This is a genomic window from Actinoplanes sp. G11-F43, assembly GCF_050589265.1.
Taxonomy (GTDB): domain Bacteria; phylum Actinomycetota; class Actinomycetes; order Mycobacteriales; family Micromonosporaceae; genus Actinoplanes.
In genome coordinates, this window is record NZ_JBNZCE010000001.1 from 57,524 (window position 1) to 114,372 (window position 56,849).

Consider the following 56,849-nt stretch of genomic DNA (forward strand, 5'->3'; position numbering starts at 1 on the left):
GATCAGAGAATCGCGCACCGGGTGCGCGTCCGCATGGAACGCCAGTCGTTGTTGATTCAGGACGATCCAATCGATCTTTGGGTGGTGCTCGATGAAGCGGTGGTGAGTCGCCCCGTCGGTGGTGACGCGGTCATGCGGGACCAGCTTCGACATCTGGTCGAGGCCGCGCAGCTGCCGAATGTGACTCTCCAGATCCTGCCGTTCGACGTGGGCGCGCACGCCGCCATGGATGGCGCGTTCACGATCCTGGACTTCCCGGACGGAGATCCCCCCGTGGTGTTCGCGGAGAACGCGGCCGGTGGGCTCTTTCTGGAGAAGGACGACGAACTCCGCAAGTACCGCGAGGTCTTCGACACCATCCGGGCTGCAGCCTTTGATCCGGAGGATTCCATCGAGATGATCGAGATGCTGGTAGAGGAGCCATTGTGGAAATCGAGGCGAAGGGCCTCCGGGTCAACCTGAACCGGGCCCAGTGGTTCAAGAGCACGCGTAGCGGCCCCAACTGCGACAACTGCGTCGAAGTCGCGTTTGTCGGAGAAGCGATCGCGGTGCGGGACTCGAAGAACCCGGCCGGGCCGGCATTGATCTTCACGACCGCCGAATGGGACGCGTTCGTGGGTGGTGCCAAGGACGGCGAGTTCGACCTCTGACGACGTAGGCACGGCCGGTCCGGCGACACGATCGCCCGGGCCGGCCGTTGCTATTTGCCCGTTTTCCGTCGCTGGACCGGGATCGCCTCGTTGAAGAGTCCAAGCGCGGACCGGACCGCGCTGTGGGCCGGGACACACCACCGAACGAGGCAAGGCAGACAGATGACTATTGGTTCCGACAGTCTCAGCAGCGGCTCGTCGACGGCGCAGGATCGGTTCAGCGGCGGGGTCAGCGCGTACCGGCAAGGGCGGCGCGAAGCGCTGGACAGCACCGACGGTGAACTGGTCCGCAGCGGCTCGGGCCTGCCGACCCGCTCACCCGGGCGCTCGCACGGCAGCATCGAGCCGACCAGTCCGCTGGACCGCGCGGCCAAACTGCCGTCCCTGGACATGCAGGGCCTGGGCGACCCGTTCGGCTCCGGGAGCTGGAGTGACAGCGGATCGTCCAGCCAGTCGATGGCCGATCATCCGCTGCTGCGCGGGCTGCTGCTGGAACTGCCGGCCCGGGGCACCCTGCCGCCGTCGGACTGGCTGGACCGCTGGTTCGAGGCGACGCGCTCCATTTTGGAGCTGCTCTACCAGCAGGAAGCCAAGCGGCACTAGGTTCCGCGCAGCGAAACCGCGTGTGGTGACCTCTGGGGCGTTTCGCACCGTAACTGTCCACGCTGGCGGCGACGAAGCCGTGTGTGGTGACCTCTGGGGCGTTTCGCACCGTAACTGTCCACGCTGGCGGCGACGAAGCCGTGTGTGGCGATTTTTGGGGCGTTTCGCACCGCAACTGTCCACGCTGGCGGCGACGAAGCCGTGTGTGGTGATTTTCGGGGTGTTCCGCGCCGGAAGTGACCACGTGGGCTGGGGGCGGGCGAACACGCGCGCGGCCTCGATTTCACAGGCTTCAGCGGACGCCCGCGGGGATCCGCTCGCGGTCCATCGGGGCCAGCACCAGCGGGGCCAGGCGGTTGTGACGCAGAGCCGCGCGGATCCCGATCCCGGCGATCGCCAGCGCGGTCCCGATGACGGCGAAACCGGCCACCCCGGCCGACTCGCCGATCGGCAGAGTCACCAGGTCGGCGGCGATCGGCAGACCGACCAGCGCGGCCAGACCGGTGATCTGCAGCGGCGCGGCCAGCAGTGGATGCGCGGCGGCGGCCCGAAGACCCGGCGGAATCGGCGCGAGCGGCGCGGTGGCGAACGCCCCCGCGCCGCGCCGGACCCGCCCGAGCCGGCGCACCGTGGCGGTCACCACGATCAGGCCCGGCACGGCCGGCAGCAGGGCGGCGGTCGGTGCGGCCTGGACACCTGGAAGCATGCTGGCGACGAACGGCACCGCGACGAACACCGCGAGGCCCGCGACGATCAGCCCGGTGACCAGCCCGGCCCGGCGGCGGAGCTGGTGCGCGCTGATGGCGGTGGGCAGCCCGTCGGAGAGCAGCCCGGCGGCGAGCCAGGTGGCGGCGAGCGTGCCGATCATGATGACGTCCACTGCGGTGTCCACATTGACAGCGTTCACCGTTCCGGCAACCTTCGAAACCGGGTTATGCCCGGAACACGGACCCGTAAGGGTCGGGAAAGCCTGATGGTGATCGTTTGGTCACTATGGGTGGTGACCGTTGTGGACCATGTGGACAAAATCATCGGCACGAGAGTGATCTGTGCCGCACTGTCGGAAAAAGATCAGACCGCGAACTCACGCACCGGCTCGGTGGCCGGCGCCGGCGGAACGGCCTTCCACAGCCCGAGCTTCTGTGCGCCCAGTCGGCTCAGGTAGGCCGGGTTGAGGATCACATAACGCTTCCACAGCCGCTTCGGCTCCAGGCCGAGGCGCCACAGCCACTCCAGGGCGTACTTCTGCATCCACGCGGGCGGGTTCTTCAGGAGCCCGGCGTGGTAGTCGAAGGCGGCACCGACGGCCAGCAGCGGCATGTCCAGCAGGGGCCGCATCGCGTAGGTGAAGATCTCCTGCCGCGGGCAACCCAGCCCGACCAGCACGATCCGGGCCCCGGACGCCTTGATCCGCTCGGCGATCGCCTCCGGCTCACCCGGCTGCGACTTGCGGAACTTGGAGGCCTCCACCCCGGCGATCTTCAGCGCCGGGAACATCCCGGTCAGCGCCGGCACGAGCCGCTCCAGGACCGGATCGGTCGACCCGTACAGGTAGATCGGCAGTCCCTCGGCCGCGGCCTGCTCGACCACCTTCAGCGTGAGGGACGGTCCGTACACCCGATCGGTGAGCCCAGCCCGGTGCAGCAGGTTCAGCGCCCAGCGGACCGGCTGCCCGTCCGGAGTGACCAGGTCGAAGGAGTTGAGCCGGGCGTTGTGCGCGGGATCCTCGACCCCGGTCATCACGCCGTGCACGGCCAGGGCGGTCACGGCGAACCCACGCTGCTCCCGGGCCGCTTGGATGATCTGAGCCGTGGCAGTCGCATAGTCCGTCGCGTCGACGAGCACCCCGAGAACGTTGTGCTTGCCCTGCCGAACCCCAGCACCAGTCGCAGTCACGACCGCACCCCACCTCAAAGACCGTGTAAGGCGGCGAGCATAGCGCTCCCCAAACCTTCACCCGAAAGTTGACGCCCCCGCGCAAGACTCACCCGTACACACCAATGGTGTTGATCGTGAAACCGCGACCACCGCGCGGCAACCATGACCGAACCGCAGACCGCGACCACCGTGATGCGGGGTTTCCGGGGGCTCGGCCCACGGAGCAGATATGACGAGAGCGACCCCGGTCCGCGCGTTCCGCGGACAGAGGTCGCCCATTCGACTCTCGTGGGGATGGGGGGAGTTGAACCCCCACGTCCTTTCGGACACACGGACCTGAACCGTGCGCGTCTGCCATTCCGCCACATCCCCATGTGACTTTCTTGCTCGCCTCCAAGATCATAACATCTGATCTTTTCGGCTGAATCAGGCGGGTTGGGCCTGCTTCTTGTTACTGGTTGCGACAGACTACGCTGTCGCACGTCACCAAGCGCGTTCAAACTGAGTGAGTTTGTATCGCCCCGCGACGGAGGAAACACTAGCACGGCGTCGAGGGGCGCCATACGAGGGTCAGAAGTGCCGGCTGCTCTTGGGCTACAGATGCGCAAGCGGTCGCCGGATACCATCATGTCCTCGGAACCCGAGGAGGAGCCGGTGAGCGTGCTGCAGCGCTTTGAGAAGCGATTGGAAGGCCTGGTCGAAGGGGCCTTCGCGAAGGTGTTCAAGGGTGTCGTGCACCCTGTGGAGATTCTGAATGCCATGCAGCGGGAGGCCGAGGCGCACAAGGCCATCCTCGCCGGTGGCCGCACCCTCGTGCCCAACCGCTACGTGATCGATCTGTCGCCTTACGACCACAGTCGTCTGGCGCCCTATGCCGCCGCGCTGGCCCAGGAGCTGGCGCAGTCCCAGGCCGAGTTCATCGGTGAGCAGGCCTGGACGGTCTACGGCGACGTGATCGTCGAGATCGAGCGCGGTGACGGTCTGGACACCGGGATGTTCCGGGTCACGGCCGAGGTCTACACCGGTGGCGAGGTCGCCCCGGTGCAGCAGCCGGCCTACGACGCCGGCCCGCAGTATTCGCCGTACGACCAGCAGGGCGGCTACCAGCAACAGCACCACGGCGGGCCGCGGAGTGTGGGCCTGGTCTCCGGTGATGGCCGGACCTACCCGCTCCAGATGGGCTCGACCGTGATCGGCCGCGGCGACCAGGCGAACCTGCGTCTGCCCGACGTCGGGATCTCCCGCCGGCACGCCCGGCTGGACTACGACGGCAACCAGGTCGTGCTGACCGATCTGGGTTCGACGAACGGCACCATGGTCAACGGCCAGCGGGTGTCCGCCGTCGCGCTGAACCCGGGCGACATGATCCAGCTCGGGACGACCACACTCACCTTCCGAGTGGACGGCTAGCGGCCTTGCCCGAATTCGTCCTCACCGTCGCCCGATTCGGGTTCCTGATCCTTCTGTGGATCTTCGTGTTCACAGTGGTCGGGGTGATCCGGCGGGACCTCTTCGCGAGCAGCCGGTCCAAGAGCATCGTCGCCAGCCCTCGGGGGGTGGGTGGCGCGGTGCTGCCGGGCCGGCCGGCGAAGGTGAAACGCGGTAAGGCGGCGCGGCAACTGGTCGTGACTGCCGGTAATTTGGCCGGCACGAGAATCACTCTCGGTGAGGCTCCGATCACCATCGGCCGGGCCGAGGATTCGACGCTCGTCATCACCGACGACTTCGCGTCCGCCCGGCACGCCAGGCTGGTTCCGCGGGAAGGCCAGTGGTTCGTGGAGGACCTCGGCTCGACCAACGGCACCTACCTAGATCGCGGTAAGGTCTCCGGACCCACTCCAGTCCCCCTTGGCGTTCCGATCCGGATCGGGCGCACTTCTCTCGAGTTACGGCCATGACCCTGACCCTGCGCTATGCCGCCCAGAGCGACCGCGGTCTGATCCGAGACCTGAACCAGGACTCCGTCTACGCCGGGCCGCGACTTCTCGCTGTCGCGGACGGCATGGGCGGCATGGCCGCTGGTGACGTCGCGTCCAACATCGTCATCGCCGCCATGGCGCCTCTCGACGACGACGTCCCCGGGGACGCCATGGTCGACGCCCTGCGGCACGCCGTCGGGACCGCAAATCAGCAACTGCGGGACACCGTCGACGCCAACCCTCAACTCGAGGGGATGGGGACCACGCTGACCGCGGTCCTCTTCTCCGGCAGCAAGTTCGGCATGGTGCACATCGGGGACTCCCGGGCGTACCTGCTGCGCAAGAACGAGTTCGCGCAGATCACCAAGGACGACACGTACGTCCAGATGCTGGTCGACGAGGGTCGGGTCAGCCCCGAGGAGGCGAGCAGCCACCCGCAGCGGTCGCTGCTCACCCGGGCGCTGGACGGCCGCGACATCGACCCGGAGTACTCAGTGCGTCAGGTGCTCCAGGGCGACCGGTACCTGATCTGCAGCGACGGGCTCTCCGGTGTGGTCAGTGGCGACACGATCGCCCAGACCATGCGGGAGCTGACCGACCCGAAAGCGTGTGTCGAGCGGCTGGTCCAGCTCGCCCTGCGCGGCGGCGGCCCGGACAACATCACCGTGATCATCGCGGACGCCGTCGACGGCATCGTCGAGCAGGCCCCGATCGTCGGTGGTGCCGCGTCGCTGGACCGGGGCAACACCACCGTCGCCGACAGTTCCACCTCGGCTGCCCGCGCGGCCGCGCTGAAACCGCAGCAGCCGCGCCCGGCCCAGCCGGAGCCGTCCGGCGGTTACGAGCAGGACGCCGAGCCCTCCGGTCACCCGGTGCGGAACACGCTGCTGGTGCTGCTCCTGCTCGGTGCGCTCGGCGGTGGCCTGTGGGCCGGCTGGCAGTACATCCAGGACCAGTACTACGTCGGTGCGACAGAGGAGGGGCAGCTCGCCATCTTCCAGGGCGTGCCCGGCCAGGTCGCCGGTCTGGACCTGTCGTCGGTGAGCGAGACCAGCACGGTCCGCCTCGACGATCTGACCTCCGGCGCGCAGGAGCGGGTCAAGCAGGGCATCCACGCCGCGAACCAGGCCGCCGCCCGCACCACGCTGGCCGACCTGACCAGCGAGGAGCCGTCGAACCCGAACCTCAAGCCGATCTGTGACGCGCCCGACGCGACGCCGTCGGCCTCCGCCTCGGCCCGTCCGAGCGGATCTCCGGTCCGCAGTGCTCCGGCCAACGCCTCGGCGCCGGCTGTGGGCGTCACCGAAAGTGCTCCGTCGACGGTCGACCCGGTCGGGTGCCGGACCGTCGACTGAGTTCGGCCTACACGTCTGGGGATATTTTTTGACCGCGCCCGCCGTACCGGCTCCCACGCCCGCCTCCACGGGCGAGATGTCGCGTATCCGGGGATGGAAGACGCGCCGTAACGCCGAGCTCGGGTTGCTGGTGTTCGCCATGGGACTGGTCGCCGCTTTCGGCGCGACCGTCGAGGCGAACCAGTTCGACGAGATCAGGCCGAACTTCTGGGTGCCGGCCGCTCTGATCGGCGTCCTGTTCCTGGGCCTGCACATCGTCGTCCGGTTCACGGCACCCTATGCCGATCCGGTGCTGCTGCCGTCAGTGGCACTGATCAACGGCATCGGGGTGGCCTTCATCCGCCGGCTGGACATCGCCAAGGCGATCGCCCAAGGTCTCCCCGAGCCGGGGTTCTTCGGCGACACCAGCGGCCGTCAGCTCGCCTGGACGCTGTTGTCCCTGGTCTTGGCCTCGGTGTTGTTGCTGGTGATTCGCGACCACAAGGTCATTTCGCGGTACGCCTACACGCTCGGCCTCATCGGCATCGTGCTGATGATGATCCCGGCCGTGTTGCCCGCCAAGTACTCCGAGGTCAACGGCGCCAAGATCTGGATCAAGTTCGGTGGAGCCTTCTCCATCCAGCCGGGTGAGTTCGCCAAGATCGCGCTGGTCTCGTTCTTCGCGTACTACCTGGTCCGCAAGCGCGAGGTGCTGTCGCTGGCCAGCAAGCGTTTCCTGGGCATCGACTTCCCCCGGGGCCGCGACCTGGGCCCGGTTCTGACCGTCTGGATCTTCAGCGTCCTGGTCCTGGTCTTCGAGAAGGACCTCGGAACCGCGTTGCTCTACTTCGGGCTCTTCGTCGTCACGCTCTACGTGGCGACCGAGCGGTCCAGCTGGCTGATCATCGGCTTGCTGCTGTTCTTCGGCGGCGTCTATGTGGCGTACCTGCTGGGCAGTGTGGTCGGCGGTCCGTTCGCGAACTTCTACGACCGTGCCGCGGTGTGGCTCGACCCGTTCGCCCAGGAGAACTACACGCGGGAGAGCGGCAGCAGCTATCAGCTCGTTCAGGGCCTGTTCGGGCTCGGTACCGGCGGCCTCTTCGGCACCGGGCCGGGCGCGGGTTCCCCGGGCAAGGTGCCGGAGGTCCGCAACGACTTCATCTTCGCCGGCCTCGGCGAGGAGATCGGCCTCTTCGGGCTGGTCGCGCTCCTGGTGCTCTACCTGTTGATCGTGGAACGGGGTCTGCACGCCGCGCTGGCGGTCCGGGACTCGTTCGGCAAGCTCGTCGCCGGCGGTCTCGCCTTCACCCTCGGCCTGCAGGTCTTCGTGATCCTCGGCGGCATCACCGGGCTGATCCCGCTGACCGGCCAGACCACACCGTTCCTGTCCGCCGGTGGTTCGTCGCTGATGGCGAACTGGATGCTGATCGCCATGCTGTTGCGGATCTCCGACGCGGCCCGGCGACCGACCAACGCCGCTCCGGAACGGGCGAGCGGCGCCCCCAAGAAAGCACCCACCCAACTGCACGGCGCCATGACGGAGGTGATCAAGCCGTGAACGGTCCGCTCCGACGCTCCGGTGTGGTCATCATGGTCCTGTTCGGCGCGATCTTCGTGAAGCTGAACTGGGTCCAGGCGTACAAGGCCGACGAGTACCGCACCGACGCCCGCAACCAGCGAGTCACGATCGCCGAGTACGACCGCCCCCGTGGGGTGATCGAGGCCGGCGGTGTCGCCCTGGCCGAGAACATCGAGACCGACGGGGAGCTGAAGTACCAGCGGGTCTACCCGAAGAAGGAGATCTACGCGCCGGTCCTCGGCTACAAGCCGCTCAGCGGTATCGCTGTCGGCATCGAGGCGGCCGAGAACGACATCCTGAACGGGGCCAGCGACAAGCTCTTCGCCGACCGGCTCAGCGACATGTTCACCGGCGACTCCACCAGCGGCGGCAACATCGTGCTGTCGCTGGTCCCGCGCGCGCAGGACGTCGCGTGGAAGGAGATGACCGGAAACGAGCGCGGGGTGACCAAGGGCGCCGCGGTCGCCATCGACCCGGCCACCGGCGCTGTCCAGGCCCTGGTCTCGATGCCGAGCTACGACCCGAACCCGCTGGTCAGCCACGACACGGATGCTGCTTCCAAGGCGTTCGCGAAGCTCAACGACGACAAGGACCAGCCGCTGCTGAACCGGGCCGTGGCGAACACCCTGCCGCCCGGCTCGGTGTTCAAGGTGATCGTCTCGGCGGCGGCCCTGGAGAACGGCTACGACCTGGACACCTCGATCCCGGCCGGCGCGGTCTACCAGGAGGGCGGCGCGACGATCCGCAACTCCGAGGACGAGGTCTGTCCCGGCAGCCAGATCACCCTCAAGGGCGCGCTGACCACCAGCTGCAACACCGGCTACTCCAAGCTCGGTGTGAAGCTCGGCCGGGATGTGGTGATCGACAAGGCCAAGGACTTCGGGTTCGAGGTCGAGGGCGAGAAGGTCGGCGACCTGGAGAGCGACAAGGGCCTGTCGGTCGCCGCCAGCCGGATGGGCAAGATCTCCAACGAGGACGGCAGCGTCGACAACGCGGCGCTGGCCCAGTCGTCGCTCGGCCAGCGTGACGTCCGGATGACCCCGCTGCTGGCCGCGATGGTGGCCGCCACGGTGGCCAACGACGGCAAGCAGATGAAGCCCTACCTGGTGCAGCAGCAGCTCGACTCGAACCGCGGGACGATCTACACCGCCAAGCCGAAGACGCTGCGCGAGCCGATCAGCGCGGGAACGGCCGAGGGGCTGCGCGAGATGATGGTCAGCGTCGTCGAGAACGGCACGGGCCGGAACGCGAAGATCAACGGATTCACCGTCGGCGGCAAGACCGGTACCGCCCAGAACGCCGCAAACGCGAACCCGCACGGGTGGTTCATCGGGTTCGCCTACGACAAGGACGGCAAGGCCGTCTCGGCGGTGTGCGTCATGCTGGAGAACGTGCCCGGTGGTCACGCCAGCGCCGAGGCTGCCCGGATCGCCGGGCTCATCATGAAGGCCGCGGCCGGCCGGGGAGGGAACTGACATGATCCGCCCGGGGGTCACGCTCGGGGGGCGATACCGCTTGGAAGAGCGGATCGCCGGGGGCGGCATGGGCGATGTCTGGAAGGGCATCGACGACGTGCTCGGCCGGACCGTCGCCGTCAAGATCCTGCTGCCCGCCCTGCTCGACGAGCCGGGCTTCGCCGAGCGGTTCCGCGGCGAGGCCCGGACCATGGCCACCATCAACCACCCGGGCGTGGTCGACGTCTACGACTACGGCAGCGATCAGAGCATCGCCTTCCTGGTCATGGAGTACGTCGAGGGTGACGCACTCTCCCGGACCCTGAGCCGGGTCGGCCGGCTCACCCCGGCCCGGACCATGGCGCTGGTGGCGCAGGCCGCCGACGCGCTCCAGGCCGCACACGGCAACGGCATCGTGCACCGGGACGTCAAACCCGGCAACCTGCTGGTACGCCCCAACGGCACCCTGGTCCTGACCGACTTCGGCATCGCCCGCTCGGCTCTGGTGGGTCAGCTCACCGTGGCCGGGGCGGTGCTCGGCACCGCGTCGTACATCTCGCCCGAGCAGGCCGCCGGTGATGTGGCCACCCCGGCCTCCGATGTGTACGCCCTGGGTGTCGTCGCCTACCAGTGCCTTTCCGGGCACCGCCCGTTCGACGGCGCCACCCCGATAGAGATCGCCATGAAGCACGTGCGGGAGACACCCCGCCCGCTGCCCGGCGACATCCCGCCCGCAGTGCGCGCCATCGTGGAGCGGGCGATGGCCAAGGACCCGGCGACCCGCTGGCCGAGCGCCTCGGCGATGGCCGCGGTGGCCCGGCAGGCGGCGTCCTCGCTGACCACCGCCCAGCAGCCGGTCGCGCCGCAGCAGCCGGCGCAGAGCACCCGCCCGACGAGCGCTCCGCCGAACCGCCCACAGTCCGGTGGACCGGTGTCCGGTGCCGCTCGCGCGGCGGTTCCGCGGCCGGTGTCCGGTGCCCGGGGCGCGGCCTCCGTGCCGGTTCCGCCGGTGTCACCGGCCCCGCAGCCGATGGCCCCGCCGATGTCTCCGGCGCCGCCGCCGTACCGGCCGCAGTCGGCCCCACCCGCCAACCCCTATCACCAGGCGGCCGCCAAACCGGAGGGCACGTTCGGACGTCAGGTGCTGGTCGTCCTCGCCGTGGTGCTGGCACTGTTGGTGCTGCTCTGCGCGGGGGTCATCTCTTTCCTGTTACGAACCGGCAACGGCAATGCCGCCTCAGGCAGCACGCTGGGTCATCACAGCAGCTCTGAGGCTATCCTCCGCTCGGGCGTGGTCGCCGACCAAGTGTCGGTGGCGTCGTACCGTCTACAGAAGGCCGATGCCCAGCTCGGCTGGTTCCGACCTAACGAAGGACGACAGACGTTATGACGGCTCAGGCCCGCCTGCTCGGTGGCAGGTATCAGGTCGGCGAGCTGCTCGGCTACGGCGGCATGGCAGAGGTGCACAAGGGTCGTGACCTGCGCCTCGGCCGGGACGTCGCGATCAAGATGCTGCGGACCGACCTGGCTCGGGACGCCACCTTTCAGGAGCGGTTCCGTCGTGAGGCGCAGAACTCCGCGGCGCTGAACCACCCCGCGATCGTCGCCGTCTACGACACCGGTGAAGAGATCTCGGCCACCGGCGAGAAGCTTCCGTTCATCGTCATGGAGTTCGTCAACGGGCAGACCCTCAAGGAGGTCCTGGCCCAGGAGCAGCGGCTCCAGCCGCGCCGGGCCCTGGAGATCATCGCCGACATCTGCGCCGCCCTGGAGTTCAGCCACCGGCACGGGATCATCCACCGGGACATCAAGCCCGGCAACGTGATGATCACGCAGAACGGCCAGGTCAAGGTGATGGACTTCGGCATCGCGCGGGCCCTTGCCAGCGGTGCCACCACGATGACGCAGACCAGCGCGGTCATCGGCACGGCGCAATATCTGTCGCCGGAGCAGGCGCGCGGCGAGTCCGTCGACGCCCGCTCCGATGTGTACGCGGCGGGCTGTGTCCTCTTCGAACTCGTCGTCGGGCACCCGCCGTTCGTCGGTGACAGCCCGGTCAGCGTCGCCTACCAGCACGTCCGCGAGGACCCGAAGCCGCCGAGCTCGATCGTCCACGACCTGCCGCCGGAGATCGACGCGATGGCGCTGAAGGCGCTCGCGAAGAACCCGCTCAACCGGTACCAGAGCGCCCAGGAGATGCGGGCCGACGCGCTGCGCGCCGTCTCCGGCCGCCCGGTGCTGGCCACCCCGGTGATGAGCGAGGCCGAGACGGTCGCGATGACCGGCGGCCCGCGCGCCCAGCAGTGGCCGCCGGCCGGCGCCACCACCGTGCAGCGCCCGGTGCAGCCCGGATACCCGGGCGGATACCCCGGTGGTGTCCAGCAGAAGCCGGAGAGCCGGTCCTCGTGGGTGATGGCCGCGGTGGCCGGTCTGGCCGTGCTGGTCGTGGTGGTGCTGGGCGTGGCCCTGGCGATGAACCGCACCGGGAGCGAGCCGGACAACACCGCCAAGGAGCCGACCCCGGTCACCATGCCCACCCTGGAAGGGCTGTCGAACAAGGACGCGAAGGCCGAACTCGACCGGCTGCAGTTCACCAACTACACGGTCACCGACCCCGAGGTCACCGACGACTGTGACAACACGGTGCTCAAGCAGAGCCCGGGCCCGGGCCAGGCCGTGCAGCTCACCGACCCGGTGTCGTACACGATGTGCACCAAGCCCGAGGCGGTCCCGGTGCCGGACAACCTGGCCGGCGGCAGCCTCAGTTCCGTCCAGGCGACGCTGGAGCAGGCCGGCTTCGTCGTCGAGCCCCGCGAGGTCGACAGCGTGCGGGCGAAGAACCAGGTCATCTCGGTGGAGAGCGCCGGCGAGAAGGTGCCGCCGGGCACCAAGCTCACCGTGCGGTATTCCAACAACAGCCTGGTCGAGGTGCCCAACCTGAAGGACCGCACCCAGGTCGCGGCCGAGGCGGTGCTCGAAGAGCGCGGTCTGGTGGCCAACGTCGTGGAGGTGCAGGCCGACGGTGTGCCGGGGACGGTCATCGACCAGAGTCCCGGCGCCAAGAAAGAGGTCAAGAAAGGCAGCACGGTGACCATTCAGGTCATCGCCGAGCAGGCGCCGAACCCTGACCCGAGCGGTTCGCCGTCGCCCGATCCGGACGAGACCGGCGATCCACCAGGAACCGAGTAGACGACGAAGGCCGGCATCCCCGCGGGGACGCCGGCCTTCGGTCTTTCCGGCTCAGACGGTGGCGAAGGCCGAGCGGCGCCGGGTCTCCACCTCGGCGGCCAGCGCCGGGGCCTTCTCCAGGGCGGACGGCAGACCGCAGGCGGCCAGCCAGTTCGCCAGCATGGTGTGCCCGCCCTCGGTCAGCACCGACTCCGGATGGAACTGGACACCCTCGATCGGCAGCTCCCGGTGCCGCATGGCCATCACCACGCCGGACTCGGTCGTGCCGGTCACCTCGATCTCGGCGGGCAGCGTCTCCGGCACCACGGCCAGCGAGTGGTAGCGGGTCGCGGTGAACGGGTCGGGCAGGCCGGCCAGCACCCCGACACCACGGTGGTGCACCTCGGAGGTCTTGCCGTGCAGCAGCTCCGGGGCGCGGCTCACGGTGGCCCCGAAGGCCGCCCCGATCGCCTGATGACCCAGGCAGACCCCGAACATCGGAAGCTTGCCGGCGTACGTCCGGATCACGTCCATCATGATCCCGGCGCGAGTCGGCTCGCCCGGTCCCGGGGACAGCAGGACGCCGGCCGCGCCGAACCCGCCCACCTCGTCGACGGTGATCTCGTCGTTGCGCCGGACCACGCACTCGGCACCGAGCTGTTCGAGGTACTGGACCAGGTTGAAGACGAACGAGTCGTAGTTGTCGATCACCAGAATGCGCACGTCATCACCTGCTGGAGTTCGGATCTGGCTGGTTGGTGGTGTCGCTGTAGGGCAGCTCGTCGGGGCCCTCGTCCACACCCGCGCCGTCGTCACCCGGGATCGTGGATCCGGCGTCCTCGCCGGTGCCGGCCTCGACCTGGACGTCATCGAACGGCAGGAACGGGGTGGCCCACGGAAAGACCACATACCACAGCAACGCGCCGATGGCCGTGATCAACACCAGTGAGCAGGTCACCTTCGCCCAGAGGCCGCCCGGCAACTTGCGCCAGATCCATGCGTACACGGATCAGGCCTTCATCGCGGCCGGCATGCCGGCGTCCGGTTTGGCCTGGTCGCGCGGAACCGTCTCGACCAGCTCGGCGTGGACGATCAGCCGCTCGTAGTTGTTGAACTTCGGGTTGCAGGTGGTGAGAGTCAGCACCGCCTTGGTGGCCTTGGCCTTGGGCTTGCCGGGGACCGCCGCCACCACCTCGACCTGGTGCGGCTTGACGACCTCCTGCTGGTAGACGCGATAGACGTACCAGCTGTCGCGGGTCTCGACGCCGATGACATCGCCGTCCTGCATCTCGTCCAGCCGCCAGAAGATCTTGCGAACCCGGTGGCCGGCGACCGAGAAGTTGCCGACCTGGCCCGGTTTCGCGGTCTCCGGGTAGTGGCCCGGCGCGTAGCGGATGTCGTCCGGCTTCACCCCGTCGACGACCACCCACTTCATGTCGAACTTCGGGATGTAGAGGCGGCCGACCAGGTTGGCGCCGGGCGCGGCCGGGCCCTTCTTGGCCGGGGTGCTCGCGGTCGGCGCGACGGTCGGATCAGCCCAGGCCTCGTCCAGCTCGGCGCCGAGGGTGTCCTGCTCGGAGTCGACCGCGGCCGAGTTGCCGAACACCTGGTAGCCGGCGAAGAGCAGCACCACCAGGCCAAAAGTGATCATCAGCTCGCCGGAGGCGCGGATGCCTGAACGGATCTTGGATCCGACGGTCGGGCGGGTCAGCTCCGAGTAGACGCTCTTGTAACCCTCATCGGTCTGCTCCGGGCGCAGTTTGACCACCCGCTCGCCCTTCTTGGGCGGCTCGGCGGCGTCGTCGGACGGCTCGGCTGCCGGGCGTGGGCCGGGGGAGGCCGAGACCGCGGCGGCACCGAGCACCGCGTCCGGCCCGGCGGCGTCCCGGGCGGCCTTCGCGGCGCTGCCCGGCACCGCCTTCTTGACCGGGTCGACGGTGCGCAGGATGCCGGTCGGGGCGTCGACGGTGCGGATCAGGGTGGTCGGGCTCGGGTCGGCGTTGGCCCAGGCCGGGGTCTCCGCGGACGGGGCCGGGGCACTGCTCGCCCAGGACGGCGTCTCCACCGGCCGGCCGGTGGGCGCCGGGCTTCCCGGGACCGGCTGACCGCCGAATCCGGACGGTCCAGGCTGGCCGGCTGATCCAGGCTGGCCGGCTGAGGCGGGTGAGCCGATGAAGGGAGACGGTCCAGGCTGAGCGGGGGTAGCAGGCGCCCCGGTGAACGGGGACGGTCCCGGCTGACTCGCAGCGGCGGGCGGGCCGGTGAAAACGGATGGTCCGGCTTGTGCGGAGGGTCCGTTATGCGCGGGATGTGCAGTCTGGCCGACGGTGGGCAGCGCTGCGTATGTGGGCTGACCGCTGGCGGTCGGCGCTGGGAAAGAGGGCTGTCCCGCGGCGGGCGGCGTCGCGTATGCGGGCTGACCGCTAGTGGATGGCGTCGCGTGAGCCGGCTGAGCGGGGGTGTCGGCCGGGCGCACCGGCGGTGGCCAGGCGGTGCCGGACCGGGCCCACGCGGGCTTCTGCTGCTGATCCACAGGCTTCTGCTGCTGCTCCACCGGGGACCAGGCGGCCGTGGCGCCGTCGTAGGAGGGCCTCAGCGGCTCGCTGAGCGGCGCGCCGGGCCGACCCGGGGCCGGGGGGTGCGGCGATCCCGCTGGAGCCGCTGACGGCTCGTAGGGCTGCGGCGGCCCGGCCGGAGTCGCTGACGGCTCGTTGGGGTGCGGCGGCCCGGCCGGAGCCGCTGACGGCTCATAGGCGTGCCGGCTCGCTCGCTGTTCGGTGTTGCCGCCGAGGCCGACCGGTGGTTCGAGTGGCCCGCCGGGGACGCCGTCGGGCGCCGCGTCGGTCAGGCGCGGGATGAATGCGGTCTGGGCGGTCAGCGCGTCGCTGTCCGGGGCGCGGTGGCGGCCCGAGCCGGATGGGGCCGTCACTGGGCTGCCTGCGCCGAACGGAGGTCGGTCGATCCGTCGTACGCCTGCACTGTCACGTTCTTCTCCACCTTTTCCGTGTAACCGAGCCCGAAGTCGGCGACGGCCTCCCGGAACTGTCTGACTCCCTCTGCCGACTCCAACGCGTGACTCATCGTTGTGGGTTCGCCGATCGCGGTGATCTTGAAGGGAGGCGAGAAGACCTGGCCGTGAAGCAGCAGGGTGTTGCCGACGCATCTTACCGCGCTCGTGGAGATCACTCGGACATCCATGATCGTCATGGCTTCGGCGCCGCCTGCCCACAGTGCGTTGACGACGGCCTGGACGTCACCCTGATGCACCACCAGATCGTCGTTGTCCGGGGCGTTGTCGCCGAAGTCGGCGCCGCGCCGCGGGGAGTCGTTGAGGGTGACGGTCACCCCGGGGCCGCTGAGCCGGGAGAATCCGGCGGTCTGGCGCAGCGCGTCGGCCTGGTCCTTGGCCGGCTGGTCCAGTTCGGCCAGACGGGTCGTCTCCCGGTCCACCTGGGTCAGCAGGCCCGCCGCCTCCTTCTCGCTGGCCGCCAGCCGTTTGCGCTTCTCGGCGATCAGCTGGGTGAGTTGCGGCCGGCGGTCGTCGCGCAGGGTCGTACCGTCCGCCGTGGTCGCCGACGTGGTGAACAGCAGTCCGGCGGCGAGCGCGATCAGCGGAACGCCGGCGGACCAGATGGACCGGCGGTGGTGTGGCGGGCGCAGGCCGCCCGCGACACGCCGGAAGACGAGCTTCCAGGAAGCTCCGCCCTCTGAAAAAGCCACTCAGCCCCCTCATGAACAGACGCTCGGGGTATTTTCTCGCCCCGGCGGGTGCCTGTCTGCGTACTGCCTTGACTACGCTAGCGGGCGAACAGTATTCGCCACGGGCAGCATTCGGGACCTCCGGAGCCGCTCAGCGGTGGGTTGTTCACCACTTGTTGCCCTCAGGAGAAGACCGTGCCCAAGTCTCAGGTTCGCAAGAAGAAGGTCTACACCCCGCCGTCGGACATCAGCCCGGCGGTCAAGGGTGCGACCAACAAGCCGAGTCCCGTCTGGCTGCCGGCATCCGCGGTGACCTTGATCGTGGTCGGCATCGCCTGGCTGGTGATCTACTACCTGTCCTCACAGCAGTGGCCGGTGGAGAGCTGGCGTTACTGGAACCTGGCGGTCGGCTTCGGCTGCATGGTCGCTTCTCTGGGGCTGCTGTCGCGCTGGCGGTGACATCCGCCGCCTATACGTGAAAATCTCCGAAAGCTAGCGCACCCCGGCTCCGCGTGGGGTGCGCTTTCGGCGTGGGGCGCTTGCCCAGCTATTACTCATGAGTAACATAGGTTGGCGCACCGCCGACCGAGGAGGCACAACGCAGATGGGCTACGCGCAGATAGTCGCCACCGTCTTAGCGGGGGCAATCACGGTGGTAGCCGTCTACCTGGCGGTTCGTGCCGTGATGACGATCACCGCGGTGATCCGCCAGGGCCAGCCGGACCCGGCCCGCTTCGCGGACCCGAAGACCCGGACCAAGACCATGCTGGTGGAGACCGTCGGTCACACCAGGATGTTCAAGTGGAGCGCGATCGGCGCCGCCCACTGGCTGGTGATGGTCTCCTTCGTCCTCCTGTCGTCGCTGGTGCTGGAGGCCTACTTCGAGGTCGTCGACCCGAACCTGGGCCTGCCGATCATCGGGCACTGGCTGGTCTTCGGGCTGGTCACCGAGTGGATCGGGTTCCTCAGCCTGCTCGGCATGCTCTACCTGATCTTCGTGCGCCAGCGGCAGAAGCCGGGCGCGGTGAAGCGCAGCCGCTTCCTCGGCTCGACCATGTGGCAGGCCTACTTCGTCGAGGCGATCATCGTCGGCGTCCTGTTCTTCGGCTTCCTGATCCGGGGCTTCAAGGTCGCCACCGACCACTTCGAGTACCCGCTCTGGGCGACGCCGTTCAGCCACGCCATCGGCTCGGTGCTGCCGGCCTGGGACGACGGCGCCACCTGGATGGCGCTGATCAAAATCGTCATCTCGATGAGCTGGCTGATCACCATCTCGCTGAACCCGACGATGGGTGTCGCCTGGCACCGCTTCCTGGCGTTCTTCAACATCTACTTCAAGCGCAACCCGGAGAAGCCGGCCGGCTCCGGTCTCGGCGCGCTGAAGCCGATGATGAGCGAGGGCAAGCCGCTCGACTTCGAGGAGGCCGACCCGGAGAAGGACCTGTTCGGCGTCAACCAGGTCGAGCAGTTCACCTGGAAGGGCCTGCTCGACTTCTCCACCTGCACCGAGTGCGGCCGCTGCCAGTCGCAGTGCCCGGCGTGGAACACCGCCAAGCCACTCTCCCCGAAGCTGCTGGTGCTGTCGCTGCGTGATCACGCGTACGCGAAAGCTCCTTATCTCCTCGCCGGCGGCGGCAAGGATCTGATGGGCGAGGAGAAGGCGACCGAGGCCCAGCTCGCGCACATGGACGTGCTGGCGCTGGCCGAGGGCAACCGCCCGCTGATCGGCGGGGTCGACGAGAACGGCATCATCGACCCGGACGTGCTCTGGTCCTGCACCACCTGCGGCGCCTGCGTCGAGCAGTGCCCGGTCGACATCGAGCACATCGACCACATCGTCGACATGCGCCGCTACCAGGTGCTGATCGAGTCGAGCTTCCCCTCCGAGGCCGGCGTGATGCTGCGCAACCTGGAGAACAAGGGCAACCCGTGGGGCGCCCCGCAGAACACCCGTGAGGACTGGACCAAGGGCCTGGACTTCGAGGTGCCGCGGGTCGGCGAGACCGAGGACTTCGACTACCTGTTCTGGGTCGGCTGTGCCGGCGCGTTCGAGGACCGGGCCAAGAAGACCACCCGCGCGGTGGCCACGCTGCTGCACGAGGCGGGCGTCAACTACGCCATCCTCGGCGAGGGCGAGACCTGCACCGGTGACCCGGCCCGCCGGATCGGCAACGAGTTCATCTACCAGATGCTCGCCCAGCAGAACGTGGAGACTCTGCAGGAGGCCAACGTCAAGCGGATCGTGGCCACCTGCCCGCACTGCTTCAACACCCTGGGCAACGAGTACGAGCAGCTCGGCCTCGAAGTCGAGGTGGTGCACCACACCCAGCTGCTCGCCCACCTGGTCAAGGAGGGCAAGCTCACCCCGGTCCAGCCGATCGAGGGTGACGTCACCTACCACGACCCCTGCTACCTGGGCCGGCACAACCGGGTCTTCGACGCGCCTCGGGAGGTCCTCGGCGAAGCGGCGAACCTGGTGGAGATGCCCCGCAACCAGGAACGTTCCTTCTGCTGTGGCGCCGGTGGCGCCCGGATGTGGATGGAGGAGCGGATCGGCAAGCGGATCAACGTGGAGCGGACCGAGGAGGCCCTCGCGACCGGCGCGAAGACGATCGCGGTGGGCTGCCCGTTCTGCTACACGATGATCGGCGACGGTGTGACCGGGAAGGGCAAGCAGGAGGAGGTCGAGGTGGTCGACGTGGCCACCGTCCTGCTCCGCTCGCTCAAACAGGACGTCTAGGAACCGCCACCACCTCCGCCGTCCCCGCCGCCGCCTCCGTCGCCACCGCCCCCATCGGTGACGACGACGGCGGCGGCGACGGCCATCTGGACGTCACGGATGGTCCGGTGCACCGCCTCGGCCGCCCACTCGCCCTCGCTGATCTCCTCCAGCCGGGCCCGGAGCAGCTTGCGGTCCATGTCCGGGAAGATCTTGCGTTCGCTTCCGGTCGCCGCGACCAGGGCACAGAGCGCGCCGGTACGCGGCTCCACCGGCCCGGTCCCCTCCAGCGCGGCCCGCATCCGCCCCCGGGCCTCGGTCTCGGCGATCGGCTCGACCCCGTGCACCGCCGGGTACCTGGTACGCGGGAAGACGATCATCACCCGGCTGTGTACGACCCGCAGCACCTCGGCGGCGACCAGGTGATCCAGCACCGGCTGCCGGACACCCTGGGAGAGCTTGCGCACCCAGTGGCCGGGTTTGCGGTCCCGCCCGTCGGCGCTGATCCGGTTCAGGGCCTGGGTCACCAGCCCGCCGTCGTCAACGGGTGTGGTGTTCAGCACCACCACCCGCCCGTTCTCCACGCCGACGCGTTCGGCCAGGGCCAGCTCGACCAGGAGCGCCCCAGCCAGCGCGTAGTCGAGACTGCCGCCGTCGATGATCCGGCGCCCCTCGTCGTCGTACGCCAGAAGGACGAGTTCATCCAGGAGGTTCATCCCTCGACGGTAGAACGCAGCGTCACGGCACGGTTGGTGAGGTGCGGCCCGGTTCCGGCACAATGAGGTCCGAGGTGAACCGATCATGGACGGGCTGTTCCTGACCGCGGTGCTCCCGTTGGCGGCGTTTGCGCTGCTCACGGCGGGCAACGCGTTTTTCGTGGCGGCCGAGTTCGGTTTGGTGACCGTCGATCGAGTGGAAATCGACACGAGGGCCACGGCGGGTGATCGCCAGGCACGCCGGGTCCGGACCGCGCTGCAGGAACTCTCCTTCCAGCTCTCCGGGGCGCAGCTCGGCATCACCCTGACCGCGCTGCTCACCGGTTACCTGGCCGAACCGGCTCTGTCCAAACTCTTCGAGCCGCTGGTGGAGCCGGTCGCCGGCGCCTCCACCGAGACCCTGACGCACGTGATCGCCCTGGTGGTGGCCACGCTGGTGTCGATGCTCTTCGGCGAGCTGGTGCCGAAGAACGCGGCGCTGGCCCGGCCGATGGGGATCGCGTTGCGGACGGCGGCCCCGCTGCGCGCCTTCTCGATCGTTCTCAAGTGGCTGATCGCCGCGCTCAACGGCACCGCGAACTGGCTGGTCCGCCGCCTCGGTATCGAACCGCAGGAGGAGCTGGCCAGCGCCCGTTCGCCGGAGGAGCTGGGCCTGCTGGCCGCGATCAGCGCCTCGGCCGGCGCGCTGCCCGCCGAGACCGCTGTCCTGCTGCGCCGGACCATCCGGTTCGGGGAGAAACGCGCGGCCAAGGCGATGACCCCGCGGGTCGACGTGGTCGGTCTGAAGACCACCGCCAGCGTCGCCGACCTGATCACGGTGGCCCGGGAGACCGGGCACACCCGATTTCCGGTGTACGAGAACACCCTCGACGTGGTGACCGGAGTCGTCGGGGTGAACGACGCGCTCGGTGTGCCACCCGAGCGCCGGGCCGCCACCCGGGTGTCCGCGCTGGCCAAGGAGCCGGTGTACGTGCCGGAGAGCCTCACCCTGGACAAGGTGCTGGAGGTGCTGCGGGCGGCCGGGGCCGACCTGGCCATCGTGGTCGACGAGTACGGCGGCACCGACGGCCTGGTCACCACCGAGGACCTGGTCGAGGAGCTGGTCGGGGAGATCGCCGACGAGCACGACACCGACCTCGGTGAGACCGGCACCCAGGAGCTGACGGCGCCCGGCGGGGAGAAGACGTTCCTGGTCGACGGGCTGCTGCGGGAGGACGAGATCCACGAGCAGTGCGGGTTCCGGCTGCCCGAGGGCCCGTACGAGACGCTCGCCGGTTTTCTGCTCGCCCGCCTCGGACACATCCCGGTGGCCGGGGAATCGCTGGAGGAGCACGGGTGGGAGTTCACCGTGATGGAGGTCGACCGGCACCGCATCGAGCAGGTGCGGGTCGTGGCACCGCCGGAGCCGGCCGATGACTGAGCTGCTCTTCGTAGCCGTACTGCTGATCGGAAACGGTCTTTTTGTGGGCGGTGAGTTCGCCCTGATCGCGTCCCGCCGGACCGTCCTGGAACCGCTCGCCGAGACCTCGCAGGCGGCCCGCTGGGCGCTGTCCGCGATGCGGCAGATCCCGCTGATGATCGCCGGGGCGCAGCTCGGCATCACGATCTGCACGCTGGTGCTCGGCGCGATCGCCGAGCCGACGGTGGCGCATCTGCTGGAGGGGCCGTTCCACGCGCTCGGCATGCCGGACCGGGCGGTGCACCCGATCGCCTTCGTGCTGGCCCTGATGATCGTGACGTTCCTGCACACGGTGATCGGTGAGATGGTGCCGAAGAACATCACTCTGGCCGGGCCGGAGCGCTCCGCACTGGTCCTCGGGCCGTTCATGCTGGCCTTCTGCACCGCCACCAAGCCGTTGCTCAACGCGATGCGCTGGGCCTCCCGGATGATCCTGAAGCTGTGGCGGATCGAGACCACCGACGCGGTCAAGACCGTTTTCACCGCCGAGGAACTGGCCGGCATGGTCACCCAGGCGCGCAGTGAGGGTCTGCTCGGCTCGGAACAGTACGCCCGCATCCACGCCGCGCTCGAACTGCGCAACCGGACCGCCACCGACACGCTGCTGCCCTGGTCACGGGTGACCACGGTGGCCGCCGACGTGTCACCGGCGACGCTGGAGGCGGTCGCCACGCGCAGTGGCCGATCCCGGTTTCCGGTGGTCCAGCGGGACACCCGGCGCGTGCTCGGCTTCATTCACATCAAGGACATTCTTGGGTACGCGGGAGCACAGCGCCGTCTCCCGGTGCCGGCTGAGGTGATCCGTCCACTGGCCGTGGTCTCCCCCGAGCGGAGTCTGGCCGACCTGCTGCTGACCATGCGACGGGACCGGCTGCACATCGTGCTCGTCAGCGACGGGCGGCGGCCACTCGGGGTGATCACCCTGGACGACGTGCTGCATGCGGTGATCGGGGAGCCGGCCCAGGCGGTGGCGCGTGTCCGGTGACGTCTTTTCGGCTTAACGCGTACGGGGGCTTTTGTCGGGTTTCCGTGTGTCAGTTCAGTACTCAAGTGATAATCCGGACAATAGCCCCATGCTTTACACTCGGCGGCACGCCGTACCGCTCGGCGTCCTGTCATCGGCTCTCGTCCTGGCCACGCTCACGCTGATCCTGAACCTCAGCCCGTCGGCCGCCGTGCCGATCGACGTCGGCGCCCGCAGCCAGCCCACCTCCGCCGCACCGGCGATCACCGGGCTCCGGCCCCGGCCCGGGTTCCTCGACAACGTCAGCGCCTTCTCCGCACCCGTGCCACCCGGCCGGGTCCGGACCGCCACCGGGCCGTACGCGGTCCACTACGACTTCGACGGCGGAGTCGGCCGGCCGATCGCAGCCGTCGACGGCGGACACGAACTGCGACCGCTGGGCCAGAACGGGGGCGCGCTCCGGCTCGTACCGCAAGGAACCGGTCTTGCCGTCGCCTACCCGGAACGATGCACCCTGCCCAAGGAACGGGACTGCCCCCGGGCCATCCTCGAAGGCCTCCGCGACGACAGCCTCAACCCCGGCAACCGCCCGATGCGGTACGGAGCGTCCATCCGGATGACCCACGACGACCTCGCCGACGGCGCCAACGTGCTGCAGAAAGGCTATTCAGTAGGCGGCGTCAGCCAGTACAAACTCCAGGTCGACCACCGGCAGGGACACCCCAGCTGCGTGATCACCGGACAGAAGGCCCGTATCTACCGGGCCGAACCCTGGATCGACGTGGCCGACGGCAACTGGCACCGGCTGGAATGCCGGCGCGCCGCCAACCGGCTCACCACCTACGTCGACGGCATCCCGCGCGCCTTCGTGCCCCTGCCCCCGAACCTGTCGATCGCCAACGCGGAACCGCTGCGCATCGGCGGCAAAGGCCCAGCGCCCGGAAACGATCAGTACGCGGGCGCCGTCGACGACGTCTTCGTCACCATCAGTGATCCGGTGCCCTCGGTCTTCCCGACACCCGTACGGCGCCTTTGAATGCCGTTCAATGCCGGGGGCGGTACGAGGTCGGCCTCCCGCCCCCGGACACCAGAGTCTGAAAACCACCCGCCAAGAGTCCGATCCCGCCGGTGATCAGGGTGAACCCGATCGGCTCACCCCGCAGCCAGCGCCCGAACGAATCCCCCGACCACTCGTCACCGGCGAAGGTGAACGTCTCCGGATCGTCGCGCCCCGTGCAGATCGGCACCGGCTGCCCCACCAGCAGACGCCGCCCCTCATAACCGGCCGTCACCGCGTACATCCGGCCCTCGACCGAGAAGGACAACTCCGCGAACCGGGCCATCCGCGGAATCCGAAACCCCGACGAGCCGCTCACCTCAGCGGTCAGACACCGGCCGGTCTCCCGCAGCCGATCACCCCCGGCGAACAGCTCGTAGGAGAACCACACCCCCAGGCCGAGCGCCACCAGCCCGCCGCCCAGCACCCCCACCAGCGTCCGCATCCGGCTATTGGATCACCTGCATGCGTTCGCCTAGAGCCCGCAACTCGGTGCCGCCGGCCCGGCGCCGGGACCGGTCCAGCAGGGTGCGGATCGTCACCGCCAACTCCTCCGACGTGCGCACATGCTGCGGGGCGATCCGCTCCGCGGTCAGCAGAAACCGGATCGCCTCCCGATCCCGGCCACCGATCCGGGCCAGCGCACGAGCCGTGTCCGCGTAGTAGAAGACCTGCCGGACACCCGCCGGGATCGCCGCCGGATCAGTACGCCGGGCGATCTCCACCACCTGACCCGGATCCCCGTCGTCCACCTCGATGCTCATCCGCCAGATGTCCACGTTCGTCGGCCCGAAGAACATCCGCATGGTGTCGGTCTCCCCGGTGTGACGGGCCAGCACCGCCGCCGTGGCCAGCCAGTCCCGGCTGTCGTCGAGACGCTTCCGGCAGCGGCTGGCCAAGGCGGCCACCAGGTACAACGTACCCAGAATCTCCGGTCCGCCGGATCGTCCCAGATGCCGGCCCAGATCGTCGGCGGCCCGCTCGGCCAGTGTCTGCCCCCGCTGGAAGGAACCACAGGCGACCGCCGCCCGGGCCATCGAATAGGCGGCGTGCCCGCGCAACACCGGATCATCCGACTCCTCGGCCGCGTCCCGGCACCGCTCCGCGGCCAGCCAGGCGTCCGCCGGATGACCCAGCGCGCGCAACGCCGTCGACGCGATCGACGTCGCGTCACAGAGCAGCCGCAACGCCTCGGCATGATCCGGCCCGGCGGTCTCGGTGTGCAGATCACGCAACAGACCCGGCAGCAGCCGGGCCGCCCCGGCATAGTCACACGCCCGGTACAGCGCCTCGGCCACCGCCACACTCCGGCGCAACTCGTCCATCGGCGGCGCGGCCCCGTCCGGCGGCTCGGTCAGATCGATGTCGATCAGGGCCCGCCGCAGCCCGAACACTCCAGCCTGCGCCGAAGCGGTCACCCGATCGGGTGCCGGCACCCCGAACCCGGTCAGATCCGCCGCGGTACAGCCCAGCGCCCCGGCGATGTCGGCCAGCATGAACCGGTTGTCGGCCGCCTGCAGCCCCCGCTCGATCCGGCTCCACGTGGCATGTGAAACCCCGGCCCGGCTGGCCGCATACCGAACACTCCACCCGCGGAGCAGCCGCCGCACCCGAATCCGCTCACCAAGCTCGAAATCGGCGCTCCGTCGTGGACTCATGTGCCCGACCGTAGCCCGGCAACTGCGGAGTGTGGTTCATCCCTGTACCACCGGCCGGCCCAAGGGGTCCGGTGCGAGCCGGGCGGGCGCGGACCGGTCACCAGCGGCGAGCGGACCGCCACTCGCCCGCGGCCTGCTCCTTGGCCTTCATCGTCTGCCGGTCCGCGCGGTTCTGCTCACGGTCCCGGAAACCTTTGAAGAGCCGATACGCCGTGTACGCCGGCAGAAAGAGCGCGCCGTAGAAGAAGAAATAGGTGCCGCCCTGGAACTGGAACATCAGATAGAACGCGTAGGCCCCGGCGGCCAGAGCACCGACACCGCTGAAAATCCGGTCCTCGACCTCCGCCGCTCCAAACCCGGTGACCGCCACCAGCAGGAGTGCGAGGGCACTGAGCCCGAGCAGGACGACATAGAAAAGTAGCAACGACACCGACGATCGCCCCTTGTTGATCAATGAGAATAGGTCGGCAGCCTACCCACCCGGCCGTGATGGGCGGATGTCGATGCCGGTGGTGTCGGCTACCACTAAGTGCGTCGGCGCGAACCCGCGGTGCTGCGCTCGGCGAGTTCCAGCACCGGGGCGCTGCCGGAGCAGCGCTTCCTGCCCTACCCCTGGCCGATCTTGGATGATTTACCACCGGAAACGGTGGTAAATCATCCAACATCTCAGCTGAGCGGGTCGTCCCCGTGAGGGCATGACCGCGAGTGATCAGGTGGCCGAGAACAGGGCCGGTTTGAGCCGCAACCGGCCACGCGGTCTGACGCTCGACCACGAAAGCTTTCCCATGGTGTGACAGCCTGTCTTGGCGCCCTGGAAGGCCCTGGTGGTCAATTCAGGAAGGCCGCTCACCTGCGGAAAAGTCATCGAGACGGGCCTGACCCGCCGGCGAACCGATTAGCCATCAGAATCCTGGAATGGGAGAAGCCCTGGCGGACCATCGGTCCTGACCAGGGCTTCCTCACGTGGAGCGGGTGACGGGAATCGAACCCGCGCTGTCAGCTTGGGAAGCTGATGTTCTGCCATTGAACTACACCCGCAAGCTGCCTCACTGTACCCGATTATCCATCTCGGTGGCGGCACCGCCCCGGGTTGATGGTGGTGTGCCGTCCCGGTCGCCGTTCGCTGGTGTGTGATGTCGCAGGTCGGGGCGGTTAGCGGGAGGGCCGTGACGTGCACGACGAGACAGCCGGACGCGATGGGCAGGCACGCACGGCGGCTCCGGCGCGGCAGGACGGCCGGGATCAGTCGACGACAGGCGGTGAGTGTCGTCCGGCGTCCGGCGGGCGATGGATGCGGTGGGGTTGACCGGCGACCGAGGGCGGGCGGTGCGCGATAGACGCGGTGGGGTGGACCAGCGACTGGCGACCGGCGAACGGCGACCGAAAGCGGGCGGTGCGCGATGGGCGAGGTGGGGTGGCCGGAGGCAGTCGATGACCGGTGGTGGGTCAGGGGCGGTGGGTGGCCGGGGTCAGCTGGCCACCGCCAAGGGGCGGTGGGCGCGGCGTGGGGCCCGCCATGTGCGGGCGAACGCCGGCAGGAACGGGGACGCCGCCAGGGGGAGGGCGCCGGCGGGGCCGTGGCGGCGCAGCATCGCTGTCTCGATGGTCAGCTCGAACAGGCGCCAGTCCACGTCGGGGGAGGCGTGCAGGGTGCCGGCCAGGTGGGCGATCGTGCGGGGATCGCGGACCGGGACGGCTCGGCCGGTCAGGGTGGCCTCGTCGTCGTTGTCCTCCGGTGGGTAGGCGTGGAGGGCGTAGCGCCCGTCGCGCTCCAGGTCGCGGCGTTTCGGGGAGTCGACGATGAAGCAGTAGAGGCCGGTCTCGGTGAAGACCGGTGACACCGGGTGGACGCGGGGGCCGCCGTCGGGGCGGATCGTCGCGAGGTAGCCCATGCCGGGGCCGTACTGCTGCACTAGCGCACGGATGCCGTCGGCCAGCGACGGATCGGCGGCGGCGAAATCGGACCAGGAAGCCATGCCGCCATCCTATCGAACATATGTTCGACACAGCCACCGAACACGCCGATACGACCACGTCGGTATGGTGTTGCGATGCTGCTCTCCGACCGCGACCTGGTCTCAGAGATCAAATCCGGTGGCTTCGCGCTGGAGCCCTTCGAGCCGACGCTGATGCAGCCGTCCAGCGTCGACGTTCGGCTGGATCGGTTCTTCCGGGTTTTCAACAACCACCTCTACACCCACATCGACCCGGCCGAGCAGCAGGATGAGCTGACCGCCCCGGTCGAGGTCGAGGATGGTCAGCCGTTCGTGTTGCATCCGGGCGAGTTCGTCCTGGCGTCGACGCTCGAAGTGGTCACTCTCGGGCAGGGGCTGGCGGCCCGGCTGGAGGGCAAGAGCAGTCTGGGGCGTCTCGGGCTGCTCACCCATTCGACCGCGGGCTTCATCGATCCGGGTTTCTCCGGGCACGTCACGCTGGAGCTCTCCAACGTGGCCAACCTGCCGATCAAGCTGTGGCCGGGGATGAAGATCGGTCAGCTGTGTGTCTTCCGGCTGTCCAGCCCGGCCGAGCATCCGTATGGTTCGGACGTCTACGGCTCCCGCTATCAGAACCAGCGGGGCCCGACGGCCAGCCGGTCGGCGCAGAAGTTCCGGACGTGGCCGACCCGCTGACGGCGTACCACAATCGGGTTATCTCCGGCGGACGAGCAGTCCCCGGGCGGAGGCGGTGCCGAGGACCTGCTCGATCTGATCGGGGCTGAGCCCGGCGGTCGGCACCGGCAGCAGGCGTGCGCCGCCCTGCCGGAAGAGAAGCTGGCCGGAGAGTTCCTCGACAGAGCGAAAGGCCCGCCAGGTGTACGCGTGACGAGCCTCCGCGTCGGAGCTGGCGATGCCGCCTTCGCTGATCTCGTACGTGGTGGGCCGTCCGGCGCGCAGTCCGCGGGCGGTGTGGTTGAGCAGAACCGTCGGCACCACGACGGCGAGCACCGCCCCGCCGGCCAGCAGTGCCGGGTCGAGTTCGCCGGTGACGGCCATCGACAGCACGGTGACCAGCAGTAGGGCCCAGCCGGACAGCCGGGCGAGGAGTACCGGCCGCCGCATGCCGTGCCGGGTGGCGGCTGCGATCAACGACGCGTCGGGGGTCGCGGTGATCTGGATCTGCATCCCCAGAAATTAGCCTCTACCTGGGCAAATCGTCAGGGGCCGTACGGTCGGATCTACGATGGCGAGCGTGTATCTCATGATTTCGACCTACCTGAAGCCGCTCGCCGAGGTGGACGCCGCGCGCGCCGATCATCTGAGTTTCCTCGCCGGGCTGGAGGAGGCCGGTTATTCGGTCACCGCGGGCCGCATCGATCCGCCGACCGGGGGGATCATCCTGCTCGACGTGGACACCGAGGCCGAGGCGCGGGAGCTGATCGCCAAGGACCCGTACGTGGAGCGGGGCCTGGCCTCCTACACCGCCACCGGCTGGCACCCGACCCGTGGTGCGCTGGCCGGTTATCAGCGCACCCGCTCCAGCTAGGTTCGTGTGGTGATCTGTGGTCCGAATCCGGCCACAAATCACCACACGAACTGGCTCCGGGCTAGAGGTCCACTCCGGTCAGGAGGCTGCGGATCGCCAGTTCAGCGGCCACCTCGGGTGGGCATTCGGCGACGATGACCGCGGTCCCCACGTACCGCGATCCCAGCAGTTCTCGCAGTCCGCGGGCCTGGGCCCCGGTGGCCGCCCAGTCGTCGACGACGAGGGCGCGGTCGCCGGGGCCGACCAGCCGCTCCCGGATGCCGAGCCGCTGCACGTCGCCGCGGTGGTCGCTGGGCACGTCGGCCCAGATCATCGGCTCGGCGATGGCCCGGCGGGCCCCGGCCCGGTACGCCTCGACGAAGCCCACCCCGAGCGCCCGCGCCACCAGTGGCCCGACCATGAACCCGGTGACTTCGGGCGAGACGACCACTGTCGGTTTCTCCCGGGTGAAGAGGCCGCCGAGGGCCGGGCCGAGTCCGTCGAGGATCCTCGGGTCACGCCACCAGCCGGAGCGGTCGCTGACGAGGTAGTCGCTGCCGGGGCCGAGGTCGGTCCAGCGGAATTCGGCACGGAGAAGATCGCGGAGATCGTCGGTCACGCCGCCATCCTGTCACCGGCTGTCGCCCTGGTTGGACCGACCGAATGACGCCGGTACCTACGGCAGGTCAGAACCTGCTCAGCCTACGGGTCAAGTTGATACCCGACGTGCGGCTGATCGGGCATGCTGGTCGCGAACCATGCCTACTTTCCTGGCGGGGCGACGCCCGCTGAGCCCTGGGAACCGCGCCGGAGTCGGCGCGGCCCTCGTGCTGCTCGCCGTCGTGTCCGCCGTGGAGTCGGCGGAGCGCCCGCAGGCGGACTACGTCGGGCTGCTCGCGGCGGTGCCGTTCGTGGCGGCGATCTTCGCGGTCTGGCAGATGGTGCTGGCGACGGGTGTGCTGGCGACGGTGGTCGGCGCGGTCTTCGTGGGGCTCGCCGGCACCCAGAACGGGCTGGTGGACACCCAGAGCGGCATGGTCGGCCTGGTCAATCTGATGGGCATCGTGCTGGCGACCGGGGTGGCCGCGGCCGGCGCCACGATCCGGGAGCGGCAGGCCGAGAAGATCGCCGACCTGTTGCGGCTGGCGTCGGTGGCCCAGCAGGCGGTGCTGCGCCCGATCGGGCCGCAGGTGGGCGCGCTGGCGGTCTCCGGGCGGTACATCTCGGCGACCGCCGCGGCCGACATCGGTGGCGACCTGTACGAGGCGCTGAACACGCCGTACGGGGTCCGGATCATCATCGGTGACGTGCGGGGCAAGGGCCTGGACGCGGTGCGCCTGGCGAGCATCGTGCTGGGCTCGTACCGGCATGTGGCGTACGAGCGGGCCGATCTGAAATCCATCGTGCAGGACCTGGACCGGGCGGTGGCCCGCAGCGTCGGTGACGAGGATTTCGTGACGGCCGCGCTGGTCGAGGAGCGCGGCGGCACGCTGACGATCGTCAACTGTGGACACCCGGCCCCGCTGCTGTTGCGCCGGGGCCGGGTCATCCCGCTGGAGCCGCCGGCGCCGGCTCCTCCGCTGGGGTTCATGCCGGAGGTCAAGGCCCGGGTGGAGCGGCTGGAGCCGGGTGACCGGCTGCTGCTGTTCACCGATGGCCTGGGTGAGGCACGCCGGGAGGGCGAGTTCTTCCCGACCGCGGACCGTGCGTGGCGCCTTCTGGGCCACGGCACGGTCGGCGACGGTCTGGCGTCGCTGGAGACGGCGCTGGTGGATTGGGTGTACGGCCGTCTCGAGGACGACATCGCACTGGTGCTGCTGGAGTACGCCGGTCCGGACGGCGGCTCTGCCGTCTCGGTGCCGAGCTGGGAAGTCGGGGCGGCCGGCAGTTAGGCCGCCGCGTCGTCCTGGGGCTCGGGTGTGACCGGCGTGGCCGGGCCGGGCGTCACCGGGACCTGCTCGGGCTGGCGGTGCCGCCCGACGTAGTTGCGCGGCTGGTTCGCCTGCCGCGGCTCCGGGATCAGGCTCTTGATCGTGGCGAACATGGTATCCCCCTGTTCGTGGGCGTCTATCCGGTGAAACGACCCGTCGGGGCCCGCGATACGCGGTCGGAGTGTCGAAGTGTGCAAATGGCCGAACGGCTGTCCCGGCCGCCACCTGATCGGACGGACCACCGGCCCGTACTGGTGGGCCGTTCGGGAAATCCTGCCCGGGTTGTCGGTACCTACCGATCAGTAATACAGTGGGGTTACTGACGGGTAACTCGCGTCCGGGAGAGCGGGGCCAGCACGATGACGCACTACAAGAGCAACCTTCGGGACCTCCAGTTCAACCTGTTCGAGGTCTTCGAGGCAGACAAGTCCCTCGGCCAGGCGCCGTTCGACGAGTTCGACGTGGAGTCGGCCCGCGACGTGCTCGCCGAGGTCGACCGGCTGGCCCGCGAGGATCTCGCCGCCAGCTACGCCGATTCGGACCGCAACCCGCCGGTCTTCGACCCCACGACGCACACCGCACCGCTGCCGGAGTCGTTCAAGAAGTCCTTCGCGACGTTCATGGCGTCCGAGTTCTGGCGCCTCGACCTGCCGGCCGGCCTCGGTGGCACCCAGGCGCCGCGCAGCCTGGTCTGGGCGGTCGCCGAGCAGATCCTCGGCGCCAACGCCCCGATCTGGATGTATTCGTCCGGTCCGTCCTTCGCCCACGTGGTGTGGATCGAGGGCACCGAGGAGCAGAAGCAGTGGGCCAAGCTCTTCGTGGACAAGCAGTGGGCCTCGACCATGGTTCTCACCGAGCCGGACGCCGGGTCGGATGTCGGCGCCGGCCGGGCCCGGGCCATCCCGCAGCCGGACGGCTCGTGGCACATCGAGGGCGTCAAGCGCTTCATCACCTCGGGTGAGCACGACCTGAGCGACAACATCATCCACTACGTGCTGGCCCGCCCGGTCGGCGTGGAGGGCGCGGGTGGCCCCGGCACCAAGGGCCTGTCCCTGTTCATCGTGCCGAAGTACCACTTCGACCCGGCCACCGGCGAGCTTGGCGAACGCAACGGCGTCTATGCCACCAACGTCGAGCACAAGATGGGCATCAAGGTCTCCAACACCTGTGAGATGACCTTCGGCGAGCACGGTGTCCCGGCCAAGGGCTGGCTGCTCGGTGAGGTGCACCAGGGCATCCGGCAGATGTTCATGATCATTGAGAACGCGCGGATGATGGTCGGCACCAAGGCGATCGCCACCCTGTCCAGCGGTTACCTCAACGCCCTGGAGTATGCGAAGAACCGCGTCCAGGGCGCCGACCTGGTGCAGAACTCCGACAAGTCCGCGCCCCGGGTCACCATCACCCACCACCCGGACGTCCGCCGGTCGCTGATGCTGCAGAAGTCGTACGCGGAAGCTCTGCGTGCCCTGGTCATTTACACCGCGACCTGGCAGGACAAGGTCTTCATCGCGCAGGAGGCCGGTGACGAGAAGGCCGCCAAGGCCGCCAGCGCCGTCAACGACTTCCTGCTTCCGCTGGTCAAGGGCGTCGGATCGGAGCGGGCGTACGAGCTGCTCGGCGCCGAGTCGCTGCAGACCTTCGGCGGCTCCGGCTTCCTGCAGGACTACCCGCTGGAGCAGTACGTCCGGGACGCGAAGATCGACACGCTGTACGAGGGCACCACCGCGATCCAGAGCCTCGACCTGATCTTCCGCAAGATCGTCAAGGACGGCGGCCGGACACTCGGCACCCTCGCCGCGGAGATCCAGGGCTTCGTCGAGAGCGAGGCCGGCAACGGCCGGCTCAAGGACGAGCGGCTGGCCCTCGGCAAGGCGCTCGGCGAGATGCAGAGCATCCTCGGTGTGGTCCTGGGCTGGCTCGGCGCGGTGCAGAACGGTGAGGCCCGCGAGCTGTACAAGGTCGGCCTGACCTCCCGCCGGATCCTGCTCGCCCTCGGCGACGTGGTCCTGGCCTGGCTGCTGCTGCGGCAGGCCGAGGTGGCGCTGAACGCGCTGAACGGCGAGGTCTCCGAGACGGACCAGAAGTTCTACACCGGCAAGGTGGCCGCGGCCCGCTTCTTCACCCGCGAGGTCCTGCCCCGGATCGGCGCCGACCGCCGGATCATCGAGAACACCACCCTCGACCTGATGGACCTGGACGAGGACGCGTTCTGACCAGACTTTTCCCACTCTCCTGAAAAAGGCGAAGGCCGGCGGACAATGACGTCCGCCGGCCTTCGCCCATTGAGGCGCTACGCCGCCGTATCGACGTGCGTTACGATGATGATCTCCTATGTGGATCATCTGGTGCGGGGGCCAACGGTGCGCATCGTTTCATCCTGTCTTGTCGCGCTTCTACCGATCGGCCTCGCGGCCAGTCCGGCGGCTGCCGCCGAGGATTCGGTCCGGCTCAACATCGGGCTCGTCGACACCACACATGCCGCCTCGGTTTTGGCCGAGCTGGGCGACCGCGTGCTCGACAGTGAACCAGTCACCGGGCTGCCCGCGGTCAGCGTTGAGGTGCCGGCATCCACCGCCGGTACGGTGATCACGAGCTTGACCGCGGACACAGCCCGGATTCGGTACGCCGAGCCGGACGGCGTCGTGACCGCCAACAGCGAGTTGATCGGCCGCTCGCTGCCGTGGGCGCGAGTGCCGGAGGCATGGACCTGGACTACCGGTAGCCCGGACGTCACCGTGGCCGTTGTCGACACCGGGGTCACCGCCAACGCCGACCTTCCCGCCGCGCGTCTGACCGCGGGTCGTGACTTCGTCGATGACGACGACAGCGCTGCCGACGACGACGGCCATGGCACTCAGGTCGCCAGCGTCATCGGCGCGACCCGAGGTAACGACCTCGGGGCAGCCGGTGTCTGCGACGCCTGCGCGATCATGCCGGTGCGTGTGCTGCGGGACAACGGAACGGCTCCGGCCACCGGTACGATCGCTGACGCCGCCGCGGGCATCGCCTGGGCGGCCGACCACGACGCCGAAGTGATCAACGTTTCGTTCAGCACGCTGTTCGAGAGTCGGCTGCTGCGTGACGCCGTCGACCACGCGACCGCAGCAGGTTCGCTCATCGTCGGTTCGGCTGGTAATGACAAGACCACCAGCAGGCAATACCCGGCGGCATATGAGCCGGTATTGGCGGTCAGCGCGGCTACTCTGTCGCCACGGAACACCGCGTCCGATCATTGGGTCGACCTGGCGGCCATCGACAACACGCCCACAGTTCTGCCGGACGACACGACGGCCATGCTCAACGGAAGCTCCAGCGCCACCGCGGTCGTTGCCGGAGCCGCGGCGCTGGCTTTCTCTCTCAAACCGGGTGTCTCGGCGGCCGAGGTCCGTGAAGCGGCTGTGCGGAGCAATCTGCCCTTCGCGAGGCTGCCGGAGCACCATGCTCCGTTGATCAATACGGCGAAGTTGATGCACGCGATGGGCGGCGAGGACACGGTCGCACCGGTGCTGACACAGACCGGGCTGACCGAGGGCGAGTCCATGTCGGCGACCGGGCGGCTGATCACTCCGGCCGCCACCGACGATCACGGAATCGATCGGGTCGACTTCATCGCCGGCGGGCAGGTCCTGGCGACACTGAACAGCATCGGCGCGGGAATCTCAGTGCGGCCCCCGGCCGGGCACCACGGCGACCTGCCGATCACCGTCCGGGCCTACGACTACGCCGGGAACATCGCCGAGCAGACCGTCACGGTGCAGGTGGACATCGTCGCGCCGACCGGTGTCTTCGTCACGCCGGCAGAGGACGGTACCCATGTCCGGAGTACGACGGACATCGTGGTGACTACGCCTGATGCCGATGTCGTCTCGGTGATCGGCAGCGTCTCGTTGGCACGTGTAGCGGGTACGAACCGGTGGGCCGGCACCGTTCTTGCCCGCAACGGCGCGATCAGTGTGGTGATCCGCGACCAGGTGGGCAACAAGTCGACGATTGTCCGCAAGGTGCAGATCGACGACAGGGGACCGGCCTTCTCAGCGGTCCTCCCGGGGCCCAACCTCGTCGGCCGGACCTTTACCACCTCGGTGGTCGGTGTCAGCGATCTGAGTGGCGTGGCCGGAGCGGAATTGTGGGTGAACGACGTGCGAACTGCCACGTTCACCGATGCGCCCTTCGCCTTCACCATGCGAACGCCGACCGAGACCACGAACGTGACGTGGAAGGTGACCGACAGCCTGGGCAACGTCACCACAATCAAACGGAGGTTCATCCGCGACACAGAGGGCCCGACGATCTTCGGTGCGTATCCACCGGTCCACGTTCCGGTGCGCGGGACGTTCACCGCCTTCTTGGACGGGCCGTCTGACAACAGTGGCGGTCACATTGAGGCGGAACTCCTGGTAAACGGGGTGTCCTACGGCCGGGACGTGTCGGCGCCCTATTCGTTCCGGGTTCCGACCGGTACCCGTTCCGGTTACCTCAACCTGACTTGGAAGCTGACCGACGGCTTGGGTAACACCAGCACCTATCCGCAGCGGGTCCGCGCGGACAACGCCGGGCCGAATGTGGCGATCAGTAAGGCGCCGAAGAACCGGGCGAAGGTCAAGGGGACCGTCAAGGTATATGCCAAGGCGTCCGACGCCAGTGGGGTCGCGCGGGTCGAGCTGCTGGTCAACGGCAAGGTGGTGGCCAAGGACGCCACGGCCGGCTACCTGCTGAAGGTCAACACGAAGAAGCAGAAGAAGACCATGAAGGTCCAGGTCCGGGCGTACGACAAACTGGGCAACGTGAAGTACACGAGCACCCGGACCTGGTACCGGAAGTAGGGCTCAGCCGCGGGCGGTGTGGGACCGGGTGAGGCGCATCGAGCCCGGTTCCACCGACGACCACGGCTTCTCACCGGTGTGCACGGCCAGGCCGGAGGTCTTCATCTCCAGGACCGTTCCGGTGTACTGCTCGTCGGGCAGCAGCAGAGCGGACACTTCGGACATGGTCGGGTTGTGACCGACCACCAGGACCGTGCGGACCGTGTCCGGGACCGCCCGCAGCAGGTCGAAGACCTCGCCACCCCGGCCCAGATACATCGACTCCTCGTAGTGCACCTCGGGCGCCGGCCGGGAGTTCCGGCCCTGGTCCAGTGCGATGGCGACACCCTGCCAGGTCTGCCGGGTGCGCTTGGCGGGTGAGCAGATCACCAGGTCGGGGCGCAGTCGCTCATCGGCCAGCCAGGTGCCGGCCGCGTCGGCGTCGGCATTGCCACGCTCGCTGAGAGCGCGGTCGTAGTCGTCGAAATCGCCGGGAATCTCCGCCTTGGCATGGCGCAGCAGGATGAGCGTCCGCGTGGTCATCCGCACAGCTTGCCTGATTGGGATTCGGCACGTGCGGGTAAACGCTCGAACGACGCATTCATCACGGTCGAGCGATCGGCGCCCGGCCGCACGGACACCACCCCGAGGAGGGTCCGATGGGCATTGGCGCGAGCATTTTCCTGATCGCTCTGGGGGCGATCCTGGCGTTCGCCGTGGAGGCGGACGTCAGTGGTCTGGACATCGGTGTGATCGGCTGGATTCTCATGCTGGCCGGGTTCGCCGGCCTGGTGATCACACTGTCGTTCTGGAGCCGCAACCGCCGTACCGTGGTGACCCGGCAGCAGGCGCCGGTCGCGGGCGCCGGTTACACCTCCGAGTACCGCGAGGTCCGTCGCGACGACGTTCCGCCGCCGCCTCCCCCGGCGTACTCCTGACGCGAAACGGCCCGGTCTCGTCGAGACCGGGCCGTTTTTTCCGAGGCTCAGGCGTAGAGGGCGAAGTAGACGGCGATGTGGTGGCAGATCGCCGCGACCAGCGTGCACGCGTGGAAGAACTCGTGGTGACCGAAGACGGTCGGCCACGGGTTGGGCCGCCGCATCGCGTAGAACACCGCGCCGATCGTGTAGATCGCGCCGCCCACGATCAGCAGCACCAGACAGGTCACCCCACCGACCTGCAGCACCTGCGGGATGATCGCGACCGCCACCCAGCCGAGGGCGACGTAGAGCGGCGCACCCACCCAGCGGGGCAGGTTGGGCCAGATCATCTTGAGCGCGACACCGCCGAGCGCACCGCCCCAGACCAGGCTGAGCAGCACGATCTGCTGGGTGCCTTCGAGGAGCAGGGCACAGAACGGCGTGTAGCTGCCGGCGATGAAGATGAAGATCATCGAATGGTCGGCGCGCCGCATGATCTGATAGCCGCGCTCGCTCCACACCCGGCGGTGGTAGAGCGCGCTGATGCCGAACAGGCCGCACACCGTGATGCTGTAGATGAGACAGCTGAAGAAGGCGGACAGGCCGGGTCGGCTCAGGGCGATCGAGCTGAGCACGACGCCGCAGACGAGGGCTACGAAGAACGCGTACTGATGCAACCGGCCGCGTAGTCGCGGCTTGCCGATGTCGGTCGGCTTCATCCGGAACGGGGCTGAGGTCGTCACGCCCCCTAGGTTACGGCACCGTAGGTTACTAGTGGGTAGTGACGCCGGATACGGTTGACTCCACCGGATGATTTCCCCATGAAGATACGACGGGTGGGGGCCTCCGCACTACTGATCGAGTGCCCCGACGCGGACCGGGTGGAGGACTGGCGGGCCGAGCTGTGGCGGCGTCGTGAGAGCGGCGAACTGCACGCCACCGAGATCGTCCCGGGCGCCCGCACGGTCCTGCTCGACGGCGTCGCGTCGGAGACGGAAGCCCTGCTCACGGCCTGGGAACCGGCGCCCGGCCGGCATCGCGGCGACGGCCCGCTGGTGGAGATCCGGACCGTATTCGACGGCGCCGACCTGGAGTCCGTCGCCGCCCACTGGAAGGTCGATCCGGACCAGGCGGTGCGGCGACTGCTGGACACCCGGCTCACCGTCGCCTTCTCCGGCTTCGCGCCCGGTTTCGCCTATCTGCGTGGTTTCCCGGATGGCTGGGCGGTGCCCCGGCTGGACGCGCCCCGCCCCCGGGTGCCTGCCGGATCGGTCGCCCTCGCCGGAGGCTTCGCGGGCATCTACCCCACGGCGTCGCCGGGCGGCTGGCGGTTGGTGGGACACACCGAGCAGAACCTTTTCGACGTACGCCGGGAGCAGCCCGCCCTGCTCACCCCCGGCACCCGGGTCCAGCTGGTGACCGCGTGATCACCGTGCTGCGGGCCGGACCGCTCACCACCGTGCAGGACCTCGGCCGCCCCGGCTGGGCCCACCTGGGCGTACCCCGCTCCGGCGCCCTCGACGCGCCCGCCCTGCGCCTGGCCAACCGGTTCGTCGGCAACCCCGACGACGCGGCCGGGCTGGAGACCACACTGCTCGGCTGCGCCCTGCGGTTCACCCACCCGGCCCTGGTCGCGGTCACCGGAGCGGTCGCCCACGTCGAGGTGAACGGCCGGCCCGCCGAACGGCCGCGGGGACACCAGCTCTTCGAGGTCCCGGCCGGTGGGGTGGTGGACGTCGGGCCGGCCGTCCGGGGCGTTCGCTCCTACCTCGCGGTAGCCGGCGGCATCGACGTCGAACCGGTCCTCGGCAGCCGCTCCACCGACACCCTCTCCGGGCTGGGGCCGGCCCGGCTGGCCGACGGGGACGTCCTGCCGGTCGGCACCCGCGCCGGTACGCCGATCGTGGGCGAACCGGCCCGGCCCGGCGGCGAACTGGTCCTCGGGCTGCGGCTCGGACCACGCGACGACTGGCTCGATCTCACCGGGCTGTTCGGTACCCCGTACACCATCGGGATGTTGAGCAACCGGATCGGCACCCGGCTGGCCGGCACCGCCCTGACCCGCGCGAAGGCCGGCGAACTTCCGTCCGAGGGCGTGGTGCTCGGCGCGGTGCAGGTGCCCGCCGACGGGCAGCCGATCGTCTTCCTCGCCGATCACCCCACCACCGGCGGCTATCCGGTGATCGGTGTGGTCGCTGACGTGACACCCCTTGCCCAGGCCCGTCCGGGGACTACGGTGAGATTCCGTGAGCTCGATTGACCTGAACGCCGACCTCGGCGAAGGCTTCGGCACCTGGCGCCTCGGTGACGACGACGCCCTGCTCGACGTGGTGACCTCGGCGAACGTCGCCTGCGGCTTCCACGCCGGAGATCCGTCCACGATGTACCGGGTGTGCCGGCTCGCGGTCGAGAAGGGCGTCGCGGTCGGCGCCCAGGTCGGCTACCGCGACCTGGCCGGATTCGGTCGGCGACGGATCGACTACGACCGCAGTGAGCTGCGCGACGACATCCTCTACCAGATCGGTGCCCTGGAAGCGTTCTGCAAGGCCGCCGGAGACCGGGTGCGGTACGTCAAACCGCACGGCGCCCTCTACAACACCGCCGCCGTCGACGTGGTCCAGTCGTCCGCGGTGATCGACGCGGTGCTCGCCTACGACGCCGGGCTGCCGGTCCTCTGCCAGCCCGGCTCGGTGCTCGCCGCCCGGGCCGTCGAAGCCGGGCTCACGGTGATCGGCGAGGGCTTCGCCGACCGCGGCTACCTGCCGGACGGCCGCCTCGTGCCACGGAGCCGGCCGGACGCCATCGTGCACGACCCGGACGAGGTGGTCGCCCGGGTGGTGCGAATGGCCGTCGACGGCGAGGTGGTCGCCGTCGACGGCACTGTCACGCCCTGCCCGGTCCAGTCCGTCTGCGTGCACGGCGACACCCCGGGCGCGGTCGGCCTGGCCCGTGCGGTGCGGGCCGGATTGGCCGAGCACCTGACGGTTCAGCCCTTCTGAGCGGATAGGTGGTTTTCTCGTTCAGCGCGAATTCGGGCTCAGCTCGCGGCGTCCATTCCGCGCAGGATCAACGGCAGCCGCTGCGGGCCGGCCGGGTCGATCACGATCGGCACCCCCCAGTCCTGCCGGGTCAGATGACAGGCGCCGAACTCGGCGTCCACGTCACACGTCGCCGCCTGCGCCACCACCATCAGGACACCCTTCGGCACGTCCGGGTTGAGAACCAGCCGGCGCGACAGATCGGTGGTCACCCCCTCGCCGTCCAGCAGCAACTCGGCCGGCGACGCCGACACGGTCAGCCGCAACGGCGAACCGAACTGGCTGTCCAGCTTCTGCCCCGGAGCCGGCGTGAAGATCACGTCCAGGGTGACCTCACCCGGCGCCAGGTGCGACGGCGGGCGCTCGGTCCGGTGCCGCTCCCCGGACACCGTCTTCACCACCCCCGGAGCCAGCCGGGTCAGCCGGTGCGCGGCCGACTCCACCACGATCACCCGATCCCCGGCGACCAGCACATCACTCGGCTCAGCCAGACCGGAATCGACAGTGGACACCTCGCCGGACACCGGATCAAAACGACGGACCGCGCCGTTGTACGTGTCCGCCACCAGCACCGACCCGTCGGCCAGCGCAGTCACCCCCAGCGGGTGCTGAAACAGCGCCTCGGCAGCGGGGCCGTCCACGTGACCGAAGTCGAACAGGCCTTGGCCGACCGCGGTGTGCATCACGCCGTCCTCGACATACCGCAGCGCCGACGTCTCGCTGTCCGCGATCCACAGCCGTTTCTGATCAGCGCTCACCGACAGTCCCGACGGCTGGGCCATCCACACGTCCGGGATCGGGCCGTCCCGCAGCGCCTCCACCGTAGTACCGGCGTAGACCCCCACCGTCCGCTTGATCGGATCGAACCACCACAGCTGGTGGATACCGGCCATCGCGACGATCACCCGGCCGTCGAACCACGCCACGTCCCACGGCGACGACAGATCCGCGGCCAAGGCGTCGTGCACGTGATCGTCGACCGTCGACCGCCACGGCCGTCCCGACCCCGCCACCAGCGTGATCTCCCCGGTGGACAGGTTGATCCCGCGCAGCTGGTGATGGACCGTGTCGGCCACCACCACGTCGTAGCCGGCCGTCGACGCCACCGCCGGCGGCAACAGCACCAGACCCTGCGGCTCACTGAACGGCTCACCCCGCTCCGGCCCGCCGAACCGCCGGACCAGCGTCTCCCCGTCCGCCGACAGCTCCACCACCGCATGCCGGGCCGAATCGGAGACCAGCAGATTGCCGTTCGCCAGCTCGATCGCCTTGCCCGGGAAGTGCAGCAGACCCTCCGCGGCGGGCGGCGCCACATACGGCCCGTCACCGCGGTGCAGGGTGCCCTTCGCCTCGTGCTTGACGATCAACTCGTCGATCAGCCGGGACAGACCCTCGGCATGCCCCTCACCCGCCATCGACGAGACCAGGTAGCCCTCCGGATCGACCACGGCCAGCGTCGGCCAGGCCTTCGCGGCGTACTGCTGCCAGAGGTGCATGTCACCGTCGTCCACCACCGGGTGGTGCACGCCGTACCGCTCCACCGCCGCGGCCAGCGCCTTCGGATCCCGCTCGTGCTCGAACTTCGGCGAATGCACGCCGATCACGACGAGCGCGTCGCCGTACTTCTCCTCCAGCGGACGAAGCTCGTCCAGGACATGCAGGCAATTAATGCAGCAGAACGTCCAGAAATCCAATATTAGGATTTTTCCGCGCAGATCAGCCAAGGTGAGGGCTTTACCGCCGGTGTTCAGCCAACCGCGACCCTTGAGTTCGGGCGCACGCACGCGAAATTCCATTCCGCCATCGTGCCCTACCCGCGAATACGAACCAGGCCTCACTCCAGCGAGCGAGGCCTGGTTCACCGTCACATGCGGTCAGCCGTTCTTCTTCAGGCAGAGCACCTGGTCACCGCTGTCCTTCGGGACGACGATGTACGGCTGGGTGGCGTCCCCGCACTGGTCCTTCGCCGACACGATGTTCGTCACCTGGAAAGTGTCCGGATCGGTGCACTTCGCCACCACCGGAGTGCTGCCGCTGCGCTTCACGCAGTCGCCCTGGGCCACCTTGAACTCCTCGTCACCACCCGAGGAGATCAGGAACACCAGACCGAACACCACCGCCAGCAGGACACCGGCACCCAGCACCACGGCCAAGGCCACCGGCACCGTCCGTATGTTCGTCTTCGCCGACGGCGGAGGCGTAGCCGGGGTGTCCGCCTTGAACTGGTCGAACTTGCCCTGCTCGTCACCCGGGCCGGGCCAGCTCGTGGTGTCCTCCGGGCCGGGCGGCGTCACCGTGGCCCGAGCCGCCGGGCTGTTCGGGTACACCCCGCCGGGCTGCTCACCCGGCATCGGGGACAGCGCGGGCGCCGGGACGTACGGCGAATCACCGCGGCCGGACACGTCAGTGGTGTGCTCGCTGAACTGCTCGGTGGCGGCACCCCGGCCGGCGTCGAACGGCGGGCCGGCCGGCGAACCGAACGGAGCACCCCCGAACGCCGACGTGGCCTCACCGAACGGCGGCGTCGAAGCCGGGAACTGCGGAGAACCGGGCATCGCCGCACCGGAACCGGGGAACTGCCCGGCACCCGCGTCCGGCGCCGGGAACTGCGGCGAACCCGGCATCGCGAACGGCGAACCGGCACCCGGCGCGTCCGGCGGGGACACCCGGGCACTCGCCGACGCGCGGGCGGTCGCCCGGGCCGGAGACTGCGGGGCCACCCCGGCGGTGCCACCGAAACCGGGAGCCGCCGGGAAACCACCCGACTGCGGCTCGTCGTCCGGCACCGGGAAGGCCGCGGTGCCCTGGTCCCGGCCGTCGGTGTTCCGCTGCGGCAGACCGAAGCCGCCCTCCTGCGGGCCACCGAAATCGTTCTGCGGGCCACCGAAGCCGCCACCCTGCGGAGCGCCGAAGCCGTTGTCCTGGGGGGCGCCGAAGCTGTTGTCCTGCGGAGCGCCGAAGCCACCGTTCTGGGGAGCGCCGAAGCCACCGTCCTGCGGGGCGCCGAAGCCGCCGGACGGCTCCTCGCCGCGCTGGCCGAAGCCACCGGGCTGAGCGTCACCGTGCTGGGGCTGGCCGAAACCGCCGGACGGGCTCTCGCCCTGCGGGGCGCCGAAGGTGCCACCACGCTGCGGTAGACCGAAACCCCCGTCGTTCTGCGGAGAACCGAACCCGCCGTCGTTCTGCGGGGTGCCGAAACCGCTGTCGTTCTGTCCGGCGCCGAATCCGCCGTCGTTCTGCGGGGTGCCGAAGCCGCCCGACGGGCCGTCGTTCGGCGCGCCGAACCCGTTGTCGCCCTGCGGCGAGCCGAAGCCACCGGCCGAGGCCGAGCCGCCGACCGAAGCGGAACCACCGACCGTGGCCGAACCACGCTGCGGCAGACCACCCGGGCCGTCACTCTGCTGGCCACCGAACGGGGCCGGGAAACCGCCGGACGGGCCCTCGTCGGACCGGGACGAACCCGCCGAATCGCCCTCCGAGTCGTCGGCGGGAGTCGTCGCGGCCGGGCGGCCGTAGACACGGGCCTGCGGCGCGGCCGCGGCGGGCGGCGGCATCTCGGCGGCCTCGGACGGGCTGACCCGGCCGGGAACCGAGGCGCTGGCCGTGACCGGCCGGGCCGAACCGACCACCGGCTTGGCGCCCGGCTCGCGCGGCTGCGGCACCGACGAGCCCTGCTGGTCGCCCTGGCCGTCGGCACCGAACGAGTCCGGACCACCGAACGGCGACGAACCCGCCGGGCTGCCGTAGGAACCGGCGCCACCACTGACCGGGGACGCGCCCGCGGCGCTGACCGGAGACGTGCCGCCGGAGCCGAACGGAGAGGCGTCGCCACCGGCCGGCGCCGATCCAGCCGGGCTGCCGTAGGGCGAGGAGCCCGCCGCGCCGCTGGCCGGTGCGGTCCCGAACGAGGACGAAGCGCCGTTGGCCGGAGGGTTCCCGAAAGAGGGGGCGGCGGGCGCGGTGCCGAAGGACGAGCCCGCGGCGCCACTGGCCGGGGCGGTGCCGAAGGTCCCGTTGCCCGGCGTGGTGCCGAACGGCGAGTCGCCGTCACCGGACGGGACGGAACCGGCGGGCGTGCCGTACTGCCCGGCGGAGTCACCGAACGACGAGCCCGGAGCACCGCTGACCGAGGCGGAACCGCCGAAGGAGGAGCCCGGAGCAGCACTGACCGAGGCCGAGCCGCCGAAGGAGGAGCCTGGGGCGCCGCTGACCGAGGCCGAACCACCGAACGACGGGACACTCGCGGAGCCACCGGCCGGGCCGAACGGCGACCCACCGGGCTGCGGGTCGGCCGGCGCCGGCGCATTGGACGACAGGCTGCCGCCAGAGGCCAGGGCCGCGCCGGGCACCCGCTGCGGGTAACCGGCGGCGGTCGCGGGCGGCTGCTCCGGAGAGGCGGAGGGCGCGGCGGAACCGGCCGCACCGGAGCCAGCGGAAGGCGCGGCGGAGCCGGACGTGGAGGTGGCACCGAAGCCCGAGCCGAACCCGGAGCCGGAACCACCGGCGAACCCGGAGTCGGAGCCGGCACCGAAACCAGCACCGGAGTCGGCACCGAACCCGGAACCGGCGGCGCCCGCGGCGGGGGCCGAACCGAACGGCTGCTGGCTGCGGACCGGCAGATCCAGGCCTGGCTGGGCGCCGGACCCGGCGGCTGCGGGGGCACCGGACGGATCGGTGCCCGGCCCGGCGGGGGCGCGCAGCGGGAATCCGCCGCCGTCGCCACGCCGGGACGGGAAGGAGTCGGCAGCCGGGCGCTGGGTGCCCGACTCGGCCGAGGACTCGGCGGGCCGGGCGGCCTCACGCATCCAGCTGTTCTGTGCCGGGCCGGCGGTGAAGCCGCTCTGACCGGAGCCCTCTGGCAGGTCGTTGAGGCTGGCGCCGGGCACCCGCACCGGCTGGTCACCGAACGCGGAGAAGGACCGGCCCAGGCCGCCGTCCTCGGGCGCGGTGGCACCGGGTTTGCGGGTGGGCAGGCCACTGGCGGTGACCTTGGGGGTGAAGCCGTCCGGGGTGGGCGGCTGGGCCGGCGCGGCGGCCTGCGGCGACCGGGCGGGCGGCGGGAAGCCCGCGGCCCCGAACGGCGCCGGCTGCTGACCGGCCGCATCCGCGGAACCGGCTGATGCGGAGTCGGGCGCCGGGAAAGCGGAGCCGGAAGCAGAGCCGGGCGCCGGGAAGGAGGAAGCGGGCGCGGCCGGGTCGCCGGCGGGCGGCGGGAAGGCGGAGTCGGCGCCGGCGGGGGCCCAGGCGGAAGTGGGCGCCGACCCGAACGGCGGCGATGGGTTGCCGGTCTGCCCCGGTGCCGGCGAGACCGTGCCGTAGGGCGAGGCGGCCTCGGGGGTCACCGACCCATACGGCGACGCGCCCCCACGCTGCGGCAGGTCACTCTCCGGCTGGGGCACGCGGGCCGAGCCGTAGGAGGTGCCGCCGCCGGCGGGGTTGGGCCCGGCGCCGAAGGAGGAGACGGTGGGGACCACGAACGGCGAACCCCCGCCGGGGGCGCTGGCCGGTGGTGGCCCGTAGGAGCTGGGGAAACCCTCGGTGGGAGGCGGAGCCGATGCCCGGCCGGCGGAGCGCTGGTCGGGCCGCTGACCCTCGGGATCGTGCGGGAATCCGCCCGACGTGGGTCCGCCCGACGTGGCCTCGGCCGGCTGCCCGGCGTGGTGCCCCTCGGACGTCATATGCGCCTCCTCATCGATGCGGCCGTGCCAGCTTTGCACGGACGCGGCCCTAGCGGCGACCTTCCGCCGAGGGCCGTGCCAGCTTTCCGGCCTTGGCCGTGCCGGGGCCGAGGCGGTGTCGCCGCCGATGGCCCCGATCTCCCGTACCGACCGGCCGTGCCGGTTCGGGGACCGTGCCCACGGTACCGGGCGCTCGCTGCGGGAGGAATCCCGGTGTACGCCCCGGAGGGACCGTGGCGTGATCTTCCGGGGTGTGATTTGACACGAAACGGCCCGCCCGGGTCACCCGGGCGGGCCGTTTCGAGAGGTGAGAGCGGAAGAGGCTCAGGAGAGCCAGCGGCGCTGGGCGATGATGGCGATCTCGTCGCGCATCGCCTGCGTGGGAGCGCCGGCGATCGCGCGGTCGATCGCGCGGTTCTGACGGCTCATGGTCCGACGCTGACGGAAGCGGTCGATCATGGTGCGGGCGGTGCTCATGACGTGCTCATTCCTCCGGCGGTGACCGGTGTCGCTTTGACGAGCGTCGCCCGGCCGCTTGTGGCGGGTCCCCTCGGCGCGCGTCCCGTTGATGACTCCATTATGCGCGGTCCAACGGGACGCGGCCACCGATTTAGGGGGTGAGCTGGGTCATGTGCTTAAGGATCGTAGGTCACGTGCCGATGTGACCGAACGACCTTAGGTCCAGCTCAGGATTGCCACCTCCGGGTCCTCCAGGAACGCGCCGATGTCCCGCAGGAACCGGGAGCCCAGCTCACCGTCGATGATCCGATGGTCGAAGGAGAGCCCCAGGGTGGTGACCTGACGGATCCGGATCCGGCCCTTGAACACCCACGGCGTCGGGCGGATCGCACCGAACGCCAGGATCGCCGACTCACCCGGCGGCAGGATCGGCGTGCCGGTGTCGATACCGAACACGCCCACGTTGGTGATCGAGAGCGTGCCGCCGGTCATGTCCGACGGCTGGGTCTTCCCCGACTTGGCGACGGTGACCAGGGTGTTCAGGGCCTCGGCGAGTTCCCGGAGACCGAGCCGGCCGGCGTCCTTGATGTTCGGGACGATCAGCCCGCGCTCGGTGGCGGCGGCGATGCCGAGGTTCACGTACTCCTTGACCACGATGGCGTCGCCGGCCCATGTCGAGTTGACCATCGGGTGCCGGGCCGCCGCGAGCAGCACCGCCTTCGCCACCATCAGCAGCGGCGAGATCTTCGTGCCGGCGAACTCGGGCCGTACCTTCAGCTTCGCCAGCGCCTTCATCGACCGGGTCACGTCGACCGTCAGGAACTCGGTGACATGCGGCGCGGTGAACGCCGACGCCACCATGTTCTCCGCGGTCAGCTTCCGCACCCCCTTGACCGGGACGCGCTGTTCACGAGGGCCGGCTTCGAAGACTTCCGGACCGCTTGCCGGTACGCCCGGAGCAGCCGCCCGATGCACGTCCTCCCGGGTGACCGACCCCATCGGCCCGGTCCCGCCGACGGTGGTGAGGTCGACACCGAGGTCCCGGGCGAGCTTGCGTACCGGTGGTTTGGCCAGCACCGGCCCGGTCACGACCGGCGCGACGGGTTCGGGTGCCGGCGCGGGGGCCGGGGTGGCGACCGGGGCGGTAGCCGTACCGGCGCGGGGTCGTCTTTTCGCGCTCGTGGTGCGCGGACCGTAACCGACGAGGACCGCGGTGCGCCCGCCCGGCGCCGGTCCGCCGATCAGACCGGCCCCGGCCTCTTCTGCCCCGGCCTTTTCGGAGGGAGAATCTGCCCCGGCCTTTTCGGAGCGAGAAGAGGATCCGGTCGGGTCGGTGTCGATGGCGATGATCGGCTTGCCGACCTCGCACACCGTCCCCGCCTCGTGGAAGATCCGGGTGACCACTCCACCCCATTTGGCGGGGATCTCGACGGCGGCCTTGGCCGTCTCCACCTCGACGATCGGCTGGTTCAGCTCGATGGTGTCGCCGACCTTGACCAGCCAGGTCAGGATCTCGCCCTCGGTCAGCCCCTCACCGAGGTCGGGCAGGTTGAACTCCTTGATGCCGGACATCGGCGTCACCAGCCGAACGAGCGGTCGACGGCGTCCAGCACCCGGTCCAGGTCGGGCAGATACTCCTCTTCCATCCGGGCCGCCGGGTACGGGGTGTCGTACCCGGTCACCCGCAGCACCGGAGCCTCCAGGGAGTAGAAGCACTCCTCGGTGATCCGGGCGGCGATCTCGGCGCCGAGGCCCACGTTGCCGGGCGCCTCGTGCACGACGACCGCGCGGCCGGTCCGCCGGACCGACTCGAAGATCACCGGATAGTCGATCGGGGAGAGCGAGCGCAGGTCGATGACCTCCAGTTCGCGCCCGTCCTCGGCGGCCGCGGTGGCGGCGTCCAGCGCGACCCGGACCATCGGCCCGTAGGCGAGCAGGGTGGCGGCCGTCCCGGCGCGAACGGTCCGCGCCGAGTGCAGCGGGACGGAGGACTCGGCAGAAGAGAGGTCGACCTCACCCTTCTCCCAGTACCGCCGCTTCGGCTCGAAGAAGATCACCGGATCGTCCGAGCGGATCGCCTGCTGGATCATCGTGTACGCGTCGGCCGGGTTGGAGCAGGTGACCACCTTGAGACCGGGGGTGTGCGCGAAGTAGGCCTCGGGCGACTCGGAGTGGTGCTCGACCGCCCCGATGCCCCCGCCGAACGGGATGCGGATGACGATCGGCAGCCGCACCTTGCCCTTGGAGCGGTAATGCATCTTCGCGACCTGGGAGACGATCTGGTTGTACGCCGGAAAGACGAACCCGTCGAACTGGATCTCGCAGACCGGCCGGTATCCGCGGATCGCCAGCCCGACCGCGGTGCCGACGATGCCGGCCTCGGCCAGTGGCGTGTCGATCACCCGGTCCTCGCCGAAGTCCTTCTGCAGGCCGTCGGTGATCCGGAAGACGCCGCCGAGCTTGCCGACGTCCTCTCCCATGATCACGACCTTGGGGTCGTCCTCCAGCGCGCGGCGCAGTCCGTGGTTGAGTGCCTTGCCCAGGGTGATCATCAGTGCCCGCTCCCCTCGAAGGAGGCCTGGTACTCGGTGAACGCGGCACGCTGCGCGTCGAGCTCGGGCGAGCCGTTCGGATACACGTTGTCGAAGAGGGTGACCGGTTGCGGGTCGGGCATCGCCAGCACCCGTTCGCGCAGATCGAGTGCCAGGGTGGTGGCCTGGTCGTCGACCTCGGCGAAGAAGTCCTTCTTGGCGATCTTCTGTTTGCTGAGGAAGGCCTTGAGCCGGCTGATCGGGTCCTTGACCTTCCACGACTCGACCTCGCTGGCGATCCGGTAACGGGTCGGATCGTCGGAGCTGGTGTGCGCCCCCATCCGGTAGGTGTAGGCCTCGATCAGCGTCGGGCCCTGGCCGGTGCGCGCGTTGTCCAGCGCCTGCCGGGTGACCGCGTAGCTGGCCAGCACGTCGTTGCCGTCGACCCGGATGCCGGGGAAGCCGTACCCGCCGGCCCGCCGGTAGAGCGGGACCCGGGTCTGGCGCTCCAAAGGCTCGGAGATGGCGTACTGGTTGTTCTGGCAGAAGAAGACGATCGGGGCGTTGAAGACGCCGGACCAGACGAACGCCTCGTTGACCTCGCCCTGGCTGGTCGCGCCGTCGCCGAAGTAGGCGATCACCGCTTCGCCGTCGAGGGAGCCGGTCCTGCCGTCCATGGTCACGCCCATGGCGTAGCCGGTGGCGTGCAGGGTCTGCGAGCCGATCACGATCGTGTACTCGTTGAAGCGGAACTCGTTGGGGTCCCAGCCGCCCTGGTCGACACCGCGGAACAGGCCGAACGGCATGATCGGGTCGATCCCGCGGCAGTAGAGGACACCGTGCTCGCGGTAGGTGGGGAACGCCATGTCCTGCGGCCGCAACGCCCGCCCGGAGCCGACCTGTGCCGCCTCCTGGCCCAGCAGGCTGGCCCAGATGCCCAGCTCGCCCTGTCGCTGCAGGGCGACCGCCTCGGTGTCGAGGCGGCGGACGGTGACCAGGTCCCGGTAGAGCCCGCGGTATTCGTCGTCGGTGAAGTCGACGGTGTACGTCGTCCCGTCGGCGGTCGTCACGCTCTCGACGCGATCACCGTCGGGGGTCAGCAACTGGACGAAGCCGCCGGCCGGTATGTCGGTGCCGGCCACGCTCTCGCCTTTCGCCATCCGTGTCTCCTGTTTCCTCTCGCGCCCGCGGCGGGGGTTGCCCGATCACGTGGCTGATCTCTGGAAAAGCCGCGCCGGGGCCCGGGTGGGGCCCGATTGCGCGGCGTCGTCCGGCACCTCGTGGATGCCGGTGCCGTCGATCCCATCCTGACAGAGAGAGTGAGCGTGATCACAGGCCGCGCGCAGTTTTTCTGTCCACGCATCGCCATCAGTATTTGTCCGATTTAAGGGCTTTTGAAGGTCCCTATGGTACGAACGCCCCCTTCGCGCCGCTGCTGAACGAACCATGCCTCGTTCATCCCCAGTGACCGGGACGGATCCAAGTTGATCTTTTTCGCCAGGGGGACCCGCACGTGCCGCACCTGCCCGACGACGACTTCGCGCCGCCGCCCAAAGTGCTGCGCAAGCGCCGGAACGGGGTGTACCGCGAGGACCTCGGGTTCTCCGGACCGACCAGGCGATACGTGCTGATGGTGGCGCTCCTCGTCGGGCTCGCCTCGGTGCCCACCCTCGCGGTGATCACCGCCGGGTCGCGGGAGATCGCCGGGCAGAACCACTCCGGGGCGATGGACGTGCCGTTCCTGCCGCCGCCCGCCACCGGGCCGGTGCTGCCGACACCGACCCGGTCGGCGGTCCCACCGGGTTTCTTCGGACCTCCCGGCCCGTCGTCGCAGGATCAACCCCCGCTTGGGTACGACGGGAGCAGCGCACCGTCCCCACCGCCGACCCCCTCGGCTCCAGCCTCCTCGGAACGTCCACCGGGAGTGCCGCCGGCCGGAATCGCTCCACCCACGATCGGCGCCGTCCCGCCCGCTGACTCCCCGCCCGCCGGTTCGGGCGACTCCCCGCCCGCCGCCGGATCCGGGGACGCCTCGCCGTCCGGCTCTGATGACGCTCCGCCCGCCGGTTCGGGGGATTCGCCGTCCTCCGACTCCGGCGGCGCACCCTCATCCGGCGGTGGTCCGTCCTCCGGCGGTGGTCCGTCCTCCGGCGGTGGTCCGTCCTCCGGGGACTCTCCGCCACGGGTGTCGTCCGACCGCCCGAACCGGCCGGAGCGACCTCGGCAGGATAGGCGGGACCAGCGGGACCAGCGGGACCAGCGGGACCAGCGGGACCAGCGGGATCGGCAGGATCGGCAGGATCGGCCGCGGGCGGCTCCGCGGGCCGATCCGGTGCTGCCGTCCCGGATGCCTGACGTGCCGGACCTGCCGGCAGTGCCGGAGGAGAAGCGACTGCCGGAGCCGGTGTTCCCGGACGACTTCCCGACCGTCCCGAACCTGCCCAAGGTTCCTGACGAGCCCGGCCGAAACAGCGATCCGGATCATTCCGATCATCCGGATTCCGATCATCCGGATTCTGATCATCGACAGGGGCACGGGACCGATTCCGATCAGCATGGGAACGAGCCTTCGGAACCGCCCCGGAGACGTCCCTGCGTGAAGGCGACCACCCCCGACCGTCCCATCGTCCGCGAGCGCCGGTCCACCGACCGGTCCCGACCCAGCCGGAGGTCTGCCGTGACCGAACGTCCGTACAACATCCGCTCGTCCCGGGTTCTCGAACAGAGTTACGGCGGCGATCTGAACGTGGTCCGCCGACTGCTCGCCGACGCCAACTCGGAGGAGAACCGGCTGCACAACCGTCCTTACCGGGGACTGCACCGGGCGGAGAACACCAACCACCCGGAGGGGTCCTCCCGCGAGCGCGAGCGCAGCTCCCGGGTCGGCCGGCACCATGCCGAATCGACCGAGGAACACCACATCAACCGCCGCTGAGCGGCAACCGCCGCTCACTCGTCGCGGTTGGCCTCCAGCCAGGCGTCGATGGCGGCGCTGTCGTTGGGGTCGACGCCCTCGGAGATCAGCTGGGCCACCGCCGCGGTGGCCGGGCTGCGGCGCTCCCCGGTGGTGTAGAGCCGGGCGAACTCCGGGATCAGCTCCTCCATCGCGGTCTCGATCTCCTCGACCGCGGCGGCGGGCAGGGCGCGGCGGCGGGCCGAGTAGGACGACCAGGCCCGCACCACCCGGGGCATCATGGCCGCGTCGTCGAGGTCCAGCACCGCCCGCCGGTGCACCCAGTCGAGCAGGAACAGGCCGGCCACCGCCGGGCTCCAGCGCAGCGGGTCACCGTCCGGCAGGCTGTCCGCGTGGTCGAGCACCAGGCTCAGGCAGAAGTCCATCGACGCGGTGTCCGGTGACGTCGCGGGCCCGGCCGGCAGCTCGAACCGGCTGGCCTCGGCCGAGGTCAGGAAGTCGCGCAGCAGGTCGCCGCCGGACGGCCCGGCCGGCTCGGTGAGCGGCGGCGTGACGTCGGCCGGCAGCAGCGCGATCCGGGCCGCGGCCAGCGCTCGGTCGGTGGCCAGCGAGCCGTCCGCGGGCAGGTCGCCCAGCTCGTCGGTGACCCGCAGGTGCCGGCCCACCTCGTCGCGCAGCCGGCCCGGGTCCTCGCTGCGGAACCAGGTCAGCTCGTCGTCCGCGCAGATCTGCCGGACCTGGGACAGCAGGGTGCCGGCCCCGATGGCGACGAAGACGTCCTTGGTGATGCCGATGTTGTGGTCGACCAGGGCCACCACGGCGTGCTCCGGCCCGCCGTCGGTGCTGTCCTCGTAGGCGAAGGTGACCAGGTAGGAGGTCTGATCGCCATACACATCCCCGTACGCCCAGCAGCCGGTGGGGCGGACCCGGCCGAGCTGGGTCGCCCACGCCGGTGTCTTGGCGTCGTGGGTGATCAGGGCGGCGCCGTCGGCATCCGGGACCAGGGCGGCGAAGACCTCGCGGATGGTGGCCGCGGCGGTGCTGTCCGGTTTGGCGGTCGCGGTCAGGAAGCGCCCCACGAAGTCACGCACCGCGCCGGCCCGATCCTCCTCGGCGACCGAGTAGACGCTGCCGAGCAGCGCGGTGCCGAGCATCTCGGCATCGAGCGCGCAGCCCAGCTTGGTGACGTCGCGGGCCGCGTGCAACACGGCGTCGTACGCGGTCCGGGGAGCGGGCATGCCGCGAGCCTACGCCCGCGGCCGCCACATGAACTACTCCGAACGCACGACGCCGAGCGCTTCCCTCGCCTGGGCGTACGCGCTGAGGACCTCGCGTACCGGGGCGACCACGTGTGCCCGGCCGACCTCGGTGACCGCCGCGTGCAGCCGTTGTTCGGCCCGGCGGCGGGACCGGCGGGCGCCGGCCTCGATGATCGGGCGCAGCAGCAGCCAGAGCAGCAGGCCACCGGCGAGTCCGGCGAGCAGCAGCAGGGTCGGCAGCGGCACGGATCCCACGTCGACCCGCTCGATCTCCGGCAGTCCGAGAGCGGCGAGGGCGTAGCCGAGGATCAGCCAGATCAGCCCCGCGCCGGCCGCCGCCAGGAGCAGCCACTGGATCACTCCGACGGCCCGCCACCACACCGGTGGCCTCTCCAGGCCGAGATCGGTCTGCGCGACCGCCCGGTCCAGCGCGTCCGGCAGATCGGCCGCCTTCGACCGGGCGGCGCTGTGCAGCGCCGGCGCCCAGACCTCGGGCAGGGGCGCGGCGGCGCGGTCCGCGACGGCCCGGACCGAGAGGCCGACAGCGGACTTCTGAGCGGCGTCGGCCTCCGGCACCGAGGTCCGCGCAACCACGTCGGTGGAGACCGAGTCGGTTTTGACCGGCTCGGTCAGGTGCAGTTTGCGCAGCGGGTCGGGCCGGAGCCGGCGCAGTCCGCGGACCAGCGGCCAGCCGGTGGCCGCCGACGCCCGGTGCCGGTAGGCGCCGGCTGTCGCGTCCGCCACCCCGGGCACCCCGGCCGACGCGGCCAGCGAGTCGGACAGCTGCCGCACGGTGGTCCGGTCCACCTCGTCCTCGGCGGCCGGCGGGCCGATCAGCGCGCCCAGCTCGTCGCCGACGGCGTCCAGGTCGGCGGCCAGTCGGCGCAGCGCGGCCTGCCGGTTGGCGACCGTGCTCTCCAGCGCGGACCGCAGTTCGCCGAGCATGCCGGGCTGTTTCGCGGAGGAGGCGATCACCGGGGCGTCCAGCCCGTCCTCGCCGAGCAGCCGGTTCAGGTCGGCGACCACCAGCTCGGTGTCGGCGGGGGTGAGCCGGTCGGCCTGGTTCAGCACCACGATGGTGACGCCGGCGTGGGTGGCGAACTGGGAGAGGTAGGCCTGGTGCAGGACCCGGTCGCCGTACTTCTGCGGGTCGACCACCCAGACGATCTGGTCGACCAGGCCGAGCAGCCGGTCCACCTCCAGCTGGTGGCCGCGCTCGATGGAGTCGAAGTCGGGCAGGTCGAGCAGGATCAGGCCGCGCATCGACGCCTCGTCGTCGCCGTCCAGCGCGCTCTCCCGGACGAATCGCTGCCGGGGCAGCACCCCGACCCAGTCGAGCAGCCGGTTCGCCGGTTCCAGCGGGCCCCAGACGACGGCGTGCGCGGTGCCGGTGGTCGGCCGGCGCACCCCGACCGGCGACAGCTTGAACCGGGCCAGCGCGTTGAACAGGCTCGACTTGCCGCTGCCGGTGCTGCCGGCGAGTGCCACCACGGTGTGGTCGAGGGACAGCGTCAGCCGGCCGCTGGCGCGTTCCACCAGGGTGTGCGCGGTGACCAGGTCGCTGTCCGGCAGGTACGGGTCGACCACCCGCAGGAACCGGGACAGCGCCTCGATCCGGCGGGTCAGGCCGTCGGTGTCGATCTGGTCGTCGCGAACCCTCTGTGCCACGTTCATGACCCCGACCCGGTCAAAGCTAGTTCCTCTCTGGCTTTCTCCACCTCGGCGGCGGCCTGTCGCAGCAGTGTGCTCTGCGCCGTCTCGAGGCGTACCGCCGCGGTCCGCTCGGTGAACCGGGCGGCCTCGGTGGCGAGCAGTTCGTCCACCCGGGTCAGCAGCTCGGCCCGGGCCCGGGTGGCGAGCGCGCGGATGGCCTGATCCCCGAAGATCGCCTCCAGCACCTTCTGCGCGGCGACCGCGCTGCCCGCCCCGGCCGCCACCTCCAGCCCGGTCGGGATGAAGGCGGTCGAGGTGAACACCGTGATCATGACAGCCAGCCCGGCGCCGTTCACCGCGTAGGCCGCGCCCCGGGCCACCGACCGCTTGTCGCCGGCCTCGGTGCGGACCAGGTCGAGGACCCACTGCTGCCAGTCCCGGACCAGCCGGTCGGCGCGCTGCGGCAGATCGGCGGAGGCGTGCTGCAGATCCGGGACCAGCAGGGCCTCACCGGCCGGGTGCGCCTGCCAGGCGGCGTAGGCCTGCTCGGCGGCGTCCGCCGCGACCCCGCGCATCAGCGTGACCAGCTGGGACTCCATCGCGACCCGAAGGTTCTGGGTGGGTGTGGGCCGGCCGCTGATCGCCGAGATCAACTTGTCCCGCAGGTGCCCGACCCGGGACTCCAGCCCGCGCACCAGGTCACCGGTGCCGACGAACTCCTGCCAGCGGGCCATCACCTCACCGCGCAGCAGCCGGCCGTCGCGCAGCCCGTCCTCGGTGACCCGCCGGGCGGTCCGGTAGGCGGCCTCGACCCGCTCGTCCAGCGCCTGTGCTGTCCGAATCTGATCGTCGACCGCGTCGGCCAGCCCGTTCGCCGCCGGGGTGAGCGCGGCCAGTGCGCCGTTCAACGTCTGCCGGACCACCGTGAAGCGGGCGTTGGCGTCCTCGGCGAGCTGGGCGAACCAGACCCGCATCGGGCCGATCGCCGCGTCCGGCAGCAGACCGCGCTGGTCCAGGGTGGTCTCCGGCAGCACGAACAGCGGTGCCGAGCCCAGCTCGTTGGCGGTCAGCATCTCGCCCAGGTGGGCGGCGATCTCCCCGGCCGCGTCGGTCGGCACCCGGTCCAGGACCAGGGCGACCACGGTGCCGCGCAGCCGGGCGGTGGTGAGCATCTCCCAGGGGACGGCGTCGGCGTACCGCGCGGCGGTGGTCACGAACAGCCACAGATCGGCCGCGGCCAGCAGCTGCGCGGCGAGTTTGCGGTTGCGGTCCACCACCGAGTCGATGTCCGGCGCGTCCAGCAGGGCCAGGCCGGGGCCGATGGTCGGGGTGGTGATCACCTGGATGGTGTCCGAGGCGGTGCTCGCCTGGCCGGTGCGGGTCAGACCGGGCAGGATCCCGCCGGGCGCGAACCACTGCACGTCGTCCGGGTGGGTCACCAGGACCGGGGACCGGGTGGTCGGGCGGAGCACCCCGGCGGTGCTCACCGGGGTCTGCACCAGGCTGTTGACCAGGGTCGACTTGCCCGCGCCGGTGGATCCGCCGACCACCACCAGCAGTGGTGCGTCGAGCCGGGCCAGCCGGGGCAGGAGATAGTCGTCGAGCTGGGCGGACAGGGCCTCGCCGACCCGCCGGGCCTCGTCCGCGGACGGCAGCTCCAGTGGGTACGCGGCAGCGCCGAGCGCCGCCCGTAGCCGGCTGAGCCCGGTCGCGAGGCGCCCCAGCTGGGGCGGGACTTCCGGGTTCGCCGGACTGACCCGGCCACCGCCCGTACGATCTGATGGGTCTATGGCCGCCTTCACCTGCTGCTTCTCATTCGTTACGGCGGGGACGGCGGATTGGGCCGACGGACCGACCGCGTCTCCGTGCGTCGTCACGGGTCAAGCGTGCACGATCTATGCATCCAGGACAACCGGGTCCCGGCATGCCGTGACCTGACAGGTATGTGCCGGTGCCCTGTTCCCGCGCCGACTTGCGCCCGAGGGACTCAACTTGGATTTGACGGTACGTGTCACCGTGGCATCATTGAGTCGGTTCCACTCAACCTTTGTAATCAAGTGAACCCAAGCGGTGAGAAGCGAGGAACACCATGGCACGTGCGGTCGGCATCGACCTCGGCACCACGAACTCCTGCGTCAGCGTTCTGGAAGGAGGCGAGCCCACCGTCATCGCCAATGCGGAGGGCTCACGGACGACCCCGTCGATCGTCGCCTTCGCCCGCAACGGCGAGGTGCTGGTGGGCGAGGTCGCCAAGCGTCAGGCGGTGACGAACCCCGACCGGACCATCCGCTCGGTCAAGCGGGAGATCGGCACCAACTGGTCCATCGACATCGACGGCAAGCAGTACACCCCGCAGGAGATCTCCGCGCGTGTGCTGATGAAGCTGAAGCGGGACGCCGAGGCCTACCTGGGTGAGCAGATCACCGACGCGGTCATCACCGTCCCGGCGTATTTCAACGACGCGCAGCGCACCGCCACCAAGGAGGCCGGTGAGATCGCCGGCCTGAACGTCCTGCGCATCGTCAACGAGCCCACCGCGGCCGCGCTGGCCTACGGCCTGGACAAGGGCTCCAAGGAGCAGACCGTCCTGGTCTTCGACCTCGGCGGCGGCACCTTCGACGTCTCGCTGCTGGAGCTCGGCGAGGGCGTCATCGAGGTCAAGTCGACCTCCGGTGACAACCTGCTCGGTGGCGACGACTGGGACCAGCGGGTCATCGACCACCTGGTCAAGACCTTCCGCGGCGAGCACGGCATCGACCTCTCGCAGGACAAGATGGCCCTCCAGCGTCTGCGCGAGGCCGCCGAGAAGGCCAAGATCGAGCTGTCCGCGGCGACCACCACCAGCATCAACCTGCCGTACATCACGGCCGGCGCCAACGGCCCGCTGCATCTGGACACGACGCTGAGCCGCGCCGAGTTCCAGCGGATGACGCAGGACCTGCTGGACCGTTGCAAGGGCCCGTTCGAGGCCGCGATCCGCGACGCGGACGTCAAGCTCTCCGACATCGACCACGTCATCCTGGTCGGTGGCTCGACCCGGATGCCCGCCGTCACCGAGCTGGTCAACAGCCTGATCGGCCGCGAGCCGAACAAGGGCGTCAACCCGGACGAGGTCGTCGCCGTCGGCGCCGCGCTCCAGGCCGGCGTGCTCAAGGGCGAGGTCAAGGACGTCCTGCTGCTCGATGTCACCCCGCTCTCGCTGGGCATCGAGACCAAGGGCGGCATCATGCACAAGCTGGTGGAGCGCAACACCACCATCCCGGCGCACCGCTCCGAGGTCTACACCACGGCTGACGACAACCAGCCGTCCGTGCTGATCCAGGTGTACCAGGGCGAGCGCGA

Annotated in this window: 51 protein-coding genes and 2 tRNA genes (2 of these 53 running past the window's edge); 26 read left to right on the forward strand and 27 right to left on the reverse strand. The window is 70.0% G+C overall.

Features of this window, described 5'->3' with window-relative positions; translation table 11 throughout:
* From ACQ0O7_RS00290 to ACQ0O7_RS00300, 3 genes are all read left to right on the forward strand, one after another.
* Window positions 1-462, forward strand: the 3' portion of a protein-coding gene (locus tag ACQ0O7_RS00290) for a helix-turn-helix domain-containing protein (protein WP_430779651.1). The gene continues 417 nt to the left of window position 1, outside the view; 462 of the gene's 879 nt are visible here — the last part of the coding sequence; the start codon falls outside the window, past its left edge; it ends in the stop codon at window positions 460-462.
* Entirely contained in the window at window positions 432-650 is a 219-nt protein-coding gene (locus ACQ0O7_RS00295) for a DUF397 domain-containing protein (RefSeq protein WP_430779758.1), read from the forward strand. The genes ACQ0O7_RS00290 and ACQ0O7_RS00295 overlap by 31 nt, the downstream gene beginning before the upstream one ends.
* A gap of 162 nt (window positions 651-812) precedes the next feature.
* Complete coding sequence (locus ACQ0O7_RS00300) at window positions 813-1,253, forward strand: hypothetical protein (protein WP_430779652.1); 441 nt, start codon at window positions 813-815, stop codon at window positions 1,251-1,253.
* Window positions 1,254-1,545: 292 nt separating this feature from the next.
* Here the strand turns inward: ACQ0O7_RS00300 and ACQ0O7_RS00305 are convergent, their stop codons facing one another.
* From ACQ0O7_RS00305 to ACQ0O7_RS00315, 3 genes are all read right to left on the reverse strand, one after another.
* The gene (locus ACQ0O7_RS00305) at window positions 1,546-2,160 is read right to left on the reverse strand and encodes a hypothetical protein (protein WP_430779653.1); all 615 of its coding nucleotides are present in this window, start codon (window positions 2,158-2,160) and stop codon (window positions 1,546-1,548) included.
* A gap of 164 nt (window positions 2,161-2,324) precedes the next feature.
* Window positions 2,325-3,149, reverse strand: coding sequence for a WecB/TagA/CpsF family glycosyltransferase (locus ACQ0O7_RS00310; RefSeq protein WP_430779654.1), 825 nt, complete (start codon window positions 3,147-3,149; stop codon window positions 2,325-2,327).
* 271 nt (window positions 3,150-3,420) lie between these two features.
* Window positions 3,421-3,503: transfer RNA gene (locus ACQ0O7_RS00315), tRNA-Leu, on the reverse strand.
* Window positions 3,504-3,758: 255 nt separating this feature from the next.
* Here ACQ0O7_RS00315 and ACQ0O7_RS00320 point away from each other — a divergent pair.
* The 7 genes from ACQ0O7_RS00320 (at window position 3,759) to pknB (ending at window position 12,606) form a co-directional block, all read left to right on the forward strand.
* The gene (locus ACQ0O7_RS00320; RefSeq protein ID WP_430779655.1) at window positions 3,759-4,541 is read left to right on the forward strand and encodes an FhaA domain-containing protein; all 783 of its coding nucleotides are present in this window, start codon (window positions 3,759-3,761) and stop codon (window positions 4,539-4,541) included.
* A gap of 5 nt (window positions 4,542-4,546) precedes the next feature.
* Complete coding sequence (locus tag ACQ0O7_RS00325; RefSeq protein ID WP_430779656.1) at window positions 4,547-5,029, forward strand: FHA domain-containing protein FhaB/FipA; 483 nt, start codon at window positions 4,547-4,549, stop codon at window positions 5,027-5,029.
* A complete protein-coding gene (locus ACQ0O7_RS00330) occupies window positions 5,026-6,405 on the forward strand; it encodes a PP2C family protein-serine/threonine phosphatase (protein ID WP_430779657.1) in 1,380 nt (459 codons plus the stop codon). Before ACQ0O7_RS00325 ends, ACQ0O7_RS00330 begins: the two co-directional genes overlap by 4 nt.
* A 76-nt stretch (window positions 6,406-6,481) precedes the next feature.
* On the forward strand, window positions 6,482-7,942 hold the full coding sequence (locus ACQ0O7_RS00335) for an FtsW/RodA/SpoVE family cell cycle protein (protein WP_430779658.1): 1,461 nt from the start codon (window positions 6,482-6,484) through the stop codon (window positions 7,940-7,942).
* Window positions 7,939-9,438 (forward strand): peptidoglycan D,D-transpeptidase FtsI family protein, encoded by a 1,500-nt coding sequence (locus ACQ0O7_RS00340; RefSeq protein ID WP_430779659.1) that lies wholly within the window; start codon window positions 7,939-7,941, stop codon window positions 9,436-9,438. The genes ACQ0O7_RS00335 and ACQ0O7_RS00340 overlap by 4 nt, the downstream gene beginning before the upstream one ends.
* A 1-nt stretch (window position 9,439) precedes the next feature.
* On the forward strand, window positions 9,440-10,807 hold the full coding sequence (locus tag ACQ0O7_RS00345; protein WP_430779660.1) for a protein kinase domain-containing protein: 1,368 nt from the start codon (window positions 9,440-9,442) through the stop codon (window positions 10,805-10,807).
* Window positions 10,804-12,606, forward strand: a complete 1,803-nt coding sequence (gene pknB / locus ACQ0O7_RS00350; protein WP_430779661.1) for a Stk1 family PASTA domain-containing Ser/Thr kinase — start codon at window positions 10,804-10,806, stop codon at window positions 12,604-12,606. The genes ACQ0O7_RS00345 and pknB overlap by 4 nt, the downstream gene beginning before the upstream one ends.
* A 51-nt stretch (window positions 12,607-12,657) precedes the next feature.
* Here the strand turns inward: pknB and ACQ0O7_RS00355 are convergent, their stop codons facing one another.
* From ACQ0O7_RS00355 to ACQ0O7_RS00370, 4 genes are all read right to left on the reverse strand, one after another.
* Window positions 12,658-13,308 (reverse strand): aminodeoxychorismate/anthranilate synthase component II, encoded by a 651-nt coding sequence (locus ACQ0O7_RS00355; RefSeq protein ID WP_430779662.1) that lies wholly within the window; start codon window positions 13,306-13,308, stop codon window positions 12,658-12,660.
* Window positions 13,309-13,312: 4 nt separating this feature from the next.
* Entirely contained in the window at window positions 13,313-13,591 is a 279-nt protein-coding gene (locus ACQ0O7_RS00360; protein ID WP_430779663.1) for a hypothetical protein, read from the reverse strand.
* A 3-nt stretch (window positions 13,592-13,594) separates the two neighbouring features.
* Window positions 13,595-14,650 carry a class E sortase gene (locus ACQ0O7_RS00365; RefSeq protein WP_430779664.1) on the reverse strand — a complete coding sequence of 352 codons (1,056 nt, stop codon included), beginning with the start codon at window positions 14,648-14,650 and terminating at the stop codon, window positions 13,595-13,597.
* 860 nt (window positions 14,651-15,510) lie between these two features.
* Window positions 15,511-16,305 (reverse strand): DUF881 domain-containing protein, encoded by a 795-nt coding sequence (locus ACQ0O7_RS00370; RefSeq protein ID WP_430779665.1) that lies wholly within the window; start codon window positions 16,303-16,305, stop codon window positions 15,511-15,513.
* A 174-nt stretch (window positions 16,306-16,479) separates the two neighbouring features.
* Here ACQ0O7_RS00370 and ACQ0O7_RS00375 point away from each other — a divergent pair, with 174 nt between their 5' ends.
* Complete coding sequence (locus ACQ0O7_RS00375; RefSeq protein ID WP_430779666.1) at window positions 16,480-16,743, forward strand: cell division protein CrgA; 264 nt, start codon at window positions 16,480-16,482, stop codon at window positions 16,741-16,743.
* A 145-nt stretch (window positions 16,744-16,888) separates the two neighbouring features.
* The gene (locus tag ACQ0O7_RS00380) at window positions 16,889-19,024 is read left to right on the forward strand and encodes a (Fe-S)-binding protein (protein WP_430779667.1); all 2,136 of its coding nucleotides are present in this window, start codon (window positions 16,889-16,891) and stop codon (window positions 19,022-19,024) included.
* On the opposite strand, the gene ACQ0O7_RS00385 is transcribed toward ACQ0O7_RS00380, so the two are convergent.
* On the reverse strand, window positions 19,021-19,719 hold the full coding sequence (locus tag ACQ0O7_RS00385) for a GOLPH3/VPS74 family protein (RefSeq protein ID WP_430779668.1): 699 nt from the start codon (window positions 19,717-19,719) through the stop codon (window positions 19,021-19,023). The two genes, ACQ0O7_RS00380 and ACQ0O7_RS00385, sit on opposite strands and share 4 nt — an antisense overlap.
* Before the next feature lie 85 nt (window positions 19,720-19,804).
* On the opposite strand from ACQ0O7_RS00385, the gene ACQ0O7_RS00390 reads away from it, so the two are divergent.
* The 3 genes from ACQ0O7_RS00390 (at window position 19,805) to ACQ0O7_RS00400 (ending at window position 23,178) form a co-directional block, all read left to right on the forward strand.
* On the forward strand, window positions 19,805-21,139 hold the full coding sequence (locus ACQ0O7_RS00390; RefSeq protein WP_430779669.1) for a hemolysin family protein: 1,335 nt from the start codon (window positions 19,805-19,807) through the stop codon (window positions 21,137-21,139).
* Window positions 21,132-22,163: a hemolysin family protein gene (locus ACQ0O7_RS00395; RefSeq protein WP_430779670.1), complete on the forward strand. Its 1,032-nt coding sequence runs from the start codon at window positions 21,132-21,134 to the stop codon at window positions 22,161-22,163. The genes ACQ0O7_RS00390 and ACQ0O7_RS00395 overlap by 8 nt, the downstream gene beginning before the upstream one ends.
* Before the next feature lie 88 nt (window positions 22,164-22,251).
* Window positions 22,252-23,178, forward strand: a complete 927-nt coding sequence (locus tag ACQ0O7_RS00400; protein ID WP_430779671.1) for a LamG-like jellyroll fold domain-containing protein — start codon at window positions 22,252-22,254, stop codon at window positions 23,176-23,178.
* Window positions 23,179-23,185: 7 nt separating this feature from the next.
* Here ACQ0O7_RS00400 and ACQ0O7_RS00405 read toward each other — a convergent pair whose 3' ends face one another.
* From ACQ0O7_RS00405 to ACQ0O7_RS00425, 5 genes are all read right to left on the reverse strand, one after another.
* The gene (locus ACQ0O7_RS00405) at window positions 23,186-23,644 is read right to left on the reverse strand and encodes a hypothetical protein (RefSeq protein WP_430779672.1); all 459 of its coding nucleotides are present in this window, start codon (window positions 23,642-23,644) and stop codon (window positions 23,186-23,188) included.
* A 4-nt stretch (window positions 23,645-23,648) separates the two neighbouring features.
* Complete coding sequence (locus ACQ0O7_RS00410; RefSeq protein ID WP_430779673.1) at window positions 23,649-24,857, reverse strand: helix-turn-helix domain-containing protein; 1,209 nt, start codon at window positions 24,855-24,857, stop codon at window positions 23,649-23,651.
* Window positions 24,858-24,954: 97 nt separating this feature from the next.
* Window positions 24,955-25,287: a hypothetical protein gene (locus tag ACQ0O7_RS00415; protein ID WP_430779674.1), complete on the reverse strand. Its 333-nt coding sequence runs from the start codon at window positions 25,285-25,287 to the stop codon at window positions 24,955-24,957.
* Between the two features lie 534 nt (window positions 25,288-25,821).
* Window positions 25,822-25,895, reverse strand: a tRNA-Gly gene (locus ACQ0O7_RS00420).
* Window positions 25,896-26,326: 431 nt separating this feature from the next.
* Window positions 26,327-26,833: a pyridoxamine 5'-phosphate oxidase family protein gene (locus tag ACQ0O7_RS00425; protein WP_430779675.1), complete on the reverse strand. Its 507-nt coding sequence runs from the start codon at window positions 26,831-26,833 to the stop codon at window positions 26,327-26,329.
* Between the two features lie 75 nt (window positions 26,834-26,908).
* On the opposite strand from ACQ0O7_RS00425, the gene dcd reads away from it, so the two are divergent.
* Window positions 26,909-27,487, forward strand: coding sequence for a dCTP deaminase (dcd, locus tag ACQ0O7_RS00430; protein ID WP_430779676.1), 579 nt, complete (start codon window positions 26,909-26,911; stop codon window positions 27,485-27,487).
* A gap of 18 nt (window positions 27,488-27,505) precedes the next feature.
* Here dcd and ACQ0O7_RS00435 read toward each other — a convergent pair whose 3' ends face one another.
* Window positions 27,506-27,979, reverse strand: coding sequence for a YcxB family protein (locus ACQ0O7_RS00435; RefSeq protein ID WP_430779677.1), 474 nt, complete (start codon window positions 27,977-27,979; stop codon window positions 27,506-27,508).
* A gap of 76 nt (window positions 27,980-28,055) precedes the next feature.
* On the opposite strand from ACQ0O7_RS00435, the gene ACQ0O7_RS00440 reads away from it, so the two are divergent.
* Window positions 28,056-28,340, forward strand: coding sequence for a YciI family protein (locus ACQ0O7_RS00440; RefSeq protein ID WP_430779759.1), 285 nt, complete (start codon window positions 28,056-28,058; stop codon window positions 28,338-28,340).
* 61 nt (window positions 28,341-28,401) lie between these two features.
* Here the strand turns inward: ACQ0O7_RS00440 and ACQ0O7_RS00445 are convergent, their stop codons facing one another.
* The gene (locus ACQ0O7_RS00445; protein WP_430779678.1) at window positions 28,402-28,938 is read right to left on the reverse strand and encodes a phosphoribosyltransferase; all 537 of its coding nucleotides are present in this window, start codon (window positions 28,936-28,938) and stop codon (window positions 28,402-28,404) included.
* Between the two features lie 139 nt (window positions 28,939-29,077).
* Here ACQ0O7_RS00445 and ACQ0O7_RS00450 point away from each other — a divergent pair, with 139 nt between their 5' ends.
* Window positions 29,078-30,211, forward strand: coding sequence for a PP2C family protein-serine/threonine phosphatase (locus ACQ0O7_RS00450; protein WP_430779679.1), 1,134 nt, complete (start codon window positions 29,078-29,080; stop codon window positions 30,209-30,211).
* On the opposite strand, the gene ACQ0O7_RS00455 is transcribed toward ACQ0O7_RS00450, so the two are convergent.
* Window positions 30,208-30,363 (reverse strand): hypothetical protein, encoded by a 156-nt coding sequence (locus ACQ0O7_RS00455; protein WP_430779680.1) that lies wholly within the window; start codon window positions 30,361-30,363, stop codon window positions 30,208-30,210. The genes ACQ0O7_RS00450 and ACQ0O7_RS00455 overlap by 4 nt on opposite strands.
* 246 nt (window positions 30,364-30,609) lie before the next feature.
* Here ACQ0O7_RS00455 and ACQ0O7_RS00460 point away from each other — a divergent pair, with 246 nt between their 5' ends.
* Window positions 30,610-32,466, forward strand: coding sequence for an acyl-CoA dehydrogenase (locus ACQ0O7_RS00460; protein WP_430779681.1), 1,857 nt, complete (start codon window positions 30,610-30,612; stop codon window positions 32,464-32,466).
* Between the two features lie 105 nt (window positions 32,467-32,571).
* Window positions 32,572-35,076: a S8 family serine peptidase gene (locus ACQ0O7_RS00465; protein ID WP_430779682.1), complete on the forward strand. Its 2,505-nt coding sequence runs from the start codon at window positions 32,572-32,574 to the stop codon at window positions 35,074-35,076.
* 3 nt (window positions 35,077-35,079) lie between these two features.
* On the opposite strand, the gene ACQ0O7_RS00470 is transcribed toward ACQ0O7_RS00465, so the two are convergent.
* Window positions 35,080-35,598 (reverse strand): SixA phosphatase family protein, encoded by a 519-nt coding sequence (locus ACQ0O7_RS00470; RefSeq protein ID WP_430779683.1) that lies wholly within the window; start codon window positions 35,596-35,598, stop codon window positions 35,080-35,082.
* 116 nt (window positions 35,599-35,714) lie between these two features.
* Here ACQ0O7_RS00470 and ACQ0O7_RS00475 point away from each other — a divergent pair, with 116 nt between their 5' ends.
* The gene (locus ACQ0O7_RS00475) at window positions 35,715-35,993 is read left to right on the forward strand and encodes a DUF6458 family protein (RefSeq protein WP_430779684.1); all 279 of its coding nucleotides are present in this window, start codon (window positions 35,715-35,717) and stop codon (window positions 35,991-35,993) included.
* Window positions 35,994-36,040: 47 nt separating this feature from the next.
* Here the strand turns inward: ACQ0O7_RS00475 and trhA are convergent, their stop codons facing one another.
* A complete protein-coding gene (gene trhA / locus ACQ0O7_RS00480) occupies window positions 36,041-36,718 on the reverse strand; it encodes a PAQR family membrane homeostasis protein TrhA (RefSeq protein WP_430779685.1) in 678 nt (225 codons plus the stop codon).
* Between the two features lie 78 nt (window positions 36,719-36,796).
* On the opposite strand from trhA, the gene ACQ0O7_RS00485 reads away from it, so the two are divergent.
* Genes ACQ0O7_RS00485 through ACQ0O7_RS00495 form a run of 3 tightly spaced genes read left to right on the forward strand, consistent with a single transcriptional unit; the run spans window position 36,797 to window position 38,974 of the window.
* The gene (locus ACQ0O7_RS00485; protein WP_430779686.1) at window positions 36,797-37,402 is read left to right on the forward strand and encodes a 5-oxoprolinase subunit B family protein; all 606 of its coding nucleotides are present in this window, start codon (window positions 36,797-36,799) and stop codon (window positions 37,400-37,402) included.
* Entirely contained in the window at window positions 37,399-38,235 is an 837-nt protein-coding gene (locus tag ACQ0O7_RS00490; protein WP_430779687.1) for a biotin-dependent carboxyltransferase family protein, read from the forward strand. Before ACQ0O7_RS00485 ends, ACQ0O7_RS00490 begins: the two co-directional genes overlap by 4 nt.
* Window positions 38,231-38,974, forward strand: a complete 744-nt coding sequence (locus ACQ0O7_RS00495; RefSeq protein ID WP_430779760.1) for a LamB/YcsF family protein — start codon at window positions 38,231-38,233, stop codon at window positions 38,972-38,974. Before ACQ0O7_RS00490 ends, ACQ0O7_RS00495 begins: the two co-directional genes overlap by 5 nt.
* A 38-nt stretch (window positions 38,975-39,012) precedes the next feature.
* Here the strand turns inward: ACQ0O7_RS00495 and ACQ0O7_RS00500 are convergent, their stop codons facing one another.
* The 6 genes from ACQ0O7_RS00500 to pdhA all read right to left on the reverse strand — a co-directional run bounded on the left by ACQ0O7_RS00500 (window position 39,013) and on the right by pdhA (window position 48,841).
* Complete coding sequence (locus ACQ0O7_RS00500; RefSeq protein WP_430779688.1) at window positions 39,013-40,809, reverse strand: NHL domain-containing thioredoxin family protein; 1,797 nt, start codon at window positions 40,807-40,809, stop codon at window positions 39,013-39,015.
* 78 nt (window positions 40,810-40,887) lie between these two features.
* Complete coding sequence (locus ACQ0O7_RS00505) at window positions 40,888-44,691, reverse strand: LppU/SCO3897 family protein (RefSeq protein ID WP_430779689.1); 3,804 nt, start codon at window positions 44,689-44,691, stop codon at window positions 40,888-40,890.
* 324 nt (window positions 44,692-45,015) lie between these two features.
* Window positions 45,016-45,168, reverse strand: coding sequence for a hypothetical protein (locus tag ACQ0O7_RS00510; RefSeq protein ID WP_430779690.1), 153 nt, complete (start codon window positions 45,166-45,168; stop codon window positions 45,016-45,018).
* A gap of 198 nt (window positions 45,169-45,366) precedes the next feature.
* Complete coding sequence (locus ACQ0O7_RS00515; RefSeq protein WP_430779691.1) at window positions 45,367-46,731, reverse strand: dihydrolipoamide acetyltransferase family protein; 1,365 nt, start codon at window positions 46,729-46,731, stop codon at window positions 45,367-45,369.
* Window positions 46,728-47,702 (reverse strand): alpha-ketoacid dehydrogenase subunit beta, encoded by a 975-nt coding sequence (locus ACQ0O7_RS00520; RefSeq protein ID WP_430779692.1) that lies wholly within the window; start codon window positions 47,700-47,702, stop codon window positions 46,728-46,730. Before ACQ0O7_RS00520 ends, ACQ0O7_RS00515 begins: the two co-directional genes overlap by 4 nt.
* The gene (gene pdhA / locus ACQ0O7_RS00525) at window positions 47,702-48,841 is read right to left on the reverse strand and encodes a pyruvate dehydrogenase (acetyl-transferring) E1 component subunit alpha (protein WP_430779693.1); all 1,140 of its coding nucleotides are present in this window, start codon (window positions 48,839-48,841) and stop codon (window positions 47,702-47,704) included. The genes ACQ0O7_RS00520 and pdhA overlap by 1 nt, the downstream gene beginning before the upstream one ends.
* 353 nt (window positions 48,842-49,194) lie before the next feature.
* On the opposite strand from pdhA, the gene ACQ0O7_RS00530 reads away from it, so the two are divergent.
* Window positions 49,195-50,616, forward strand: coding sequence for a hypothetical protein (locus ACQ0O7_RS00530; RefSeq protein WP_430779694.1), 1,422 nt, complete (start codon window positions 49,195-49,197; stop codon window positions 50,614-50,616).
* A gap of 14 nt (window positions 50,617-50,630) precedes the next feature.
* Here ACQ0O7_RS00530 and ACQ0O7_RS00535 read toward each other — a convergent pair whose 3' ends face one another.
* From ACQ0O7_RS00535 to ACQ0O7_RS00545, 3 genes are read right to left on the reverse strand one after another with little or no spacing between them, the layout of a single operon-like run.
* The gene (locus ACQ0O7_RS00535; protein ID WP_430779695.1) at window positions 50,631-51,833 is read right to left on the reverse strand and encodes a hypothetical protein; all 1,203 of its coding nucleotides are present in this window, start codon (window positions 51,831-51,833) and stop codon (window positions 50,631-50,633) included.
* 33 nt (window positions 51,834-51,866) lie between these two features.
* Window positions 51,867-53,528: a GTPase gene (locus ACQ0O7_RS00540; protein ID WP_430779696.1), complete on the reverse strand. Its 1,662-nt coding sequence runs from the start codon at window positions 53,526-53,528 to the stop codon at window positions 51,867-51,869.
* The gene (locus tag ACQ0O7_RS00545) at window positions 53,525-55,384 is read right to left on the reverse strand and encodes an ABC transporter (protein ID WP_430779697.1); all 1,860 of its coding nucleotides are present in this window, start codon (window positions 55,382-55,384) and stop codon (window positions 53,525-53,527) included. The genes ACQ0O7_RS00540 and ACQ0O7_RS00545 overlap by 4 nt, the downstream gene beginning before the upstream one ends.
* Before the next feature lie 212 nt (window positions 55,385-55,596).
* Between ACQ0O7_RS00545 and dnaK the strand changes: the two genes are divergently transcribed.
* On the forward strand, window positions 55,597-56,849 hold the 5' portion of the coding sequence (gene dnaK / locus ACQ0O7_RS00550) for a molecular chaperone DnaK (RefSeq protein WP_430779698.1). The gene runs 610 nt beyond the window's last position; 1,253 of the gene's 1,863 nt are visible here — the first part of the coding sequence; its start codon is at window positions 55,597-55,599; its stop codon lies beyond the right edge, outside the window.

Coding starts and splice junctions, on each gene's coding strand:
- ACQ0O7_RS00300 (WP_430779652.1), top strand. CDS start 813: ATGACTATTGGTTCCGACAGTCTCAGCAGCGGCTCGTCGACGGCGCAG.
- ACQ0O7_RS00320 (WP_430779655.1), top strand. CDS start 3,759: ATGTCCTCGGAACCCGAGGAGGAGCCGGTGAGCGTGCTGCAGCGCTTT.
- ACQ0O7_RS00330 (WP_430779657.1), top strand. CDS start 5,026: ATGACCCTGACCCTGCGCTATGCCGCCCAGAGCGACCGCGGTCTGATC.
- ACQ0O7_RS00335 (WP_430779658.1), top strand. CDS start 6,482: ATGTCGCGTATCCGGGGATGGAAGACGCGCCGTAACGCCGAGCTCGGG.
- ACQ0O7_RS00345 (WP_430779660.1), top strand. CDS start 9,440: ATGATCCGCCCGGGGGTCACGCTCGGGGGGCGATACCGCTTGGAAGAG.
- pknB (WP_430779661.1), top strand. CDS start 10,804: ATGACGGCTCAGGCCCGCCTGCTCGGTGGCAGGTATCAGGTCGGCGAG.
- ACQ0O7_RS00380 (WP_430779667.1), top strand. CDS start 16,889: ATGGGCTACGCGCAGATAGTCGCCACCGTCTTAGCGGGGGCAATCACG.
- ACQ0O7_RS00385 (WP_430779668.1), bottom strand. CDS start 19,719: ATGAACCTCCTGGATGAACTCGTCCTTCTGGCGTACGACGACGAGGGG.
- ACQ0O7_RS00390 (WP_430779669.1), top strand. CDS start 19,805: ATGGACGGGCTGTTCCTGACCGCGGTGCTCCCGTTGGCGGCGTTTGCG.
- ACQ0O7_RS00395 (WP_430779670.1), top strand. CDS start 21,132: ATGACTGAGCTGCTCTTCGTAGCCGTACTGCTGATCGGAAACGGTCTT.
- ACQ0O7_RS00400 (WP_430779671.1), top strand. CDS start 22,252: ATGCTTTACACTCGGCGGCACGCCGTACCGCTCGGCGTCCTGTCATCG.
- ACQ0O7_RS00405 (WP_430779672.1), bottom strand. CDS start 23,644: ATGCGGACGCTGGTGGGGGTGCTGGGCGGCGGGCTGGTGGCGCTCGGC.
- ACQ0O7_RS00410 (WP_430779673.1), bottom strand. CDS start 24,857: ATGAGTCCACGACGGAGCGCCGATTTCGAGCTTGGTGAGCGGATTCGG.
- ACQ0O7_RS00425 (WP_430779675.1), bottom strand. CDS start 26,833: ATGGCTTCCTGGTCCGATTTCGCCGCCGCCGATCCGTCGCTGGCCGAC.
- dcd (WP_430779676.1), top strand. CDS start 26,909: ATGCTGCTCTCCGACCGCGACCTGGTCTCAGAGATCAAATCCGGTGGC.
- ACQ0O7_RS00435 (WP_430779677.1), bottom strand. CDS start 27,979: ATGCAGATCCAGATCACCGCGACCCCCGACGCGTCGTTGATCGCAGCC.
- ACQ0O7_RS00440 (WP_430779759.1), top strand. CDS start 28,056: ATGATTTCGACCTACCTGAAGCCGCTCGCCGAGGTGGACGCCGCGCGC.
- ACQ0O7_RS00450 (WP_430779679.1), top strand. CDS start 29,078: ATGCCTACTTTCCTGGCGGGGCGACGCCCGCTGAGCCCTGGGAACCGC.
- ACQ0O7_RS00455 (WP_430779680.1), bottom strand. CDS start 30,363: ATGTTCGCCACGATCAAGAGCCTGATCCCGGAGCCGCGGCAGGCGAAC.
- ACQ0O7_RS00460 (WP_430779681.1), top strand. CDS start 30,610: ATGACGCACTACAAGAGCAACCTTCGGGACCTCCAGTTCAACCTGTTC.
- ACQ0O7_RS00465 (WP_430779682.1), top strand. CDS start 32,572: ATGATGATCTCCTATGTGGATCATCTGGTGCGGGGGCCAACGGTGCGC.
- ACQ0O7_RS00470 (WP_430779683.1), bottom strand. CDS start 35,598: ATGACCACGCGGACGCTCATCCTGCTGCGCCATGCCAAGGCGGAGATT.
- ACQ0O7_RS00475 (WP_430779684.1), top strand. CDS start 35,715: ATGGGCATTGGCGCGAGCATTTTCCTGATCGCTCTGGGGGCGATCCTG.
- ACQ0O7_RS00485 (WP_430779686.1), top strand. CDS start 36,797: ATGAAGATACGACGGGTGGGGGCCTCCGCACTACTGATCGAGTGCCCC.
- ACQ0O7_RS00500 (WP_430779688.1), bottom strand. CDS start 40,809: ATGGAATTTCGCGTGCGTGCGCCCGAACTCAAGGGTCGCGGTTGGCTG.
- ACQ0O7_RS00505 (WP_430779689.1), bottom strand. CDS start 44,691: ATGACGTCCGAGGGGCACCACGCCGGGCAGCCGGCCGAGGCCACGTCG.
- ACQ0O7_RS00510 (WP_430779690.1), bottom strand. CDS start 45,168: ATGAGCACCGCCCGCACCATGATCGACCGCTTCCGTCAGCGTCGGACC.
- ACQ0O7_RS00520 (WP_430779692.1), bottom strand. CDS start 47,702: ATGATCACCCTGGGCAAGGCACTCAACCACGGACTGCGCCGCGCGCTG.
- pdhA (WP_430779693.1), bottom strand. CDS start 48,841: ATGGCGAAAGGCGAGAGCGTGGCCGGCACCGACATACCGGCCGGCGGC.
- ACQ0O7_RS00535 (WP_430779695.1), bottom strand. CDS start 51,833: ATGCCCGCTCCCCGGACCGCGTACGACGCCGTGTTGCACGCGGCCCGC.
- ACQ0O7_RS00540 (WP_430779696.1), bottom strand. CDS start 53,528: ATGAACGTGGCACAGAGGGTTCGCGACGACCAGATCGACACCGACGGC.